General features: G+C 68.6%; 45 protein-coding genes and 2 pseudogenes (1 of these 47 running past the window's edge). 19 read left to right on the forward strand and 28 right to left on the reverse strand.

Annotation, left to right across the window (positions count from 1 at the left end; genetic code table 11):
• Window positions 1-918 precede the first annotated feature (918 nt).
• The 3 genes and pseudogenes from AB0D28_RS11355 to AB0D28_RS11365 form a co-directional block, all read right to left on the reverse strand.
• Window positions 919-1,689, reverse strand: a pseudogene (locus AB0D28_RS11355) (DUF262 domain-containing protein); the annotation flags it as partial.
• A gap of 207 nt (window positions 1,690-1,896) precedes the next feature.
• Entirely contained in the window at window positions 1,897-2,805 is a 909-nt protein-coding gene (locus AB0D28_RS11360) for an IS630 family transposase (protein ID WP_357384957.1), read from the reverse strand.
• A 654-nt stretch (window positions 2,806-3,459) separates the two neighbouring features.
• Entirely contained in the window at window positions 3,460-6,267 is a 2,808-nt protein-coding gene (locus AB0D28_RS11365; RefSeq protein WP_357384664.1) for a tetratricopeptide repeat protein, read from the reverse strand.
• Window positions 6,268-6,416: 149 nt separating this feature from the next.
• Here AB0D28_RS11365 and AB0D28_RS11370 point away from each other — a divergent pair, with 149 nt between their 5' ends.
• Both AB0D28_RS11370 and AB0D28_RS11375 read left to right on the forward strand, forming a co-directional pair.
• Complete coding sequence (locus tag AB0D28_RS11370; RefSeq protein WP_357384666.1) at window positions 6,417-6,728, forward strand: trypco2 family protein; 312 nt, start codon at window positions 6,417-6,419, stop codon at window positions 6,726-6,728.
• Complete coding sequence (locus AB0D28_RS11375) at window positions 6,725-10,918, forward strand: serine protease (RefSeq protein WP_357384668.1); 4,194 nt, start codon at window positions 6,725-6,727, stop codon at window positions 10,916-10,918. The genes AB0D28_RS11370 and AB0D28_RS11375 overlap by 4 nt, the downstream gene beginning before the upstream one ends.
• Window positions 10,919-11,098: 180 nt before the next feature.
• On the opposite strand, the gene AB0D28_RS11380 is transcribed toward AB0D28_RS11375, so the two are convergent.
• The 10 genes and pseudogenes from AB0D28_RS11380 to AB0D28_RS11425 all read right to left on the reverse strand — a co-directional run bounded on the left by AB0D28_RS11380 (window position 11,099) and on the right by AB0D28_RS11425 (window position 19,784).
• Window positions 11,099-11,506 carry an IS5 family transposase gene (locus tag AB0D28_RS11380; protein WP_357384959.1) on the reverse strand — a complete coding sequence of 136 codons (408 nt, stop codon included), beginning with the start codon at window positions 11,504-11,506 and terminating at the stop codon, window positions 11,099-11,101.
• Window positions 11,503-11,903, reverse strand: a pseudogene (locus AB0D28_RS11385) (transposase). The gene AB0D28_RS11380 and the pseudogene AB0D28_RS11385 overlap by 4 nt, the downstream one beginning before the upstream one ends.
• Window positions 11,904-13,213: 1,310 nt before the next feature.
• Window positions 13,214-13,474, reverse strand: coding sequence for a tyrosine-type recombinase/integrase (locus AB0D28_RS11390; RefSeq protein WP_357384671.1), 261 nt, complete (start codon window positions 13,472-13,474; stop codon window positions 13,214-13,216).
• A 109-nt stretch (window positions 13,475-13,583) separates the two neighbouring features.
• The gene (locus AB0D28_RS11395) at window positions 13,584-14,264 is read right to left on the reverse strand and encodes a DUF4097 family beta strand repeat-containing protein (protein WP_357384673.1); all 681 of its coding nucleotides are present in this window, start codon (window positions 14,262-14,264) and stop codon (window positions 13,584-13,586) included.
• A 20-nt stretch (window positions 14,265-14,284) separates the two neighbouring features.
• On the reverse strand, window positions 14,285-15,664 hold the full coding sequence (locus AB0D28_RS11400; RefSeq protein WP_357384675.1) for a prolyl oligopeptidase family serine peptidase: 1,380 nt from the start codon (window positions 15,662-15,664) through the stop codon (window positions 14,285-14,287).
• Window positions 15,665-15,745: 81 nt separating this feature from the next.
• A complete protein-coding gene (locus AB0D28_RS11405; RefSeq protein ID WP_357384677.1) occupies window positions 15,746-16,417 on the reverse strand; it encodes a response regulator transcription factor in 672 nt (223 codons plus the stop codon).
• Entirely contained in the window at window positions 16,414-17,547 is a 1,134-nt protein-coding gene (locus AB0D28_RS11410) for a histidine kinase (RefSeq protein ID WP_357384679.1), read from the reverse strand. The genes AB0D28_RS11405 and AB0D28_RS11410 overlap by 4 nt, the downstream gene beginning before the upstream one ends.
• Before the next feature lie 469 nt (window positions 17,548-18,016).
• On the reverse strand, window positions 18,017-18,580 hold the full coding sequence (locus AB0D28_RS11415) for a hypothetical protein (protein WP_357384681.1): 564 nt from the start codon (window positions 18,578-18,580) through the stop codon (window positions 18,017-18,019).
• A gap of 253 nt (window positions 18,581-18,833) precedes the next feature.
• Window positions 18,834-19,073 (reverse strand): aldehyde dehydrogenase family protein, encoded by a 240-nt coding sequence (locus AB0D28_RS11420; RefSeq protein ID WP_357384683.1) that lies wholly within the window; start codon window positions 19,071-19,073, stop codon window positions 18,834-18,836.
• A gap of 45 nt (window positions 19,074-19,118) precedes the next feature.
• The gene (locus tag AB0D28_RS11425; RefSeq protein ID WP_357384685.1) at window positions 19,119-19,784 is read right to left on the reverse strand and encodes a TetR/AcrR family transcriptional regulator; all 666 of its coding nucleotides are present in this window, start codon (window positions 19,782-19,784) and stop codon (window positions 19,119-19,121) included.
• Between the two features lie 91 nt (window positions 19,785-19,875).
• On the opposite strand from AB0D28_RS11425, the gene AB0D28_RS11430 reads away from it, so the two are divergent.
• From AB0D28_RS11430 to AB0D28_RS11450, 5 genes are read left to right on the forward strand one after another with little or no spacing between them, the layout of a single operon-like run.
• Entirely contained in the window at window positions 19,876-21,024 is a 1,149-nt protein-coding gene (locus AB0D28_RS11430; RefSeq protein WP_174533219.1) for an acyl-CoA dehydrogenase family protein, read from the forward strand.
• Window positions 21,025-21,038: 14 nt separating this feature from the next.
• Complete coding sequence (gene fabG / locus AB0D28_RS11435) at window positions 21,039-21,797, forward strand: 3-oxoacyl-ACP reductase FabG (RefSeq protein ID WP_357384687.1); 759 nt, start codon at window positions 21,039-21,041, stop codon at window positions 21,795-21,797.
• Between the two features lie 32 nt (window positions 21,798-21,829).
• Window positions 21,830-23,002 (forward strand): acyl-CoA dehydrogenase family protein, encoded by a 1,173-nt coding sequence (locus tag AB0D28_RS11440; protein WP_116507000.1) that lies wholly within the window; start codon window positions 21,830-21,832, stop codon window positions 23,000-23,002.
• Window positions 22,999-23,463 carry a MaoC family dehydratase gene (locus tag AB0D28_RS11445; RefSeq protein ID WP_357384690.1) on the forward strand — a complete coding sequence of 155 codons (465 nt, stop codon included), beginning with the start codon at window positions 22,999-23,001 and terminating at the stop codon, window positions 23,461-23,463. The genes AB0D28_RS11440 and AB0D28_RS11445 overlap by 4 nt, the downstream gene beginning before the upstream one ends.
• Window positions 23,460-25,004: a long-chain fatty acid--CoA ligase gene (locus AB0D28_RS11450; protein WP_357384692.1), complete on the forward strand. Its 1,545-nt coding sequence runs from the start codon at window positions 23,460-23,462 to the stop codon at window positions 25,002-25,004. Before AB0D28_RS11445 ends, AB0D28_RS11450 begins: the two co-directional genes overlap by 4 nt.
• A 418-nt stretch (window positions 25,005-25,422) precedes the next feature.
• Here AB0D28_RS11450 and AB0D28_RS11455 read toward each other — a convergent pair whose 3' ends face one another.
• Complete coding sequence (locus AB0D28_RS11455; protein WP_357384694.1) at window positions 25,423-26,025, reverse strand: helix-turn-helix domain-containing protein; 603 nt, start codon at window positions 26,023-26,025, stop codon at window positions 25,423-25,425.
• Window positions 26,026-26,143: 118 nt separating this feature from the next.
• Between AB0D28_RS11455 and AB0D28_RS11460 the strand changes: the two genes are divergently transcribed.
• Entirely contained in the window at window positions 26,144-26,863 is a 720-nt protein-coding gene (locus tag AB0D28_RS11460) for a DUF998 domain-containing protein (RefSeq protein WP_357384696.1), read from the forward strand.
• Between the two features lie 396 nt (window positions 26,864-27,259).
• Here the strand turns inward: AB0D28_RS11460 and AB0D28_RS11465 are convergent, their stop codons facing one another.
• The 3 genes from AB0D28_RS11465 to AB0D28_RS11475 form a co-directional block, all read right to left on the reverse strand.
• A complete protein-coding gene (locus AB0D28_RS11465; RefSeq protein WP_357384698.1) occupies window positions 27,260-29,938 on the reverse strand; it encodes a hypothetical protein in 2,679 nt (892 codons plus the stop codon).
• Window positions 29,935-31,704, reverse strand: coding sequence for a hypothetical protein (locus AB0D28_RS11470; protein WP_357384700.1), 1,770 nt, complete (start codon window positions 31,702-31,704; stop codon window positions 29,935-29,937). The genes AB0D28_RS11465 and AB0D28_RS11470 overlap by 4 nt, the downstream gene beginning before the upstream one ends.
• A gap of 409 nt (window positions 31,705-32,113) precedes the next feature.
• Window positions 32,114-32,392, reverse strand: a complete 279-nt coding sequence (locus AB0D28_RS11475) for a hypothetical protein (protein WP_357384702.1) — start codon at window positions 32,390-32,392, stop codon at window positions 32,114-32,116.
• A 143-nt stretch (window positions 32,393-32,535) separates the two neighbouring features.
• On the opposite strand from AB0D28_RS11475, the gene AB0D28_RS11480 reads away from it, so the two are divergent.
• Complete coding sequence (locus AB0D28_RS11480; protein ID WP_357384961.1) at window positions 32,536-32,961, forward strand: GNAT family N-acetyltransferase; 426 nt, start codon at window positions 32,536-32,538, stop codon at window positions 32,959-32,961.
• A gap of 87 nt (window positions 32,962-33,048) precedes the next feature.
• On the opposite strand, the gene AB0D28_RS11485 is transcribed toward AB0D28_RS11480, so the two are convergent.
• Window positions 33,049-33,969, reverse strand: coding sequence for an RNA polymerase subunit sigma-70 (locus AB0D28_RS11485; protein WP_357384704.1), 921 nt, complete (start codon window positions 33,967-33,969; stop codon window positions 33,049-33,051).
• A 136-nt stretch (window positions 33,970-34,105) separates the two neighbouring features.
• Between AB0D28_RS11485 and AB0D28_RS11490 the strand changes: the two genes are divergently transcribed.
• Entirely contained in the window at window positions 34,106-34,813 is a 708-nt protein-coding gene (locus tag AB0D28_RS11490; RefSeq protein ID WP_357384706.1) for a DUF899 family protein, read from the forward strand.
• A 239-nt stretch (window positions 34,814-35,052) separates the two neighbouring features.
• Here the strand turns inward: AB0D28_RS11490 and AB0D28_RS11495 are convergent, their stop codons facing one another.
• From AB0D28_RS11495 to AB0D28_RS11510, 4 genes are all read right to left on the reverse strand, one after another.
• The gene (locus AB0D28_RS11495) at window positions 35,053-35,835 is read right to left on the reverse strand and encodes a hypothetical protein (RefSeq protein ID WP_357384708.1); all 783 of its coding nucleotides are present in this window, start codon (window positions 35,833-35,835) and stop codon (window positions 35,053-35,055) included.
• The gene (locus AB0D28_RS11500; protein ID WP_357384710.1) at window positions 35,832-36,401 is read right to left on the reverse strand and encodes an RNA polymerase sigma factor; all 570 of its coding nucleotides are present in this window, start codon (window positions 36,399-36,401) and stop codon (window positions 35,832-35,834) included. Before AB0D28_RS11500 ends, AB0D28_RS11495 begins: the two co-directional genes overlap by 4 nt.
• Before the next feature lie 35 nt (window positions 36,402-36,436).
• Entirely contained in the window at window positions 36,437-37,555 is a 1,119-nt protein-coding gene (locus tag AB0D28_RS11505) for an acyltransferase (RefSeq protein ID WP_357384712.1), read from the reverse strand.
• A 312-nt stretch (window positions 37,556-37,867) separates the two neighbouring features.
• The gene (locus tag AB0D28_RS11510; protein ID WP_357384714.1) at window positions 37,868-38,851 is read right to left on the reverse strand and encodes an ankyrin repeat domain-containing protein; all 984 of its coding nucleotides are present in this window, start codon (window positions 38,849-38,851) and stop codon (window positions 37,868-37,870) included.
• Between the two features lie 83 nt (window positions 38,852-38,934).
• Between AB0D28_RS11510 and AB0D28_RS11515 the strand changes: the two genes are divergently transcribed.
• From AB0D28_RS11515 to AB0D28_RS11555, 9 genes are all read left to right on the forward strand, one after another.
• Window positions 38,935-40,260, forward strand: a complete 1,326-nt coding sequence (locus AB0D28_RS11515) for a polysaccharide pyruvyl transferase family protein (protein ID WP_357384717.1) — start codon at window positions 38,935-38,937, stop codon at window positions 40,258-40,260.
• Between the two features lie 443 nt (window positions 40,261-40,703).
• Window positions 40,704-41,693: a helix-turn-helix domain-containing protein gene (locus AB0D28_RS11520; RefSeq protein ID WP_357384719.1), complete on the forward strand. Its 990-nt coding sequence runs from the start codon at window positions 40,704-40,706 to the stop codon at window positions 41,691-41,693.
• A gap of 144 nt (window positions 41,694-41,837) precedes the next feature.
• Window positions 41,838-42,302, forward strand: coding sequence for a hypothetical protein (locus AB0D28_RS11525; RefSeq protein ID WP_357384721.1), 465 nt, complete (start codon window positions 41,838-41,840; stop codon window positions 42,300-42,302).
• Window positions 42,303-42,555: 253 nt separating this feature from the next.
• Window positions 42,556-42,828, forward strand: a complete 273-nt coding sequence (locus tag AB0D28_RS11530) for a hypothetical protein (RefSeq protein ID WP_357384723.1) — start codon at window positions 42,556-42,558, stop codon at window positions 42,826-42,828.
• 411 nt (window positions 42,829-43,239) lie between these two features.
• Window positions 43,240-44,499, forward strand: coding sequence for an ABC transporter substrate-binding protein (locus tag AB0D28_RS11535; protein WP_357384725.1), 1,260 nt, complete (start codon window positions 43,240-43,242; stop codon window positions 44,497-44,499).
• A gap of 70 nt (window positions 44,500-44,569) precedes the next feature.
• Window positions 44,570-45,523: a sugar ABC transporter permease gene (locus tag AB0D28_RS11540; RefSeq protein WP_357384963.1), complete on the forward strand. Its 954-nt coding sequence runs from the start codon at window positions 44,570-44,572 to the stop codon at window positions 45,521-45,523.
• The gene (locus AB0D28_RS11545; RefSeq protein WP_357384727.1) at window positions 45,520-46,389 is read left to right on the forward strand and encodes a carbohydrate ABC transporter permease; all 870 of its coding nucleotides are present in this window, start codon (window positions 45,520-45,522) and stop codon (window positions 46,387-46,389) included. Before AB0D28_RS11540 ends, AB0D28_RS11545 begins: the two co-directional genes overlap by 4 nt.
• A gap of 32 nt (window positions 46,390-46,421) precedes the next feature.
• Window positions 46,422-48,065 (forward strand): CocE/NonD family hydrolase, encoded by a 1,644-nt coding sequence (locus AB0D28_RS11550; RefSeq protein WP_357384729.1) that lies wholly within the window; start codon window positions 46,422-46,424, stop codon window positions 48,063-48,065.
• Window positions 48,066-48,131: 66 nt separating this feature from the next.
• Complete coding sequence (locus tag AB0D28_RS11555) at window positions 48,132-50,096, forward strand: right-handed parallel beta-helix repeat-containing protein (RefSeq protein WP_357384731.1); 1,965 nt, start codon at window positions 48,132-48,134, stop codon at window positions 50,094-50,096.
• Between the two features lie 75 nt (window positions 50,097-50,171).
• Here AB0D28_RS11555 and AB0D28_RS11560 read toward each other — a convergent pair whose 3' ends face one another.
• The 6 genes from AB0D28_RS11560 to AB0D28_RS11585 all read right to left on the reverse strand — a co-directional run.
• Complete coding sequence (locus AB0D28_RS11560) at window positions 50,172-52,574, reverse strand: phosphoketolase family protein (protein ID WP_357384733.1); 2,403 nt, start codon at window positions 52,572-52,574, stop codon at window positions 50,172-50,174.
• Between the two features lie 136 nt (window positions 52,575-52,710).
• Entirely contained in the window at window positions 52,711-53,280 is a 570-nt protein-coding gene (locus AB0D28_RS11565) for an SRPBCC family protein (protein ID WP_357384735.1), read from the reverse strand.
• Between the two features lie 39 nt (window positions 53,281-53,319).
• Window positions 53,320-55,884, reverse strand: a complete 2,565-nt coding sequence (gene adhE, locus AB0D28_RS11570) for a bifunctional acetaldehyde-CoA/alcohol dehydrogenase (RefSeq protein WP_357384737.1) — start codon at window positions 55,882-55,884, stop codon at window positions 53,320-53,322.
• A 134-nt stretch (window positions 55,885-56,018) separates the two neighbouring features.
• Window positions 56,019-56,831, reverse strand: coding sequence for an ABC transporter ATP-binding protein (locus AB0D28_RS11575; protein ID WP_357384740.1), 813 nt, complete (start codon window positions 56,829-56,831; stop codon window positions 56,019-56,021).
• The gene (locus tag AB0D28_RS11580) at window positions 56,824-57,639 is read right to left on the reverse strand and encodes an ABC transporter permease (RefSeq protein WP_357384742.1); all 816 of its coding nucleotides are present in this window, start codon (window positions 57,637-57,639) and stop codon (window positions 56,824-56,826) included. Before AB0D28_RS11580 ends, AB0D28_RS11575 begins: the two co-directional genes overlap by 8 nt.
• Window positions 57,636-57,671, reverse strand: partial view of an ABC transporter permease gene (locus AB0D28_RS11585; protein WP_357384744.1) — the 3' portion only. It continues 735 nt past the right edge of the window; 36 of the gene's 771 nt are visible here — the last part of the coding sequence; its start codon lies beyond the right edge, outside the window — the gene reads right to left on this strand; the stop codon is at window positions 57,636-57,638. Before AB0D28_RS11585 ends, AB0D28_RS11580 begins: the two co-directional genes overlap by 4 nt.

The following is a 57,671-nucleotide window of genomic DNA, read 5'->3' on the forward strand; positions in this document are numbered from 1 at the left end:
ACCCGCTACGACAAGTTAGCCGTCCGCTTCCAGGCCGTCCTGACCATCACCATCATCTGCGAGTGGCTCTGACCGGCTTATGAAACACGCCCTAGTGCGGCCAAAGCCCCCGGGTGCATCCTCCTCACTGAGACTCGCGCCTGGCGGAGCTAGCTGCTCCACGTCAGGGCCAAGCATTGCCGCCTCCAATGCCTCAAGGACCATGCGAACCCGGGTCGCCCGCAAAAATCGGCGATACTGCGGCTCCTCGGTTAGGGCTGCCTCAAACTCCCAATCCTCTGGCCATCTCGACGAGTCATCGCTGAACTCGGCGAGGATTCTGGTCACATCCATGCCCACGTTCCCCGGACTAACCTTCTTGGCCTGTGCCAGCACGCTTGCGAATACCCGGTTGTAGTTCTTTGCGGTGAGACCGCATGCAGCGCGCCGAACGAGATAAGACTCGATGGATATGAGTGCGCGCTCGAACTGGATGCGGGGGACCTGATCGTCAACCTTGGCGGCCATCCACAACACCAATGGCATGGGAGTCGTCGTGTTCAGGTCGTGGAGCCTAGACATGAATCGGCCTTCGGCGGAGCTGTACGGAGCGAGTCGGAGCCGCCGCCATGTGTTGACGTGGTGGGCAATCTCGGCAAACAACGAGGCAAGACCCTCGGCGTCTGGCTTCGACATTGGACCAGAGCGGGCGCGAGCGATCTCCTGGACGGTGGAAAACAGGTGCGCCTGGGCTACATCCGCACCCCGTGGGCTTGCTGAAGCAGCCCAGAACCCAATCGCAAGATCCAGACGCTGGCGGCGCGTCCGGCCTACAGCGTCCTCCTGCGAATACCACTCGTCCTCAAGGGCAGCCCAGTACTTGGCATGAAGGGCGTCGACCGACAGCCCTGCCATCTGAGCTCGATTGAACATGTGGTTCTTGACGAGGTCTGAAGGGAGGAGTGCGGTACCGTGAGCGTTGAGGGTCTCGAAGATCACCTGAGCGTCGTCTTCGGCGGGGTCGAGCTCAATTACGACGATTCGGATAAGATCTCGCAACGTGTCGATCAGCGCCGTGAGCCGCTCCTCGCCCGTGGCTGACTCGGCATCACTGCTTATCGAAGGACCGGCCCAGTCGTCCTCGTCGCCTGGATCCCAGCCGGAACCTCCGTCGGCGTCATCGACGAACCTAGTAACCCTCATTCGGAAGAAGCTGTACGCCCTGCCGATGAGGGAATCGTCGGGATCGTTATTCATGGCCCGTTCGAACGACTCCCGGTCGGCGTTCGTGGGCCAGACCTTGTACCGGTCGTGTGCCTCCTTCACCGTATCGTGCGGATTCTCGATCAGCCGTCCAATCCTGGTCGCTTGACTGCTGAGACCGCAGTCGCTCGCGACAGCGCGGGTCGCAGTGAGCAACAGTTGCAGAGTCGTCATCCTCTGCTGACCATCGATGATGCGTTGCTCAGGCATCTGTCCCGTCTTCGGCAGAAGCCCTTCATGCACCACGGCGCCGAGGAAGTGAGGGCGGGTAGCGCCGACACCCTTGGACTGATCTGTCATCAGCCGGCAGGTCGTCTCGACAACGTCAGTCCAGAGGGGCCACCAGTTGTCCTTTTCGTTCCAGACGTATTTCCGCTGGAACAAGGGCACCGTGTAGCGGACCTCGTTGGTCAGGACCCTGCTGAGCGAGAGCGTTCTGGAATCCATCCCTTACCTCCTGCGCCGACACTGGGCCTGATGTTAGTGAGCGCCTCCTCGGCATCCGATAGGCGCTCATCTTATGCATGACCGCGCCAGCCTCGATGATTCGCGCTTGGCGCCCGCTCCCTCCAAGGTGATGCGACGCGACGGCCGGCAGGTGACTGTGTGAGCGGGGGCCTGTTCGATGGTGGCGCAGGGTCGAGTTCCCCTAGACTAGTGCCTCGTCATGCAGCCTTGAACGGGTAATCCGGGTGGCGGATCTTGGATGCGGTGACGAATCCGGTTTTCGGTCGGGCGCGTTGGTTGCGCCAGCGGATGTAGTCGCCGATGGCGGTGTCCTGTTCGGCGTGGCTGCGGTGGTCGGTGCCGTTGAGAGCGAAGTACCGCACGGCGGCGAACTCGGCCTCGATCCAGTTGAGCCAGGACGCGCGCGTAGGTCGGTAGGAACACCAGGTCGACCTGGTTGGCCGCGCACCAGGCGCGGACCTCGGGGTGCTTGTGCGGGGAGAAGTTGTCCACGATCAGGTAGAGCCGCTGGTCGGGCCAGCGGCGGCGCAGGGTCTTGAGGAAGGACAGGAATTCGCGCCAGCGTTTGCGGTCACGGATGCGGTAGTGCAGGCGGCCGGTGGCCAAATCGAGGGCGGCGATCATGTGCCGTACTCCCTGGTCACGGGTGTAGGTGGCCCGCAGCCGCACGGGCTGGCCCTGCGGGCGCCAGGCGTGGCCGGGGCGGGGTTGCAGGTTCAGCGGCCCGAACTCGTCCACACACAGGACCCGACCGTCGGCGGCAGGGTCGTCGTAGAGGTCCAGGATCCGGCGCATCTTCGACGTGAAGTCCGGGTCGGTGCTGGCCTTCCACGTCTTGGTGGCCTGCCAGGAGACCCCACGCTCGCGCAGGACCCGACGGATCGTCTCCACGCTGATGGAGCTCACGTAGCCGACGTCGATCAGGTAGTCGCGCAACTTGGCAGGCGACCAGCAGGAGAACGGTTTGCCGAGGAACCGGGGGTCGCACCGGGCGATGACGCAGATCCAGTCGCGGGTCTGCTCATCGATCCGTCTGCGCGCCGTCGGACTGGGAGTTTCGCTTCCCGCTTTTGCCCAGCCACGGGAAAGACTCAGGCGGCCTGATCATACGCCCACGCCGAGCGAACCCTAACTGCGTTGCCGCGACCACCGCCAGTCAGTAGCGGGGGGAGCGCCAACGGCTGGCTGGAGCATCGCCAGCGCTTGGCAACTACCCTCTTGGTTTATCCACCAAGTAATTCCCCCCCTCCTCCTTGTCCTCCTCCCAGCTCGCGCCCGCGCGCGAGCCGAGCCATCCCGGCGTCTATTCCTGGTCGGCAATCCAGGGATTTAGGTATGTCGCAGACCCCGACCGGTACCGGCGATGAAGGGCAGCCGGGCGTCGAGGTCAGGTAATGGCCAGCAGCACGGCTTGGCCGCCTGTGGCTGCAGCACGGTAGAACCGGTGCAGATCGGTGGCGCTGAGCCTCAGGCAACAACTTCGGCCCGACGATGCTCTGGGAGAGCATGCGGGCGGCGCGGAACAGGTTGACGGTTTCCAGCACCTGGGACCGCGCGGCCCGGTCGGCGGTGACCTTCACCAGCAGCAATTCCCGGGCCACCGAGACCTGCGTGAGCGCGATCGTGTTACATGAGCCGCATATCTGGTCACCCGAGGGCGGTCGTGAACTTGCGAGTGCGGTGGCGTGCGTGACCACGACGGGAAGGATCTCCGGCTGGCCTTCCGAGAGGTACTGCGTGATGGCCTGCTCAGGGCCTGCGGCGTGCCCAGCTTCTGAGCGCCTCGAGGGCTTGCAGGTCCCGTGCCACCTCCTTATGGTCCGACCCGTAGAAGAGCGTGTCGATGCGCACGACCTCGGTCATCTCCCGGACGGCGTCGTCACCGCGTCCGATTAGTCCATAGACCTGGGCGAGGTTAAAGCGCCGGACGCCGACGTCGATGTGGTCGTCACCGAGGTGGACCCGAGCCATCCGGACTGCCTCCTCCGCCGCGGGCAGCGCTCTCTCCGGCCGCCCCACCGCGACCAACACCCGGCCGAGGTTGTCCAGGGCTGCGGCCCGCTCCGGTGAGTCGTCGGGACTGAGCCGTACGCCGTCGTCGGCGTACCGCCATGCCTGCCGTGCCCTGTTCATGGTCAGCAACAGGTCGACGACTCTCCACAGTAGGGGTGCGAGGCGGGGGTCGTCGGGTCCGAGGGCCTGCCGCGCCGCGCGAACGGTTTCGTCGACTACGGCCGAGGCGCTCGGGTCACCGGCGGCGTGCATGCCGCGGGCACGAGCGATCTCCAAGTCGGCGAAGAGCTCCGTATACGCGGCGTCGCCGGCCAGACGATTCGACGCTGGCCGCACCACCGCAGCGGCCTCCCACGGCTCACCAGTCCGCATGTAGAGGCTCGAGAGCGCGAGGCGCACGTGACCGTCCACCGGCACCGCGTCGGCGTCGGCGGGCTCGACGCAGGCGAGCGCTACGCGCAACGCCGCTATCGCCAGCCGCGGGCGGTTCCGGAGCTGCTCGACGGCGGCGAGAAGGTTCGCGGTGTTGAAGCGCAGCAGCGCCGGCAACGAGCCGGTGTCGTCGCGCCATGCCGCTACCCGGGCGGTGAGCAGGTCAGCCGCCTCGCTCAGCCGCCCGGCCCGGTGGAACACGTCAGCCAACTCGTATTCGCATTGCACGTAGTCGGCATACGAGACGTCGTCGTGCTCGGCCATGCGGAGCGCCTCGGCCAGCACCCGCAGGGCCGTGTCGAAATCCTGATCGGCCGCCCGGCTCAACCCGTGCACGCGTAGGGCGTCCACGAGCAGGTTCGTGGCCCCCAACCGGCGGGCCTGGTTGGCCACGTCGTGCGCCTCAGCCGCGGCTTCGGTCGACCTGCCGGCGGCCATCAGGCTCGTGGCGTGGCGAAGCCGCAGGCCGGCGTGGAAGCATTTCGCCCTGTCGCGCAGGTCCGGCGGGCAGGGCAGGCCGACCGCCGTCAACTGGAACAGTTCGTCCAGTGCGGCCAGTGCTTTCTCATCGTCGCCGGATTCGTGGAGCACCTGCGCTTTCTCCAGCAGCAGGTGCGGCGGCGTTAACGGGTACGAGCGGTCGCTCTGCCCGACCGGGACTGCAGCGACGCGCTCGGCACGCGCGACGACCGCGCAGGCCTCGCTTAACCGGCCGTCGACTCGCAGCGCCCCCGCCAGCAGGACCAGGGCGTCGATCTGGGCCTTCTCCGAACTCGCGCCTTCCCGGGTCGCCAGGGACAGCAGGCGCCGAGCCAGCCGTACGCCGAGGCCGGGCGCCCCGGCCTCGCAGGTGACGTTCACCGCGATCGACAGCGCCCGGGTTAGCGGCGGCTGCTGGATGACCCCGCGTTCCCAGCCGTCCAGGTAGTCGGCGATCGTGGCCGGAGCAGGGTTGGCGGATGCGGTCAGGCAGGCCATGGCGTGCGGCAGTACGGCTAGCCATTCTTCGAGGGCTGCATCGCGCTGGTCCATGGTGTCGATCGCAAGGGCCACAAGGTTGCTGGCCCATCCAGTCGCGGCGGGTTCGGGATTGCAGCGGCCGTCGGTGGTGAGTTCGACGAAGCCGGGTCGGTGACGAAGCAGCCCCGCGGCCATTAGTTCGGAGAGCAGGGTGTCCGTGGTGTCCGGCGTGGTTAGGACGGTGGCTACGTCGCTCGGAGTCGCGGCCGCGCCGGCGGTGAGCATCCGTACCGGAACCGGCGCGGGGGCTAGCGCCTTGAGCAGCGCGATTAGGTGCCGCCCGGCGCTACCGAGGGGGGCCGTCGCATCCACCGTTGGTTCGCAGGGACCTGCGGTCGCGATGAGGAGATGCCAGGTGCCGTCCTCGGGGTCCTGTACCTGAGTCGCGTCGGCGACGTTGTGGACCAGGAGAAGGCCGGTACCGTCTCCATCGTCCCCGCCCTGCCCGAGGCGGAGCTCGGTGAGCTGTGCCGAAACCAGTTCGGCGAGGTTGCCGTCGATTGACCAGCACCGTGCGTAGGAGCGGGCGTGCCGGTGGGCGTACTCGGTCAGGATCGTGCCCGGCCCGTTGACGACCACCCGCGTCACGCGCTCGGCGGTGTCCGGAAGGCGCTGTTCGAGTTCGCCGAGCCGTACCGGGCCGGCGGGACGCGGCCCGACCCGCCAGGAGGGCGCGAGGTCCGGTGGGTATCCGGGGCGGTCGCGGCCGAACAGGCGGCTGACCCGCGGGCCGTCGACCGTGGTGACGTCGAAGTGCTCGTGTACCGCCTGCCGGGCGGACTGCTCCGTAAACTCGGACAGGTCAAGGGTCCCGCTGGTGTCCGCGTCCGGAATGCTCTCCACAACGATGGGCGTCACCCGCTGGCGCCGCGACCACGCCGGGGTGATGTCCTGGATGATCATGACGAGGGCCGGGGAGAGTAGTAGCACAATGTGGGCTCCGCGCTCGTCGGGGCCCTCGGTGGCCGACGTTCGCTTCCCGCTATCGAAGCAGTAGAGAGAAACGTAACGACCGCAGCGCTCGAACTCGTGGGCGAGCCAGTGCGCCCAAGCCGTATCGGATGGCACATGGCTGACGATCAGGTCAGGCACACGCACCTCCATGTCGAGGAATGACGTTCACCAATGTGCGCCCGACCCTCGGCCGCGGGCAATGTCAGCTTCCAGACACGGGATTCGACTTCTGTGTTCTGGTCTCGCGCCTGCCATGATTGCCTTACCGCTGTGGGTAGGAGGCAGAGATGTCCGATTCAGCAATCATCCCGTTCACCGAGTGGCTTGACTCCCTGCGCACCGAACTCTCCGAAGCCCAGCGGCCGACCGGGCACGACGAGATCCGCCTCCAGATCGACAAGGTCGAACTCGAGCTCGAAGTCGTGTCCTCCCGCGAAGTCGGCGCCAAAGCCGGCGTCAAATTCTGGGTCGTCGAGGCCGGCGCAGACGGCAAGGTCAAGTGGGGTCACACACAGAGGCTCAAACTCACGGTGACACCGATGCGCGCCGACGGCTCCGCCCTCGAAGTCCGCGACGAGGTGCGCGAGCTTCCGCGATGACCGCTGGCGCGACGAACCGGCAGCACGTTGAGATCACCGCCGGGACCGGTTACGGCACCGGCTACCTACTCGCGCCCCGGCTCGTACTGACCGCCCGGCACGTCGCGCCGGCCGGCAACGTGATGGTCCGGTGCGGCCTGGAGCCGGACGCCGGATGGCTCCCGGCCACCGTGGTATGGGCCGGCAGCGGCGGGCTGGACGCCGCCTTGCTCGAACTGCGCGAGCCAGCACCGATACTGGTCCACCCGCCCCGATTCGGGCTAATCACCCGGCACCCGCAGCTCCCCGTGGCCCGTGTCAAGAGGCCGCACACGTGCCGCTGCTTCGGCTTCCCGGCGCTCCAGAAAGGGCTGCTGCCGGACGGCTCCGAATACCGGGACACCGTGGCCGTCACCGGAACTGTCCGCGACGCCAACCTGCGCTCCCGACTCATCACCGTGGACGTGGACAGCATCGAGGTCACCGCGGGCCGCGACTGGAAGGGCATCTCCGGTGCCCCGCTGTTCGCCGGGGGTCACCTGGTCGGCGTGGTCTGCACGACCGAGCCCCGCCGGGGCCAATCCCTGGACGCAGTGCCCGTCGCCGCCATGCTGGGCGCCGAGCAGGCGTCCATCACGGACTTCCGCGCCAGCAACACTGACCGGGCCACCTGGAATTCGGTGCTGACCAGGCACGACGTCAGCACCAGCGTCGAAGCCGCCCATCGTCGCCCGTCAAAGGCGACCCTCGACTGGTACGCCGAGCAACATCACGAACTGATCGGACGCGAAGCCGAGATACACCGATTCCGGCAGTGGCTGCCCTCCGGCGGCTACGCTGTCTGGAGCGCCGCACCATGGGCGGGCAAAACGGCCCTGGCCACGGCACTGGCCGCGCGGCCACCGGCCGACGTCGACGTCGTCTTCCACTTCGTCAGCCGCAACCAGGGCTCGGCCGACGGGTACCAGGTCCGTGCCACGCTGGTCGAACAACTCGCCGCGCTGCTCGACGAAGAGCCGCCGACGCCGACCACCCAGGCGTTCCACGACCTACTCGCGGCTGCCGCCGAGACCGAGCGAGTGCTCGGGCGGCGCCTGCTCCTGCTCGTCGATGGTCTGGATGAACTCGCCGAGCGCAGCGACGTCGAGACGGTCCTCAACCTTCTGCCGGCGACCCTGCCTGCAGCCGTCTCGGTCGCCCTCTTCCTGCGCCCCATCGTGAACCTGGCCACCCTGCTCGACAACGCGGCGCACGCTCTGGCCGATCCTTTGGCACACGACCAGGTGTCGCTGGCACCGAGCGACAACGCGAAGCAGAGCCGGGAACAGGCAGAACACCACCTCGCCGACATCTACGACCACGGCGGGCCGGCCAAACGGGCCCTCGAATGCATCGCTGCGGCAGGACCACTCGCCGTCGGCGATCTGGTCGCCGCGCTGTCACTTAACGACGATGGCGAGGACGAGCTCACCCAGGCGCTGGCCCGGGCCCCGATGCGTCGGATCCTCGTACCGATACCCGCCACAGGCGCGGTCCGGTTCGCCTTCGCTCATAACACCCTGCGGGAATGGGTGTTGCAGCACTCCAGCAAGGATCCCGCTGTCTACCAACGTGCCCTCGCCGACGCCGGCACCCGGTGGGCTGAGGCGGGATGGCCGGACCGGACGCCGGACTTCTACGTCAGCGACTACCCCCACGTTCTCAGCCGGCTCGGAGAGGTGAAGCGGCTTGCCGAGGTCGTGCTCGCCCCCGCCTGGCTCGCGCTGCTGCGCCGCCGCAGCCGTACGAACCCGAGCCCGTCCGATGTGTTGGGCCGGGTCCTCCTCGAGTCCGGTGACGTGTCCAGAGCCCAGTGGCCGGTGCTGGTGGAGATCGGGATGCGCCTGCAGACCGTGGCGCCGAGGCTGGAGAGTTACCCGGCACCACTGGTGCACAGCTGGGCCTTGGCGGGTGACACCGGACGTGCCCGCCGCCGGGCACAACAGATGATCGATCCTCAGATTCGGGCGCGCACGCAGTTCGATCTGGCTTGGCTGCTGCACAAGCACGGACAGCACCCGGAGGCGGTGGCCGTTCTCCAACAGTCGGCCCAATCCGCCGCCGCGATCGACGTGGAGAGCACCGACGAGCGAAGCCACGCCTCACACAAGGACATGGCCAACCTTTCGACGCTGGCCACCCAGAACAACCCGCATCTGCCGGAGCCTGCCCCGAGTGAGGAACCGGAGGCTGCCGCGGGAATCAAAGCAGGTCTGCTGGCCCGGATCGGCTTCACGGCCTGGAAATGGGGCCAAATGGGGCCGGCACGCGACGCCGACAACGCGGTCCGGCGCCTGCTGGCCGAGCCGGTCACCGGCCATCTGACAACCTCGGTTCTGCTCGATGCCGCCCGGCTCGCCCTCGCGCTCGGCGATGTGGGCCGGGCGCAAGCAACGCTCCAGCGGCTGGACGACGCCGCAATGACCGACGCCGACCGGCGCATGCACCTGCAACTCGCTGCGGCGTGCGACGGCACGGGCCCGCTACCCGCGCCCGCCTCGCGGCCGGAGGAAGAGCCGTTCGCCGACCTGGAAGAATCCGACACCGGCGACTTGAATGTGATCCGGCTGCGCCGTATCCGCGCCACGCTCGCCCGTGGCGACATCGGCGACGCCGCGCGCATGGTCGAGGAGTTCGAGCCGGTCCTCACCGGCATCCTGGACTTCTGCGAGGACTGGGCCGTCGCCCTCGCGACCGTCGCACACGAAGCCGCCCGTCGGTTCGCGAGAGATGCGCTACCGGTGGTCGAAGCCGCCGAACGATACGCCCAGCAGCACCCGACGATCGCGGCCACCGCTGGCTGGAGGCCTCACGTCCAATCCGGCCTGCACCGCGCCAACGACTTCATGAGTGAACCCGCCGGGACATTCCTCGCCGAGGTCGTGAAGACGATCGCACGGGCTGGCAGGTTCGCCGAAGCCACCGCCGCAGCGCGGCTGGACGGCCGAACGAAGACCAACCAACTGCTGCTCGCCGCCTTCGCGGTGGGAACGGCCCAAGCCGGTCAGCATGTCACCGCCGCCCGTCTGCTCGCCGGCGTTGACACCGGCGAGGCCATGGAATCCCACTTCCAGATCGCCTTGACGTGGATCGAGGCCGGCCGCTGGCGCGACGCCATCGGCCTGATGGCCCGATACCCCGGGTACAACCGCACCCTGGTCAACGCGAGAGCGGCCGCAGCGGCGATCCGTGCCGGTGCCGTCCACGAGGGGATGGCGCTGGTGCTCGACGCGGACCACAACCCCTTCCTGGAGGGCATCGCCCCTGTTCTGGCCTCCGATGCGCTGGCTGACATCGGCTATGCCGACGTCGCCCACCGAGTCCTCACCCTCGTTCCCGACAAAACCAGGCGGCTGTTCGCCACCCTGCGCCTAGCCGGAAGGTCCCCCTCGAACGCCGCGGACCTGCTGCCGGAGGCCATAGAGAAGATCGATGAGGTACAGGACGCGAAGTCCCGCTTCGAGTTATGGATCGAGACCGCCCTCGTGGCACGGCGCCTCGAAAACGAACCGGTGTACCGCTCGGCCGGTCGGCGAGCGCTGCTCGCCGCGTACCGCCTGGACGGCCGGGTGGAACGCTGCAAGGCCCTGCTATCGCTCGTCCCGCATGCCGATTCCCGCAACGCCCGGCGGTTGCTCAGCATGTGCCGGACCGAAGACGCGGTGCTGGGTGCGGTCGCGGCGGCCGCCTACGACGCGGGGCACCTCGACATCGCCGACGACATTATCGAGACATTGCTCGCCCGGCCGCAGCCGTGGAACGTGCCCGAGAGCCTGATCCGGGCCACCGCCCAGTGCGGTCGTATCGACATAGCGGACCGTCTGCTGTCTAACCTGCCGGTGCGTCCTAGAATTTCGCGATTCCTGGTCTCCACCAAGTCGGCTCATCTCAGCGAGGTGGCCCGGATCGCGGCCCGCTGCGGCCTGTGGGAGCGGGTGCTGCGCACGGTCGAGGAGGTTCCCGAACCGGATCGGCCGGAACTGCTGGGAGAACTGGCCGCCATGGCCCTCGATGAGCCGTCGATCGCCCGCACGCTCGTGGTGCGCGGCTTCCTCAGCGGCATGCACCCCCGACTCCTGGCAGCCGCCACCCGGCTCAACCCTGACGTCGGACCGCAGGCGGTTGGCATCTTCGTACGCCAGGCCACCCAATGGGGCACGCTTCCCGACTGAGCCCGACAAGGGCAAAGTGTGGGTGCCAGTCGATGTGAAGATCTGTAACGCCACCACGGGGGAGAGCCTGTCTACCCCGAGTTGGAGCTCCTGGCAGCTCAGGACCACCGACGACTATCAACTGCAGCCCGCGGACATCACTCCCGAACCGCGGCAGCCTGCCCTGCCTTAGAGATCGTTTCACTTTGAGCTCTGGAGTTGCCGGAGGCAGATGGCCGCGCAGGCCAGGCTGAGTAGGGCTTGGTGGATGTCGGCGCGTCGTTCGTAGCGGGTGCGGAGTCGTTTGAAGGCGTGTAGCCAGGCGAAGCTGCGTTCGACGACCCAGCGTCGGCGGCCGGGGCCGGAGCCGTGGCCTGTGCCGCGGCGTGCGATGACCGGGGTGATCCCGCGGGCGCGCACGAGGTGGCGGTACTTGTCGTGGTCGTAGCCACGGTCGGCGTAGATCTTGCGGGGCCGCCGCAGCGGTCGGCCGCGACGGCCGCGGATCGGGGGGATGGCGTCGATCAACGGGATGAGCTGGGTGACGTCGTTGCGGTTCCCGCCGGTCAGAGTCACGGCCAGGGGCGTGCCGTCGGTGTCGGTGATCAGGTGGTGCTTGCTGCCGGGCCGGCCGCGATCGACCGGGCTCGGCCCGACATGGTCCCCCCTTTGAGTGCGCGCACATGCGAGGCGTCGACCACCGCGTAGGCCAGGTCCAGGGCCCCGGCGGCACGCAGTTCGGCCAGGAGCACCTCGTGCAGGCGCTGCCATACGCCCTGTTCCTGCCAGCGGGCAAGCCGCCGCCAGCACGTCGACCCGGACACCCCGAAAGCCGAGGTGGGCAGTTGCTGCCACGGGATCCGGTCCTCAGCACGAATAAGATCCCCGCCAAGGCCGCCCGGTCGTCACGGGCCAACCGCCCGGGGTAGCGGAACCGGCGGGTACGAGTCGGGATCAGCGGCGCCAGCCGTTCCCACAACCCGTCAACAATCTCCCTTTCACGCACAGCCCACCGATCTACCGCCCGGTGCTGCTGTCCACAAGCGACACGCCGGACTCAAACTGAAACGATCTCTTACTCCGCTGCAGTTCTGGCGAAAGACTGCGTTCGCGGCTGGCTCACCTTTGAGCTGGATAAGGGAAGCAGGATCAAGGAGATTCGCCTCATCGAGGACCAACTGTTCGGTCCAGGGCCGGCCAAAGCGATCCGGGGCTCCTAACATTGGAGTTGGCGCCAACAGATGAGGGTGAAGGCGAGACTGAGGAAGGCTTTGTGGCTGTCGTCGCGGACTTCTCAGTCGTTACGTAGGCGGCGGAACCAGTGCAGCCAGCCGATGGTGCGTTCCACGACCCGGCGATTCCGATGCCGGAGCCGTGGGTGCCGCGTCGGCGATGACGGGTGTGACGCCGCGAGCGCGGATCTGGCCCGCGGCGGGCCGCCGTAGTCGTAGCCCCGATCGGCATACAGCCGGTCGGGGCGCCTTTGGCCGGTCACCTTGAAGAACCGTCCAGGCATTGCCGGGCGGGCCCGTCCCGATCAGCTCGGTGAACTGACTGGCGGGAGCCCGAAGGGAGCGGTGGGAGCTGCGGATAAGGCCTTGCCGACGCAGCGACCGCGTCGCGCGGCCATACATCTGTCGCTTGATCGTCTTGATGCGGTTGGCCTTGCCCTCGACCGGGCCTGAGCTCCAGGGCTGGGCGAGGCCGGCGACGGCGTCACGGTCGCTGGCCAGGCCGCGGCGAAGCCGCGGATTCGGGTATCCAGCGTGGCGGGCGGTCGATCCGGGCGTCGAGGTACTGCCCGGTGCCCTGGTGGCGGACCAGCGCGGTCGTCGTCGGTGAGCTTGTTGCCGGGTCGCATGATCCAGTTGGTGATCCGCCGGGCCGACGGCACCCGGACGGTGGTCGCAGGTGCGGGTCGGGTGCGGTTGATGGCGAGGCAGTCCCGCAGTACCCGCAAGCTGCCGTGATAGCCGCGGTGTCCAGCCCATAGGGGTCACTTCAAGACGTGACGACGTTCAACCTTGCCCCCCGTTTACCCCCCGAAAACCTAAGCCAAATATCGGCGAAGAGTGACAAGAGTCGGTGAGGGGTCAGTGACGTCCTTGCAGCTCAGCGACCACTTCAAGCAAGTAATGACAAGCCCACTTCGGCTACTTTCCGTTACAAGGGGTCGTCGGTTCGAATCCGGCCGTCCCGACAGGAAAAAAAAGCCCTGACCAGCGAGGATGCTGGTCAGGGCTTTCGCTTTCATCTATGAAGCTTTGAACCGCCCCCCCGAAACCCCCCATTTACGAGGTACGGCAACCAAGTTCGTCATCGGTGTGCATCGTTGTGTGCTGCTGGTGGCTGCGGCCCGTTCGGGCTGGTGCCGAGTCGCTCGAGGATGTCGGACACGTCCGGGGCTTGGACGGGCTTGGCGACGTAGTAGGTCTCGGTGACTTCCTCGCTGGAGTGCCCAAGCTGGGCTGCGGCGCTCTTGGTGTCGGTCTCCTCCTTGATCAGGGTGGCCACGGTCTTGCGGAAGGTGTGCGGGGTGACCCAGTCGAGGTCGGCGCGCGTGGCTGGTCCGGTCATGACCACGCACCCGGGTCCTGCGGGCAGGCAGCGTCAGGCCAGGTCCGCTACGTCGGTCTGATCCCGTGAGCGTTCCGTGCCGTTGTGGACCGTCTGCTGCGGGCGGTGTTCACTCGGGTGCGGTGACGAGGATGTCGCCGCCGCCGGAGTGGACACCGATCCTGTGCGCGGAGGCAGCGTCGGTGGGGATCTCGACGGTGGTTGTGCCGCCGGAGCCCTGCGCGTCGATGCTGTAGCGGTCGCGGGGTAGCCGGAGCGTGACGTCACCACCGCTACTGTCCACGCGGACGGACTCGGGCGGCTTGGTGAACGTGAGCTGGATGGCGCCGCCGCCGGTCCGGGCCGTGATGGTGGCCGGGGTGATTCCGCTCGCGTCGACCGCTCCGCCGCCGGACGTCAGGTTCAGCTCGCCGGACAGGCCGGTGACGGAGATGGTGCCGCCGGCACTGTCAAGCGTGGCCTTGAACGTGGCCGGCACCTCGAGGTGGTAGTCGACGCTGCAGCTGCCTGGGTGGCTCGCGCAGCCCGACGTAAACGTGAGATCCGACCCAACGACGTTGTGCTGCGGTACTGGTTTCGCGCCGGTGTACCGGATGGTCTCGGTGACGTGCACGGTGCCGCCGGAGCCGGCCGTGACGGTGATCCGGCCGCCGAGGCTGCTGACGGCGAGGGCGTCAACCTTGTCGGTGAGGTCGTACGCGCGGGTCTCGGTCTGCTGCTGCTCGTCGCAGGCGGCCAGCGGTACGAGCGCCATGGCTAGACAGGCAAGTGCGGTGATGCGGGTGCGCACAAGGTGGCCTTTCCAGAGGGTCAGGGGAGCAGGAGGCCCCAGTACAGGGCCCAGGGGAGGAAGAGGACGCCGGTCACGAGCAGGAAGCCTTGGCGCAGACGGTCGACGGTGGAAGTACGCCATGCGTGGATCGTCACGGCGGTGGTGATGACGGTTAGGAGCGCGACGGCCTGGAGCGCCAGCCAGAACACGGGTCGACCACCCACCATCGGGCCCGGTGAGATGCCCTTCCAGTTTGCGCTGTCGGCCACGGTGACGAAGTATGCGACGAAGCCGATGACCGCAGTGGCACCCGCGGCGGCGAGGAGCCGGGCGGGACGAGCGGCGGTTACCGCACGGCGGGGCACTCGCCGGACAAGAGCGACGATCGGGTAGGACAGGAAGCCGGTCAGGAGCACGGCGAGGGCGATGAGCTGCGCGGGCCAGGACTCCCACCATGCCGAGGGGGTCAGTGCGACGCTGTTCGCCTGCTGCGCCGGGGGCTGATCGACGTGCGGCGGCGGAATGGTGCCGGCGCCGACCGCGCGGATCCAGTCGCCGACGATCTCCGGGTACGACGGGAACAGTTCGTTGGTGAACATGCCGGTGTCGTCGAGGACTCGCAAGGTGTGTCCTGCGCTGGGGATGAACCGGACGGTCAGCGGTGAGCGGATCGTCTGGCGCAACACAGCGACGCTCTCGGCGGGCGGCACTTGCGTGTCGGCCGTTCCGTACACGGCGAGGACCGGCTGCGTGACGGCGGACAGCGCCGGCCGTGGCTCATAGTCGGCCTCGGCGAACAGTCCTGCGTCGTCCGCGAGCCGGTAGAACTTGTTAGACAGCGTGTCGGTGAGCGCGCCGGAGACCCCGGCACCAGCCAGCTTGTTGCGCATGTTCCAGTTCTGGACGCGCACCGGTGGCAGGGCCGGGGCGGAGGCGAGGACGAGGAAGGCGATGTCCTTCGATCGGCTCGCGGCGATGGGCATGACCCAGCCGCCCTCGCTGATCCCCCAGAGCCCGACGGCGTTCGGCTTCACCCCAGGTTGCTTTCGCAGGACGCCGACCGCGGCGACGACGTCGTCGGCGAGCAGCGAGTACACCGGGTTGTCGAGCGGGCGTTTGTCGTACGCGAGAACGGCGATCCCCTGTCGCGCGAAGGCGATCGCCTCCGGGGTGACGCTTGACCGCTTGCCGTTGCCGGAGCCGTGCACCAGCACCAGTCCGGGCAGCGGGCCGGACGCGGCGCGAGGCGCGAAGACCGTACCGGCAAGGGTCTTTCCGTCGGCCGTAGGAATTCCGACGTCGGTCGTGGTCAGGTCGGCCGGGACCGGAGCCGGCGGTGGGGCGGCGGCTGACGGTACGCCGGTCAGTGCGATGGCGACGAACAGCAGGCTCAGGATTCGGACAGTGCGTGCGATCACCGGACGATCATCGAAGATCCGGCGTACGCAGCCATCGCCGCAGCGAACGGACCTACCTGGGTCGCGCGAGCGGTTCTGGTCTCACTCCACAGAGGGAGGCGGCTCGCCGGCGACGACGAGACCGGACTCGTACGCGGCCACGACCGCCTGTGCCCGGTCCCGCAGGCCGAGCTTGGCGAGCACACTGCTGACATGCGTCTTGACGGTGTGCTCGCTGACCACCAGTCCGGCCGCGATCTCGGCATTGGTCAGTCCCCGGCCGAGGAGCTGCAGCGTCTCGCGCTCCCGCGGGGTGAGCCGGTCCAGGCCGGTCCAGGAGTTGGGCGGCGGCGCCGGCCTGCGGACCGCCGTCTCGATCAGCCGAGTGGTGAGCGCTGGGGCGAGCAGCGACTCACCAGCGGCGACGACCCGGACCGCGTGGACCAGTTCGGCGCGGCGGACGTCCTTGAGCAGGAAGCCGCTCGCTCCGGCGCGCAGCGCGTCGTACATGTAGTCGTCCTGCCCGAATGTCGTCAGCATGAGCACCCGTACGGGTGCGCCGCTCAGCCGCTGGGCGGCCTCGATGCCGTCCATCCCCGGCATTTGGATGTCGAGCACCAGGACGTCGGGGGTGTGCTCGTGAACGGCGGCCACCGCCTCGGCGCCGTCAGCGGCCTCGGCGACGACCTCCATGTCGGGCTCGGCGTCGAGGATCGCCGCGAAGGCGCCCCGCACGAGCTCCTGGTCGTCGGCGACCACGATGCGGATGCTCATCGCGCGACCTCCGCCGCCGCGCCGGGCAACCTCGCCTGCACCTGGAAGCCCTTGCCGCCGGGCACCGGGCCGACCGACGCGGACCCACCGCAGGACGCGGCGCGTTCCCGCATGCCGATGAGCCCCTGTCCTCGGCCGTCGGTCTGGGGCCCTCGGCCGTCGTCGGCCACGGTGATGACGAGTTCGCCGTCACGCCAGTCGAGCGTCACCGTCACCGTCTTCGCCTCCGCGTGTTTGAGCACGTTGGTCAGCGCCTCCTGGACGATCCGATACGCCGCGACCTCGGCGTCGGGCGTTACGGTACCGGGCCGTCCGGAGACGATCAGCGTGACCGACGTGGAGCCGACCCGGGAGACCGTGTCGACGAGGCCCGGGATCCCAGCGAGCGTCGGCTGCGGGGTGCGCGCGCTCTCGCCACCGGCGTCAAGGACGCCGAGGATCCGGCGCAACTGGGCCATGGCGTCCCGGCCCGCCGTGGCAATCGCCTCGAACGCTGCCTCTGTACGAGCAGGGCCGTGCTTCATCGCCACCGGCCCTGCCTCCGCCTGCGCGATCGTGATGCTCACCGCGTGGGCCAGGATGTCGTGCATGTTCCGCGCGATCCGGGACCGTTCCCGCTCGGCCTCCAGTTCCCGCTCGCGTTCGAGGTGCCGGGCGCGCTCCTGAAGCGTCCGTACGTACTCCTGTCGGTTCGACCAAGCGCGGCCCATCGCATACGCGGTCGTCCACAGCAGCGCTCCCCGGGCAGCGGTCTCGAACGAGCCGGTGAGAATGAACGCACCCGACGCGATGATCACGACGGCGCTGACCCGTTGCCAGCGGGGCGCTTGCGCGGCGACAGTGAACATGGCGATCAGCGCTCCATACCAGAGGGGCTGGCGCGGCCCGTCCGGGACGAACGTGTACGCGGCGGCGGCAAGCTCGCTCACCATGAGGACGGCGAACGGTGCCCTCCGCCGCCAGATCACCGGCAGCGACACGGCAACACAGATGAAGTACGCGGCGATCGGCCAATCTCGGCCGCCGGACACGAACGGGGCAAGCTGGGCGACCAACGCGACAACCACCAGCCCGGCGTCCACCGCTATCGGCGGCAGCCCGCCCGCCCGCCGTACCACTCGTTCGTACATGATCCGATTCTGACGTACGGCCAGCGTCGAAACACTCGGCGGTGCATCGCACGTCAGACGTCAGCTGATACACACGGATACTTCAAGGCCGCGGTCGCCATCCTGCCGCACGGCAGCACTGGGATCAGCGCTCGGCTTGGCTGAAACGAAGTTCAGAAGGCTGGTCCGAAACATGGGGCTGGCCTTGCTTGCTTCCTGGGGACCACGCCGGTCAAGTGCGCCGTCCGGTAGCGCTCCTTGACCGCTGGTCAAGCTTCAGCGGCCGGCTGAACGCGACTACCGCCGGGCCGGCAGAACTCTGGCCACCGCCGCCGCTGGCATCGCTCATCCCCACAACATCGGAGCTCTCCAGCTGAACCAACCGGACCCCGGCCCCCGTCGGTCAGGGATTCGAGACGTCCTTCAGGTCCTCAAGACGGCCCGAAACGGGCCCCACGCCCCGGCCGCCTGAGGATGAGGCCTGGGGTAGTCAACGCGGGACGGCCACTGTGGTTTGGAAGTCTGCGCCGTCGCGGAGCCGGGCTATGAGGTCCAGCACGGCGGCGGGTCCGCCGTGAGCGCTGGTCCAGCGACTCACCACGCAGGCCGCGTGTAGGTACGGTCGGTCCACGCCGCCCGCGGTCATGGCTCGCCAATCCGAGTCGACGATCGGCGAGGCCTGCTCGTACGGCAGGCGGCACCGGTCCCCCTCAGAGGAGGGCTTCAGATAGCGGGAGTCGTCGGAGATGAGTACGGCCAGCCCTTCGTCGAACCAATGCGGCACTTTGCCTCGGGCCGACCCGAGGCGCTCGTGGAACTCGACGTGCGACAGCTCGTGGGTCGCGATGGTTTCGTTTGCCCCGACTGGTGACAGCATGAGGGACCAGTTGCGGATCGCCTGTCCTTTCTCCCCGCCTCCGCCGAGCCGCCGGTAGCAGGCTGGGGCGGCGCAGATCAATACCCTGGGATGGCTCATCCGGGTGCCGTAAAAGCGGGTGATCCGTTCGTCGTCCGGGTCGGTGTAGATGCTGCCGTCGAGTGCGGAAAAGTCCATAGCACTGTGGACAGGCAGTCGCCGCGACGGCGGGAGCGACCAGGGCAACTGTCCCGACAGCGACTCCGATGAGGGCGACCACGGCCAGCGCCACGATCCATCTACGCCTTGGCATGCCGGCATGGTGGCCCTCCGAACTGACGACTGGAGGTGGCACTCGTCCGGTGGGCGTGAGGTCGCCAAGCGCGTCAGCGCCCGGGGGACCGGGTGGGGACCACATGTCGTGCGGGGATGGTCGACGGCATGCCGTCGACTACACGGCCTGGTCTTGGGATGGCGTGCGTGACGTGCGGGAATGCTTAGCGAATCGTTCGGCCCAGCCCGGGAAGGCGGCGCGGGCGGCCGTGACGGCGCGGTCGACGTCGGCCGCCGTGCCTGCCGGCACGCTCGCCAGCACCTCCTCGGTCGCCGGGTTGTGCACCGCGATGGTCTGCCCGCAGGAGGGGACGACCCACGCTCCGTCGAGATAGATGTCGGATAGTGCGAGATCCATCGCGCACCTCACGGTGGTCGAAAACTATCGCTGGAAGTTTCTACTCTAGTGCCCCGGATCGGCTGGCGGGAGGGGTGGTAGCGGCCCGACGTGCTCCTCGTAGGTGCGGGAGAGCCCATGGATGAGCGCGTCGAGGCCGAGCGCGAAGGCGCCCTCGTCCACCCGTTGCTGATGCTCGGCGAGCCGGTGCGCCTGGGTCAGGTGCGGATACCGCTCCCCGTACAACCCCGGGTCCTCGACGAAGCCACGGGCGAACGATCCGAGCGCGGAGCCCGCCACGAAGTAGCGCATCAGCGCCCCGATGTGCGTCGCGCGCGCGGGCGGCCAGCCGGCAGCGACGAGCCCGCCGTAGACCGCGTCGGCCATCGCCAGCGCCGCCGGCCGCCGGCCCGGCCCGCGGGCCAGGTACGGGACGATGTTCGGGTGTGCGGCCAGTGCCGCCCGATACGAGTGCCCCCACCGGCGCAGCGCCTCGCGCCAGTCGAGGTGCCCGAAGAAGGAGACGTCCACCTGGGCGGTGACGCTGTCGGCCACCGCGTCGAGAATCTCGTCCCTGGTGGCGAAGTGGTTGTAGAGCGAGGGCCCGCGTACGCCGAGTTCGGCAGCGAGCCGGCGGGTGGAGAACGCCTCCAGCCCGTCCGCGTCGATCAGCGCGGCGGCGGCATCGACGATCCGCTGCCGGCTGAGCAGCGCCTGCCTCGGCCGGGGCATCCGCGCCTCCCTCGCTCACTCGTCGGTCCGCGGCAACTCTGCCACAGCCGGGTCTGGACGTACTTAAACTTTCAGCGCTAGTTTATGCCGCATGGACCTTCAGCTCTCCGCGGAGCAGGCGGCGGTTCGTCAGCTCGCCGCCGAGTTCGTCGACCGTGAGGTTGTCCCGCACGCCGCGGCCTGGGACCGGCGCGAGTCGGTCGACCCGGAGATCGTGGACAAGCTCGGCCGGCTGGGCTTCCTCGGGCTGACCATCCCCGAGGAAGACGGCGGGTCCGGCGGCGACCACCTCTCCTACTGCCTGGTGCTGGAAGAGCTCGGCCGGGGCGACTCCGCCGTCCGGGGCATCGTCTCGGTGTCGCTCGGGCTGGTCGCCAAGGCCATCGCCGCGCACGGGTCCGCCGCGCAGCGGGCCGAGTGGCTGCCCCGGCTCTGCGCCGGCACCGCGCTCGGCTGCTTCGCCCTGACCGAACCGGACAGCGGCTCGGACGCGGCCGCGCTGACCACCCGGGCGACCCGCGACGGCGGCGACTGGCTGATCACCGGCGCGAAGACGTTCATCACCAACGGCACCGTGGCCGACGTGGTCCTGCTCTTCGCCCGCACCGGCGGACCCGGACACCGGGGCATCAGTGCGTTCCTGGTGCCCACCAACGTCGCCGGGCTCACCCGGAGGGAGATCCACGGCAAGCTCGGGCTGCGCGGGCAGGCAACCGGTGAGCTGCGCTTCGACGCCGTCCGGGTGCCCGACTCGGCGCGCCTCGGCCCGGCCGGCGGCGGGTTCCGGCTGGCCCTGGCCACCCTGGCCAAGGGCCGGATGTCGGTGGCCGCCGGCTGCGTCGGCATCGCCCAGGGCTGCCTCGACGCGGCGGTCGGCTACGCCGGGCAGCGCACCCAGTTCGGCAAGCCGATCGCCGGGCACCAGCTGGTGCAGCAGTTGCTCGCCGCCATTGCCGTGGACACCGCCGCCGCACGGCTGCTGGTGTGGCGGGTGGCCGACCTCGTGGACCGGGGCGAGGCGTTCGCCACCGAGGCCTCGATGGCCAAGCTCTTCGCCAGCGAGGCAGCGGTCCGGGCGGCCAACAACGCCGTCCAGGTCTTCGGCGGGTACGGCTACATCGACGAGTACCCGGTCGGCAAGTACCTGCGCGACGCCCGGGTCGCCACCCTCTACGAGGGCACCAGCCAGATCCAGCAGCTGCTCATCGGGCGTGCGCTCACCGGCGTCAACGCCTTCTAGCAAAGGGGAGAACCGTGACCAGATTCGCCGACCGGGTGGCCGTCGTCACCGGCGCCGGGCAGGGCATCGGCGCGGCGACCGCGCACCGGCTGGCCGCCGAGGGCGCCGCCGTCGCCGTGGTCGACCTCGACGAGGAGCGCAGCCGGGCGGTCGCCGACGAGATCACCGCGGCCGGCGGCCGGGCCGTCGGCATCGGCTGCGACGTGACCGACCCCGCGGCGGTGGCCGCGATGACCGACCGGGTGGTGCAGGCGTACGGCGGGTTGCACGTGCTGGTGAACAACGCCGGCATCACCCGCGACGACCTGCTGTTCAAGATGCCCCTGCCGCACTGGGAGGCGGTGCTGACCACCAACCTGACCAGCATGTTCCTCTGCTGCCAGGCCGCCCAACAGCACATGGTCGCGGCCCGCTACGGCCGGATCGTCAACCTCAGCAGCCGCTCCGCCCTCGGCAACCGGGGCCAGGTCAACTACGCGGCGGCCAAGGCGGGGGTGCAGGGTCTGACGGCCACCCTCGCCATCGAACTCGGCCCGTACAACGTCACGGTCAACGCCGTCGCCCCGGGCTACGTGGCCACCGCGATGACCGCCGCCACCGCGCAGCGGGTCGGTAGCAGCCCGGAGGAGCATCAGCGGATGGTCGCCGAGCACACCCCGCTGCGCCGGGTCGCCCAGCCGACCGAGATCGCTTCGGTGATCGCCTTCCTGGCCAGCGACGACGCGTCGTACGTCAGCGGACAGACCCTGTACGTCAACGGCGGCGCGCGCTGAGGCGCGCCGGCGGACCAGCACCCGGAGGGGACATGGACTTCGCGCTTTCCGACACCGAGCGGGCGATCCGCGATACCGCCCGCGACTTCATCACCAGGGAGGTCATGCCGCTGGAGCAGGAGCTGCTGCGGCGGGAACGGGCGCACCGGCCCGGACTGGAGCACAGCGAGCTGCGCGAGTTGCAGCTCAAGGCGCGCAAGTTCGGGTTCTGGGGGCTGGCCACCCCGGAGGAGTACGGCGGCATGGACCTGCCGGCCGTCACCCAGTCCCTGATCTGGACCGAACTCGGCCGCTCGTTCGTGCCGTTCCGGTTCGGCGGCGAGGCGGACAACATCCTGTTCCACGCCAATGACGAGCAGAAGCGCGAGTACCTGGTCCCGACCATCGAGGGGGAGCGGCGCAGCTGCTTCGCGATCACCGAGCCCGGCGCCGGCTCCGACGCGGCCAACATCAAGCTCAGCGCCCGCCGCGACGGCGACGACTGGATCCTCAACGGCGAGAAGACCTTCATCACCGGCGGTCACGACGCCGACTTCGCCATCGTGATCGCGGTGACCGACCGGGAGAAGGGGGCCCGCCACGGCGGCGCCACCGCGTTCCTGGTGGACCGGTCGATGGGCTGGCGCTCGGAGTTCATCCAGACGATGGGCGAGGGTGGCCCCGCCTCGCTGGTCTTCGACGACGTCCGGGTGCCCGGGCGCAACATCCTCGGCGAGCCCGGGCAGGGCTTCAGCCTCGGTATGGAGTGGATCGGCAAGGGCCGCTACATTATCCCGTCGCACGCCGTCGGCATCGCCGAGCGGGCGTTGTCGATGGCCATCGACTACGCCAACACCCGGGAGACCTTCGGCGCGAAGATCGGCACCAACCAGGCCATCCAGTGGATGATCGCCGACTCGGAGACCGAGCTGGAGGCGGCCCGCTGGCTCATCCTGCGCGCCGCCTGGACCGTCGAGCAGGGCATGGACCCGCGGCACGCCTCCTCGATGGCGAAGCTTTACGGCGCGGGCATGGTCAATCGGGTGGTCGACCGCGTCCTGCAGATCCACGGCGGCATGGGCTACACCCGCGAGCTGCCGATCGAGCGCTGGTACCGGCAGGTCCGGCTCTACCGGATCTTCGAGGGCACCGACGAGATGCAGCGACTGATCATCTCCCGCGACCTGCTGCGCGGCTACACGAAGCTGGGAGGACACCTGGCATGAGGGTCTTCGCGTCCATCGAGGAGTTGGCCGAGGCGACCGGCGGGACCCTGGGCCCCGGCCCCTGGTTCCGGATCGACCAGCAACGGGTCGACCGGTTCGCCGACGCCACCGACGACCGCCAGTGGATCCACATCGACCCGCGACGGGCCGCGGCTGGCCCGTTCGGCGGCACCATCGCGCACGGCTACCTCACGTTGTCACTGCTGCCGGCGCTGGCCGGTGGCCTTTACCGGGTAGAGGGGGTGGCCATGGGGGTCAACTACGGCCTCAACCGGGTGCGCTTCCCGGCCCCGCTCCGGGTCGGCAGCGCGGTCCGCGCCACCGCGACCCTGGCCGAGGTTTCACCCGTGGACGGCGGCGTGCAGGTGGTCACCGCGGTCACCGTCGAGAGCGACGCCGGTGGCAAGCCGGTCTGCGTCGCCGAGACGGTCAGCCGCCTGGTGCGGGGCGTGGCCCGATGACCGCGCTGTCGCTGGCCATGGTGCTGGCCGAGTCCGCCCGCCGGCACGCCGACACCGTCGCCGTGGTCGACGGCGACGCCCGGGTGACGTACGCCGAGCTGTGGCTGGAGGCGCGCAGCTACGCCGCCGGGCTGCGCGAGCGGGGGGTCGGCCCCGGCGACAAGGTGGCCCTGCTGGCCCCGAACGTGGTGGACTTCCCCCGGGTCTACTACGGGGCCCTCGCCGCCGGCGCGGTGCTCGTCCCGGTGCACCTGCTGCTGACCGTGGACGAAGCGGCGCACGTGCTGACCGACAGCGGCACGAAGCTGCTGGTGTGCCACAGCTCCCAGCTCGCCCTGGGCGCCGCTGCCGCGGCGGCGGCCGGCGTGCCGCTGGTGACCGTCGGGCCGGCGGCCGCCGGCGCGGTCGCGCCCCGCCTGGAGGAGCTGAGCCACCCGCTGCCACCGCTGCCGTCGTACGTCACCCGGTTGGCGGAGGACCCGGCGGTGGTGCTCTACACCAGCGGCACCACCGGGGTGCCCAAGGGCGCCGTGCTCACCCACCTCAACCTGGTCATGAACGCCACCGTGAACGTCTTCGACGCCAACGACGCGCGCAGGACGGACGTAGTGCTCGGCTGCCTGCCGCTGTTCCACAGCTTCGGCCAGACGGTGGCGATGAACGGCACCTTCCGGATCGGCGCGACGCTGGTGCTGCTGAGCCGGTTCACCGGGCCGGCCGCCATCGACCTGATGCTGCGTGAGGGGGTGGACGTCTTCCACGGCGTGCCCACCATGTACGTGGCGCTGCTCGACGCCGCCCGGGACCGGGACGACCTGCCCCGGCTGCGGCTCTGCGTCTCCGGCGGGGCGTCGCTGCCGGTGGCCGTGCTGGAACGGTTCCACGCCGCCTTCCAGACGACGGTCTTCGAAGGGTACGGGCTCTCCGAGACCTCACCCACCGCCACCACCAACCAGCCGCACTTCGGCACCCGCGCCGGGACCATCGGGCACCCGGTCTGGGGCGTGGAGGTGGAGATCGCCCGCGCGGAGGTGGACGAGCGGATCGAGCTGCTGCCGACCGGAGAGCTCGGCGAGATCGTCATCCGGGGGCACAACGTCTTCGCCGGTTACCTGGGGCGGCCCGAGGCGACCGCGGAGGCGGTGGTGGACGGCTGGTTCCGTAGCGGTGACCTGGGACGCAAGGACGCCGACGGGTTCATCACCATCGTCGACCGGAAGAAGGACATGATCATCCGGGGTGGCTTCAACGTCTACCCACGCGAGGTGGAGGAGGTCCTTGCCGGGCACCCGGCGGTCGGCCAGGTGGCGGTGATCGGGGTGCCCGACCCTCGTCACGGCGAGGAGGTCTGCGCGGTGGTGGTGGCGGACCCGGCCGGCCCGGGCCTGCCCGACGAGCAGGAGATGATCGACTGGTCGCGGGAGCATCTGGGCCGGCACAAGTACCCGCGGCAGGTCCGGTATGTCGACGACCTGCCGCTCGGGCCGAGCCACAAGGTGCTCAAGCGGGAACTGCGTCGCCGGATGGCCCCGCCCGACTGACCACCGCCCGCCGTCCGCTGCCACCCGCCCAGGCCGCGGCCCTCGTCGCGCTCGCCGCGCATCGAGGGCCGCTTCCTCCGGCTGTCGCGCCGGCGAGCGTCGCCCGTCGTCGTGCTCGGCGGGCGGTCCCGGCGGTGGCGTCGAATACTGAGCCGATCACCAACCCCGACCTCGATCCCGAGGTACCGACGGGCTGCCGCAAGTCCGGTCGGTACACGATCTATAAAGCTGCCGGGGAGCCACAGTCAGGGGCGGGGGCCGGCCCGGCACCTGCTGACCGCGCTCGGCGACGTCACGGGTCGGTGATGACCTCAAGCGGCGGCTCAATGCACTCTTTGGTGACGTGGTTCAGGAATGAAACGGGAAGCCCGTCACCGTGACGGGCCGTGACGTTTCCATTGGTCCACTGGCGTGGACGCTACCTGCCACGCGCCGGGTCATGCTCACTCCAGCCCTGATCGAGGATCCGGAATCCCGCGTCGAGCATCGGATCGGTGTCACTCGTCACGAGTAGCTGGATCTGGAGGGCGAAACGAGCGTAGACCCGGATGTCGTCGCTCGGCTGGGACAGGCCGAGATCCTCGGTGATGGCCGCGACGAGTGCGTCCTCGTGGCGGAGCCACATCCGGGAGGCGTACTCCTGAAGGGCCGGTGTGGCTTCCATCAGCGACATGACGCGGCGGCGGAGCGGCGCCTCCTCGCCGGACCACATGGCGACGAACTCGGAGCGGTAGTAGGCCTTCAGCGCCTCCGAGATCGAGAGGCCGGCCGGTCGCTCGCGTACGGCGGCGACGAGTCGCTCGCGTTGCGCGTCTTCCTCGTGGAAGAGGAGTGCCTCCTTCTGGGGAAAGTGGGCGAAGACAGTGGTGGGGGAGACGTCCGCCTGGTCGGCGATCTCTCGCACGCTCACCGCGTCGAAGCCGCGCTTGAGGAACAGCTCCTGCGCAGCTAGCAGGATCGAGGCTCTGGTCATGGCCTTCTTTCGCTCGCGCCGCCCAGTTTGATTCAGCTCCCCTGCCATGCCCGTCATCGTACAACTCTGACCATTATTGTATTGACACCGAAACTGGTGCCACTACACTTTTGCAGTGATACCAGGGGCGTCCGTCCCTGCCGACCTCGCCGAAGGGCTCCCGGCCATGACACAACTGGTGACGGCAACGCCGACGGCAACCGTCTCTGCGGCGCAACGGAGCGGCCAGCGCCGGCCCGCCGGAGCAGCGCTCGCCGCAGCGGCAGCGATCTTCCTGCTGCTCGAGTTCGTCGCCGCCGCGGCCTGGCGGAGTCCGCCCTACAGCTACACCTACCACTACATCAGCGACCTCGGAGTCCACGGCCCGCTGACCGCGTTCGGCCAGTACGTGTATTCGCCCCTCTGGTGGGTCATGAACACCGGCTTCTCCCTCTTCGGAGTCCTGGTGTTCATCGGTGTCGCCCTGCTCAACGGCCTGCGAGGCTGGCGCCGGGGGGTCCTGCTCGGCATGGCCACCCTGGTCGGCGCCGGCGGCGTCGTGCTGGCGCTCTTCCCCGGCGACGGCGAAGCCGATCGGCAGGGCACTGTCGACTTCCACGGCCTGGGTGCCATGGCCGCCATCGTCGGCGGCAACATTCTGATCATCGTGCTCGGACGCATGTACCGAGATCTCGGCATCGGTAGGAAGCCCGGGAAGGCCATGGTCATGCTCGGCGCCTTCGGACTCGTCTCCACGGTGGCTTTCCTCGCCGTCGCCGGCTCAGGGGCCAACGTGTTGGTCGGCCTCGTCGAACGCTGCGCCGTCTACTCGATCCTCATCGGCCTCATCTCCGCAGGGGTTTCCATCTGTCGCCGCAGGTACCGGCGGGATACCGCCGCGCTCTAATACAGCGGCAGTTGTCCAGGGGGAGCCGCGTCGTCGGTAGTGGCAGATCCGGGCTTGGTGTTGGCGGCGTCGTCGCCTTCGGACCATCCCCGGCGCGGTGAAGCCGATCATCATGCCGTCACCGGGCCGGCTCCCTTTTGCGGTAATGGATCGGGCCACGGCAAGGCAGGCGTGGGCGGCCATCGAGAGCGTGATGGGCGTACCAGGCCCGTCAGTCGCGGACCTGGTACTCATAAAGGCCGGCTTCGTTCCTGGCTTGAATGGTGGTGTGCGGTGTCCGATGCACGGAAATGGACTGAAGTACACCGGTCCGAGCCCGAGGAATCCGGTGGCGTGGCCGCATCCGCCACAGCACCGGCGCCGCTGTCCGCAGGGCGGTGACCGGGCGCGAGGCCGTCAGGCAGCCGCAGGGGCAACTTCCCGGCCTTCGAGTTCGTCCAGGCGCCGCCACCATTCTGGAAACTCGGGCCGCAGTTCGGTGAGATCCTTCTCCTCACCGGCTATGAAACAGATGCCCTCGCCTGTGGCGGCGTCCCAGTAAGCGACGTCGCGTCCTTCGGCGAATCGGATGCGCACGTAGTCGAGATCCGTTCCGCCCACGATCAGGTGGGCGGCGAGGCAGGCCAGATCAGTGGCCGCACGGTCGACGGTAAGGCCCGCGATCGGTTCCTGCACCCGAAGAACATCAACCTCGCTTGAGCGTGCGGGGAATCCCTGGCCGGCAAGTCGCCGCACGATCGTTCTCTCCCATCGCACGGACGCCGCTCGGATGTCCCAACTGGCACTCATCAGTTCTACGATCTCGCGACCCGTGTAGTTCCCAGCGACGTAGCGCAGGTTAGCGACGAGAGCGGCGGCCTGCCGCGCGTCTGATGCGGTCAGCCTCAGCAGATGTTGATCAAGGCCGAGCGTCGGCGACAGCAGCAGTGCCTGAGCTTGATCGCGTACGGCCGAACGTAGCTCGTCGTCGAGGTCATATGCGGCGAGTTCGGAGAGGGCACGAAGCATAGTTTGTCGAGCCTTCGCCCCGGTGAGAACCTGCTCGGCGGCTGCGCGCTCCTCTCCGGGGAGCGAGGCTACGTTACTCTTCGGGCCCCACAGAAACGACCACGTAGCGAGCTGCGCCATGATCGCCCGTCCTGGGTCGATAGCGTCACCGTGCAGCAGCTCGCGCAGGACGTGGCCCAGGATGACCGCGTTGCGCACCGTCAGGGTGGGGCCGAGTTTCTCCTGAAAGGCTTTGTTCTGCAATGCCGCAGTGAATCGGATGGCGAGCCGGTTGCAGGCCATGCGGGTCCGGGTAGAGACGCTCAGGCGCCGCGTGAGCTCCTCCTTCAGCTCGACGTCGTCTGGTTCGCCTCCGGCGTCGAGGTCGTTGTCACGGTCGCCCATAGTGGACGGCCCGGCAGCCCCGCCCAGGCGAGCGGCGATCGAGCTGAGGATGACCTCGATGTCCGATGCGGGCTCTCCATCGGGCCCTCGGCTCCGTTGGTAGCCCCGATAGCGGGGGTGCCGGTAGAGCCGGTCCCAGTCGATTTCCTCCCACCGCAGCCGCTCCCCGTCACCCCCGTCCCCGGCTTCGGTTCCCGTCTTGGTCCCTGCCACCTTCCAAGCGGTCTCGGGATCGAAGATCAGCGTCTGCTCCAGCTGTCTGAGGAGCTGGAACAGGTCACTGTCGTCGCGGGGCAAGGTCCCCGTCGAGGACAGCAGATGATTGTCGTCTCCGCTTCGCTCCATCCGACCACGCAGCGAGTCCACGTGGTAGGGCCACGTCGGCTCCGGATCGGCGGTGCCGGCGCTGCCGGGCAGGCGGACGTCGATGCGCCCGCCATGCGTGAGCCGATCGACGTCCCTGTCAGCCAACCGGAACCGGAAACTCGTGCCGTCACCCTGGGCGGCCAGCGCGAGCACCGCGGTCCCGTCCGGAAAGACCAGGTCCGGCATACCCGAACCCAGGGCTGCGTTGAACACCAGCGTCAGGAGGTTGCCCTGTAGCTCGCTGTAGAGCAGTGCCACGGCACCTGCCGATGGTGTCGCACCGCCGCCCCGAAAGGTCAACGAGATCGATTCCGCGGTAGGCAGCGGCTGTATCGTCAGCGGCTTGTAGAGGCCAACGAACCCTCCGCGCGGCCGCGTCTCAATCACCGCCAGCTCGATGTTGCCGGTGGCGGCCGTCAGCAGCAGTGCCCGTCGAGACATGTTTGCCGAACCGGTGACCAACACCTCCTGCTTGCTGCCCACCACATGAATGAACTTGGCGTGCAGGAAGGCCGTCGGAGCGTCGGTCACGTGGACCCTCTCGAGCGACACCGCCGTGCCGGGGCGAGTCGCCAACGCGGTGAGGCGCCCCCCATCGACCGACGTGTCCGGGGTGAGCAGAACCCGCAAACGGCGGGGTCGTAGCCGGTCCAGCAGTTGCCCGAGCGCCGCCACATCCTCGTCGTAGAACGGTGCGTGCACCGTGAGCAACTCGACCGGACCGTCCACCGCGGCGGTGATCACCTCGATCAGCGGAGTATCGAGATTGTGGTGCAGCGGCTGCTGCGCAGTTGGCTGAGGGATCAACCACGGAGTGGAAGACCAAGCCAGGCCCAGCCCGGCGACTGCGGCGGGATCGAGCCACCCCCACGCCGCGATCCCGTCGATCAAGGACCGGAGCGCGGCGAACACGTCGGCATGCTCACCGATGCTGTCGTCATAGGTGTAGCGGTGCCACAGCTCACCGGGTTCGGCGTACCCGTCTGGCCCCAGATTGCCCGAGCCGACCAGCAACCGGCCCGCTGTGGACGTCGTCAGCAACACCGCCTTCGCATGCGCTGCCCACGGGTTGCGGACCGGTGCGGCCAGATAGGTTCGGTTTGCCTGACCGAGCCGCTGCCCGGATCGTGCCGCAGTGGCGAACTGCTCGGCCAGCCGCCGATCATCGGCCAGCACTATCCGGTTCGGCACTCGGCTCAACTGCCGAAGCAGATGGGTCTCGAAGAAGTCCAGGTGTGCCGAGTAGGTCAGCACGATCAGGTTCGTCCACGCACCCTGGACCTGCTCCGGGACGATGAACGGGGGCACGACACTCACCGCGCGTTCTCCCGGTGGAACCGCGCCGCCGCCTTCTGCGCCGCGCCAGCTGGGAGGTCGCCGTCGGTCAGGAGGGCCGACCCGGCGAGGGTCAGCTGCCGCTGCGGCAAGCTCAGGCTGGAGACGAGGCCGAGCTCGTGAGCGATCGTACTCAGGGCCCAGAACCGGCTGTCGTTGAAGCCGACCGGCGCGTCGGCGGGAAAGAACCGCAGCGCGTCACCGACCCGCCGGAAACGAAAGGTGTCCCCGCTGCTGAAGAGCTTCGCCGTGGCCACCCGCTCATGCTGGACAATCACGAAGTCGATGATGATCCATTGGAGGAGTTCGGCGATCGTCTGGTTTGCCATGAGCCGCTTGCGTAGCAACTCGTAGAAGCGGCTCATGCCGATGCGCTGGCCGCCACCCTCGGTAAGCAAATCGGCGTCGTCACCCAGGTCGGCCTGCCGCCCGGGGGCGCCGAGTCTGCGGTGAACGAGCAGCAGGATTCCCAGCATCGCGATCAGCGTTTCGGCGTCGTCCTCGGCGTTGGCGCACCAGTCGTAGAGGCTGTGCTCGTCGAACTCCTCGTGTCGAGGCCACAGATCGTCGACTCCTGGCGCCACATCGACGTGCCCCGTGAGCCACTCGGCGAAGGCCGCGCCCGGCATGTCGGCCCCGATTCCAGGATCGGGCAGGTCGCCGCAAAAGCTGTTGTCGTCGAGTTCTTCAGTAATGATCGCCCAGAGTTTACTCAGGGGAACCAGGCTCAGACCGTCGTCGGACAGCTCCAGCCCACGGCGTGCCACCCACGCCCACAGCCGATTGAAGGCAAATGCAAAATACTCGCGCGCCTGGTAGATGCGCCACCGTCGGGCGGTGATGAGCACTCCCGGCAGCGGTACGTACGGCTGGCCGTCCAATTGCCGGAAGTAGACAAGCTGGCGAAAGCGGTCCTGGCTTACCGCCTCCGCCGGAGCTGTCCGGCAGAAGTCGAGAATGAAGCGAAAGGTGGCGCGCCGCCGCTCAGCTTCCTCGGGCTCGCCGTGGTGCAGGAACACGTCTTGAAGTAACGGTAGGTCGGCGGTGGCGGCCGTGCGCAGCTGGCACAGGCAGCCGGCGGCTGCGAACTCCGTGAGAACCTCCCGCGGGACAGCGGCATCGCAGTCCGCGAAGTAGTCCCGGTAGAATCGGGTTCCGTCGACTGCAGCGCGATACCCGGCCGCCACCGACCGGCCCAACGGCGTCGGAGCGTCGAACACCACCCCAGTACCCGGATCGGTCAGCACGACCAAGCCCATCGTCTCCATCACCGTGCGGTAGTAGAGCCCGTATCCGCCGAGTGGCTCCTTGATGTAGTCGAACCCCGGATCGAACTCCTCCTGACCGATCACACCGTATGTGCGCCTGGACCCGACGATGCCGCTCGTCAGGGTCTCGTGCTCAGGCTGCTCACAAAGCTGGCAGGCAACGGAGTACAACGCCTCCCGGGGGCGATAGAACGCCCGGAAGGCGCTCCGGTGGCGCGGCAGATCCCGCGCCCAAAACTCGTCCAACAGGAACGCGTAGAACGACCAGTACCGTGGGTGGGCGGTCAGCACGTTGACGCCCGGCGACAGCCGCGTCAGCAGCCGATCAGAACTAACCGAACCGAGCCCGAGATGGTCCTGCCCCGAGCCGCGCGAATAGGCCCGCGCCGCCCAGAACGGCCCCGTCAGCTCACCCTCGGACGTCATACGCCGGCAGGTGCTGACAGCCGGAACGAAGCCGCCGGGGCTCCGCCATCCCATGGCCTGCCGGTAACCCGGCGTGTGCCGAGCGCGGACCCGCACCAAGCCGTAATCCAGCTCTGAGCCGTGTCGGCGTGGCATACGCGGTGGACACCGCCCTAAGCGAAGCCGCACTATCGCGGTCGAAAACCACGACCGATCGTCTAGCCGGAACGTATGGTACTCGTCCAGCCACCGCCCGGAAGGCTTCCATGCCGTTCTCCTGTCCGGTGAGCCGGGTACGACATTTCCACTGAGGACTGCGGTTGCCTGTCGTCCGAGCAGAATACTGCGTAACCGCCAGCATCGGTAAGCGCGGAGCAGCAAATGAAAGCGAACCAACTGGTCCGCGAGGCTGACAGCAATGTCCTAGGGTGATGTGGTGAGGATGCGGCGCCACACAGGCATGTCCGGCCGTGGGTGCCGACCTTCACCGGCATGCATCGAGCCGGCCGTCGATCCCCTGCGGGGCGGAGGTCATCAGACGAAGATCGGCGTCAACCAGGACCCAGCCCCAACCAGCCGCGATGTTAGCCAGGCTGAGAAACGCACCAGCCGACATCTTCGGGCAACGGCAGACGGCAGGACGGGGCATGATGCTCGGATGACATTGGCCGAGATCTGGCCCGTGCGCCGTCTGCGGGTGACGACGTCCGTGCTTGAGCTGGCTGTGCCGGGTGAGGACGAGCTCGCCGAACTGGCGATCCATGCGGCAGCTGGCATCTACGATCCGCAGAACCGCTTTCTGACGCGTTCGCCCGTGGCGGGATGGGAGTCGGGACCGTCTCCCCAAGCCGAGTGGTCGTTTCTGCGGTACTACTGGGCATCCCTGGCGGACTGGCGGCCGAGCAGATGGAACCTGGTAATGGCTGTGAAGGTCGATGGCGCGTGCGTCGGGGTGCAGGAGATCGGCGCGCAGGGCTTCGGATCACCAAGACCGTCTCGACGGGGTCATGGATCGCGCGGCGGTTCCAGCGGCGTGGTTACGGCAAGGAGATGCGGGGCGCCATCCTGCATCTCGCGTTCGCCGGGCTTGGAGCGGAGCGCGCCGAGTCCGCCGCCTGGTCCACCAACGCGCCGTCGCTGGGAGTCTCGTGGTCGCTTGGCTATCAGTCGAACGGCACCACAATCCGGGCTTTCGAGGGTGTCCGCCAGGAGCAGATCAACCTGGTGCTCGACCGCGAACGGTGGGAGAGCCGGCGTGACGACATCGCGATCCACGGACTCAGCGACGAGATGCTTGAGCTGATGGACGTCAAGCCGGCCGCATCCCGGTGATGGCCGCTGCCCGTGTGGCCGCACGTCCGTCGGGCTGCGTAGCCACTACCAGCGCAGACTCGGCCACTTGGCTTGAGACCTACTCGTCTAGGGCTCGAGCGTGGCGGGCATGCTGAAGGCGGCGACGTGACGGGCACCGATGAAGGCGTTGCTCTCTACGATCCTCCCGTTCTCGATCCGGAGTACGTCGACGACCAACGCCTCGTAGTGCGGGCTGCCGGGCCGGCGGAGATAGTTGATCAGTGCCGGGCGCCCGTTGGCCGAGGTGAGGAACGTACGCCAGTCGAGCGGTCGGCCGAGGAACTCCGCGGCCGCGTCGATCCCGACGACTGGCGGCTCGGGCGGCATCGTGATCCGTACGTCCTCGGCGAGCAGTGCCCGGATCGTCTCCGGGTCCTTCGCGTTGGCGTAGCGGCGCAGGATCTCTTCGTCCTTACTGGTGAGCTGCGGGCGGCGCCAGTCCTTCGGATCCGACGGAGCGCGCCGCCGGAGGGTGTGGCGGGCCCGCTGGAGGAGGCTGTTGACGGCCGCTACGGCGGTGTCGAGCGCGGCGGCGATCTCCTGCGGCGTCCAGCCGTAGACGTCGCGCAGCACGAAGGCCGCCCGCTGCCGCGGCGGTAGGTACATGAGCGCTGCGATCACGGCCAGTTCGACGGTCTCCCGGGCGGCGAGACCGGTCTGCGGATCGCCGCCCAGCAGGGCGTCGGGATAGGGACCGAGCTCGGTGGACCACTCCAGCGGGTCACCGTACGGTACCGTCCGGTGACTGGCCGCCTTGCGGCTGTCGAGGAAGACGTTCGTGGCGATCCGGTAGAACCAGGTGCGCGCCGACGCCCGACCCTCGAAGCGGTCGCGAGCCCGCCAGGCACGCAGGAAGGTCTCCTGCACCAGGTCGTCCGCGTCGGTGACGTTCCCGGCGAGGCGGTAGCAGTGGACGTGTAGCTCACGCCAGTGCTCGTCGAAGGCGCGCTGCAGCCAGACCGCCTGCTCATCAGGCGAGCCGGACATGTGGTTTCCCCGGGTCTGAGTGGTCCTCACAACCGTACTGACGACCGCGAACGCATCCGTCATCGGTCACCGATGACGATCGCCGACTCGGTCGTCTGTAACTGTGACCGATCCCCACTCCACGAAGGAGGCAGCCATGACGGCAACCCCCGCGGCCAGCGCCGCCGCGCCCTCGGTCGTCGACCGGGAGACCTGGCTGCGCGAGCGCGACGAACTGCTGGTCCGGGAGAAGGCCCATACCCGCGAAGGAGACGCGATCGCAGCCGCTCGTCGTCAGCTGTCGATGACCTTGGTGCCGACGGTGACGGTGCGGGGCCCTGGAGGGGACATCCCGCTGGTGGAGGTGTTCGAGGGCCGCCGAATGCTCATCGCCTACTTCCACATGTGGCACGACGGCAAGCCGTACGAGCATCAGTGTGAGGGATGCACCTTCTCGACCTGTCACATGCAGATGTTGGACTACCTGCACGCTCGGGACGTCACCTACGCCGTGTTCTGCGAGGGTCCGTACGACGAAAGTGCCCCGTTCGCGGAGTTCATGGGCTATAGGTTTCCCTGGTATTCGGCGAAAGACTCCGACCCGGCTCTTGCCGACGGTCGTGACTTCGGGTTCATCGCGTGCTACCTGCGCGACGGCGACAAGGTCTTCGAGACCTACTGGACCACCGGGCGGGGCGTCGAGGCGTTGATGACGACCTACCACGCCCTGGACCTCACGGTGTACGGCCGGCAGGAGAACTGGGAAAACTCGCCCGAAGGCTGGCCGCGGGTCACCGGGCACCCCTGGCGTCTCGACGGCCGTCCCACCGCGCAATGGTCACGCCCCGGCGTCGCACCGCGATGACGTCCTGATGATCGAGGCGATCATGCTCGGGTCGGCCGCGGTGTCAGCCTGCTGCTGCGTCGTGCCGCGGGCGGACGCTTTCCGCAGAGCCCGAATGCTTGCGTGCGACAGTGGCTGTCGTGGTCGCGGTGACCCTTGACGCCGCACCGGTTGTGCAGCACGCGGGCACGCTGCTGCTCCTGGCTTTGGCGGTGGCAATCGTCGTCGGCAGTCCGACCGAGGCCTGCCGAATCGCCCTCTCAGTCCAGCTTCGGTTGTTCGTACAGTTCGCGGGCGGACAGGTTCACCGCGCTGCCGTCTGCGAGGCGGACGGTCAGTGTGGTGGTGTTGCTGCTCGACTCGTCGAGGCCCTCGGGGTACCAGGCGCCGAAGTAACCGTCGCGAACGGTTGCCCGCGCCGTCCGTGACGAAGCGCCATCCTTGGTCCGCAAGTTGATCTCCACGCTCGTCACCTGTGAGCCGACATGTCCCGCCATGATCCGGACGTAGCCTTCGTCGGTGCGTAGTTGACCCCACGAGTACATCTCGACACCCCCGGCGCCGAGCCGCTCGGTGCTGGTCAGCACGGTAAGGATGCTGGTATTCGTCACGTCTCCATTGCGATCGCGGAAGCACGTCTGGCTTCCAGCCGGCGACACGGCGTTCACGTATGCGTACTCGCCGCGTTTTTCGCCGATGACCACCCTTGCGACGCTCGCGTCCTGGGCAGGCAGGCATTTGCTGGCGAGGTCGCGTGCCTCGGCATCCGAGATCGGGTTCGGCTCGGGCGTCCACGACGCAAACGCGGGACCAGCGTTGACAAGTGTCAGGGTGAAGGCGACAGCGGCGACGAGCGCTCCGGCCGCGCCGGCGATCGCCAGGCGGGGCCGACGGTGCGGTGTGCGCGCTGGTCCTGGGCGTGGCCGCCGATCAGTGGCGACGATCCGCTCGAGCAGTTCTCGCGCGGGTTCCTGCCCGACGCGTGCGGGCACCTGGACCGCGGCGGAGCGGATTATCTGGTCGAGGACATCGTCGTGGGTCATGCGGAGCCTCCGCGTCGTGAAGGGCCAGCCGGTGCAGGGACGTTTGTGGGTTCGCTGTTCGGCCGCTGACCAAGATGCTGACGCAGGCGGCGGCGGGCGCGCAGCAGGCGCAGACTGAACGCGGGCCGGGAAATGCCCAGTACGCGTGCTGCCTGCGGCCCGGTGAGGTCTTCGATCGCGGTCAGCGTCAGCACTTCCTGATCGGCGGATGACAGGCGCTGCCAAGCCTTCACCAGGTCGATGCGGGTAGCCGCGAGGTCGGCCTCGGCGCTGCTCGGAGCATCGGGTTCCCGTAGGACGCGAAGCGCGAGGCTCTGCTGCCGCTGGTCGCTGCGCTGCCGATTGTGCAGAACGTTGCGGGCGACGGTGAACAGCCAGGCGCGGGCCTCGCCGAGTGGTTTCGGTACTTCGTCCAAGCGGCGCCACGCTGTCAAGAACGTCTCGGCGACCACGTCTTCGGCAACGGCGAGGTGTGCACGGCGTTCGACGAAGAGCAGCAAATCGTCATACGCGGCCTCGAACAGCTCGCGGAAGGCGGAATCGGCATCCGCGGTCGTTTGATCCACACTCGTCCTCGTGTTCGGCGCGTTGCGTCTGGTGGTCATTGTCGTCGCCGGTCCGATACAAAGCCGCGGATCAGGGGTGCGAGTGGGCGCTCGACGAAGCGATGGACGAGCCAGGCTGCCGCCAGCAGCCCAAGCACGGTGCCGCCGATCAGTATCGACGCGGGGAGGTTGGTTTCCTCGTACACGTTGCGGATCACGCTGTATCCAATGCGCGGGTGCAAGAGGTAGAAGGGGTAGCTGAGTGCACCCGCGGTGGCCAGCCAGCGCAGTTTTACCCGGTCGGTGTAGCCGAGCGCGATGATGAGCATCAAAAGGTAAACCCCGGTGAGCAGTACCGGTGCCGGCCAGACGGCTACCTCGAAGCCGGGCTTCAACTCGAGGGTCCGCCCGTGCACGCGCTGCAGGCTGACCAGCCATGTGGCGAGTAACAGCACCCACAGCCATCGATCGGCTCGGTTGCGGCGAAGCAGGAACAGGGTGATTCCGGCGATGAAGTACGGCGCGAAATTGGACATCACTACCTCGTCCAGGGCGGCACCCCGGAAAACGGGCATGATCACGGCGGCGGCCAGCCACACGGCACTGAATATTTTTGCTCCCCGGTCGGTCAGCTTGGCCGCAAGAATGCACGCCGCGATCAGATAGAACCGAAGCTCGATCCAGAGGGTCCAGTACACGGTGTCGACAAGCGGCGTGTTGAGGGGCTCCGCCAGCATGGTCAGGTTGACCAGCACGCCCCACCCGTCCGGCGGAGGTGGGAAAGGCAGCCCGCCGCTGATCGGCAGCACTGCCGTTACGGCTGTCGTGGTCACCACACACACCCAGAACGCCGGATAGAGTCGCGCGGCGCGGGAGGCAGCGAACTCGCGAACGGTACGCCCCCAGCCGCTCATGAGGATCACAAATCCGCTGATCAGAAAGAACGTCTCGACTCCGAGGAAGCCATAGATCAGCACCGGTGCCGCGTCCGGCAGGAAGTATGCCGGCGGGCGCACCCCGTCCAACCTCCACGAGTCGCCGAAGTGGTATCCGGCCACCGCAAGAGCACAGATCAGCCGCAACCCGTCCAGCACGTACAACCGTGGCGCCCGCCCGGGAGGGCCGCTGACGGGCGACGGCGTCGGCGCACGGTCGAGCAACGCGGTCGTCGTCATACTCTGCTCCTGTCCTGGACACACGACTGCGCCCAGGACAGACATGTGCAGCACCGCGCCAAGTGCTACAGGTGATCACCGTCACTGTCCTCTGACGAAGCGGGCCAGTATCGCGAGCCTGACGCTGTCCCGCTGCGATAGGTAGGAATGACCGCTCAGGACGACGCCGAACTCCTGGCCCTGACCGCAGGCGACGAATGGAACGCGGTCGAGGTGTTCTACCGCCGGCAACGCGGACGTGGGCGCCGCGGGGAGGATGCTCTCGCCAGGGTCGGCTGCGGCTGCACGTCCAGCTCGGGGGACGGACGCGAGTCAGGGCAACTGGGCATCGAGTTCGTCGAGCGTGTCATGGACGTACTCCTGCCCGACGCCGTCCGGCAGCGTGGCACGGACCGCGTAGGCGAGCTCCACGAATGCCTGCCGTACCGTTGCCAGCTCTGCACTGTTCAGCTCGATGCGGTGCCATGACGCTGTGGGCGACTTGGCCGGATCGTCGACGAGTCGGTGGGCGACGGTCCGGGCCAGCGCGTACGGAGTACCGGTCCGCGCTTCCCACTCGTCATCGCCCAACTCCTCCGCCACACACTCGACGAGCTGCCCCCAGCGGCGGAACTCTGCCGGATCGCCGCGCAGCTCGTACCCGGTGGGATGCAGCCGCACGGTCGTACGGGCGATCGGTACGTCGTCCAGGCCAACGCTCATCTCGCCGAGTCGGAACTGAACGTTCTGCCGCTGCCAGCCCCGTGCGATCTCGAGCGCGCCCGCATGGTCAGCGCCGGCCAACAGCAGCACGCTGCTCACGGCCCGCTCGTTGCGTTCGATGGCGTGCATCAGCGCGGTGTGCCCGTAGCCATCGACCGCGTTCGGATCAGCGCCTGCGGTGAGAAGCACGTCAACGGCGGCGTGGTCACCGCGCCGAGCGGCGAGGATGAGCGCTGGGGTGCCGTCGGAGCGCCGCGAGTTCGGATCAGCGCCATGGCCGAGCAGCATGCGGATCGTGGCAGGTGCGGCCGATCCCAGCACCGCCTGGACGATCGGGCTCTCCTCGCCAGGCGCGGGCTTGGCACCGAGTTCCAGCAGGTAGCGCAAGACCTCCAACGCTGCGGCCTGCGGTCGGTGTCGGGTGGCGGCGATCGCGGTGGCGAGAAGGCTGCCGTTGGCGTCCAGGTCGAGCGCCACGGCTCGCTCGCCCAGACGCTCCACCGAGAGCTGGACGCGCTCAGCACGGGCGGATGTCAGGTGCCGGGCAGGCGGGATCCGGTTCGGCATGGAGCGGTAGGATTTCTGCTTCTGCACGGAACAGGGCCGTGCTCGGCCGGTCGCGCCGCTTCGGCCTCGCCGGGCGCCGTGGCGTCCGGGACGAAGGGTGGACACTCCGGATGCACCAGCGGATCCTGCTGCGAGCCCGCAAGGGCCCGTTCGACGTCGTCACCGCAGAGGAGACCTACGAGCGGGACTGGATCGGCAAGAACAGCGGCAACCTGGTCTTCAGCCACGCCGCGCACAAGCTGCTGGCCACCTCGGCGGCGGAGATCACCCCGTCGCGGTTCCGGGCGGACCCGCGCGATGCCGACGAGATCAACGAGAAGTACGACGCCTTCGTGATTCCGCTGGCGAACGCGTTTCGCCACGACTACGTGAACCGGCTGACGTCGATGACGCGGCTGATCGAGCGGCTCAAGATCCCGGTGGTGGTGCTCGGGGTCGGGGCGCAGACCGACGTGGACGGCGACCTGGAATACCTGCGCCCGATCGACGAGCCGGTGAAGGCCTTCTGCCGGGCGGTGCTGGACCGATCGCACAGCATCGGCGTACGCGGCGAGATCAGCGAAAACTACCTGCGTACGCTGGGTTTCTCCGCCGTCGAGCAGATCGGCTGCCCGTCGATGTTCCTGCACGGCGACAGCCTCCGGGTCGAGAAGGCGAAGGCGACCCTGAGCACCCAGGATCGGCTCGCGTTCGTCATCTCGCCGTACGTCCGCGCGCTGGCCCCGATCGTCGCGCACCACCACCAGCGTTACCCGAACCTGCGCTACCTGGCGCAGGGCCTGTACGCCCTCGGCACCCTGCTCTACGGCGACGCGCCGAAGTTGCTCGGCAAGACCGACGACATGCCGATCTACACCTCACATCCGCTCTTCGTCGAGGACAAGGTGCGGATGTTCGTGGACCCGTGGCCCTGGATGGAGTATCTCTCCGGATTCGACTTCGCCTTCGGCACCCGGATCCACGGCACGATCGCGGCGCTGCTCGCCGGCACTCCCGGGTATCTCCTCGCGCACGACTCGCGCACCCTGGAACTGGCCCGCTACTTCGACATCCCGCACCGGTTGATGCGCGATGTGCCGGCCGACATCGACGCCGCCCAACTCTACGAGGAAGCCGACTACACGGCCCTGAACGAGGGCCACAAGGAGCGCTTCGCCCGGATCACCGCGTTCCTCGCCAAGCACGACCTCGGCCTTTCGTTCGCCGACGGGGACAGCGCCACCCGTTTCGACGAGCAGGTCCGCCAAACCGTCTACCCGCAGGCGGTCCGGCCGGCCTCCGCCTACACCGCCGAGGAACTGCTGGCGCGCATGCGGTGGCTTCGGGACGAGAACCAGGCGCTGCGGCAGAAGCTCAAGGCGCTCGGCGCGCAGCCACTGCGCGACCGGGTCAAGCAGGCGGTGGGCGGTCGGGTCCGCCGGATGCTGTCGCGCTGACCGTCGTACGCCTGGTCGGCAGCGGAGCAACCGGCGACGGTGTCCGGCCCGGCGCCGACGTCGATCACCCGCCGTCCGGCCCGCACCCCGCCGCGTCCAGCAGCGCTTCCGCCGGGTACGCGCAGAGCTTGGCGAAGCTGCGCTCGTACGCTTCGGCCCGTCCGGCCCACCGCGACCGTTCGTGTACGAGAACGTGCGGCGACCGGGCAGCCAGCCCTCACTCCAGAGCGAGCAGCACCGCTGTTTCCTTACGTCACCAGCGGTGACGAACGCCAGCACGTCAGGAGCTGAAGATCACCGCCGACCACGTTTTGGCATCGATGCTCGCCGACCCTCTCGACGCATGCGGTGCAGTACTCACGGTGTGCTGTACTTCCCAGTAAGTCGCGGGACCTATGTAGTCGCCCTGGTCTCTTGCTGTCCTGTTCGAAGGGGTGATGACGATGATCCAGACGTTGTTCGACAGCAGGGACTTCCCGGTCGACGAGCGATTCGACCGCTGGCACGAGATGACGATGCGATCGCTCGCGGCCTCGGACGTAGCCACCGAAATCCCGCACCAGGACTTTCGGGCAACGATGCAGCATCTCGACCTGGGCGCGGTCCAGATCGTCGCCATGACGTATCCCTCGTTGCGGTGTCGGCGTACGCCGAGAATGATCCGGCAGAGCGACCCCGGGTATCTCAGCCTCGGGATGATCCTTGGGGGCAGGCAAGGGATCGCCCAACGCGGCCGGGAAAGCGTTGCGGGGCCGGACGACCTCGTGCTCTACGACACGTCACATCCATACGAGGCGCACGTGACCGCCGCGAATCCGGTGGTGGCTCGCACGGTGGTGGCACAGTTCCCCAGAGCGCTGCTGCCCACGCGCAACGTCGAGCAACTGCTCGGCGCGCGCTTGTCCGGGAGAGTCGGAACCGGAGGTCTGGTCGCACAGTTCCTGTTCGGACTGGTCAGGGGTGCACGCGACTACGAGCCTGCGGACTCCCCTCGGCTGGCCACGGTCTTCCTCGATCTGCTGTCCATCACACTCGCCCGGGAACTCGGCGCTGGATGCGGACTGCCGTCCGAGAGCCCTCAGAACGCTCTCATGCTGCGCATTCACGCCTTCATCCAACAGCACCTCGGTGATCCGGAGCTGTCCCCGGTGACCATCGCCGCCGCGCACCAGATCTCGGTCCGCCACCTCCACCAACTCTTCCGGCAGCAGGACTTGACCGTCTCTGCCTGGATCCGTCGTGAACGACTGGCCCGTTGCCGCCGCGATCTCGCCGATCCCCGGCTGCGAGACCGTCCGATCCACGCGATCGCGCTGCGCTGGGGCTTTCCGCGACCGGCCGATTTCACCCGGACATTTCGGCTCTCCTACGACATGACGCCCAGTGAGTATCGGGGGATGGTTTCGCACAGCCTGGTCGGCATCGAGAGCTAAGCGGCGTGCGCTCTGCGCTAACGCCATCCTGACTCGTGGCGTCCACAATGGCTTGCAGGTCGACTCGCGCACCCACGTATGCGCGATACGGGGACTCGCCCCCGTCTTTCCGCGATCGCTGGAGCATGGAGGTTTCACGCGCTCATGAGATTCATCAAGAGGACGGCCCTGATGGCTTGCGCAACGGCGACGGCAGTCATGGCATTCGCCACTCCGGCCAGCGCCGCCACCACGTTGAACTTCTATGCCAACGGGCCAGCTGATTCGGGCCGCGGCTGTGATATGACGACCAAGGCGGGGGGCACCTACACCTACTACGCGAATGGCGGCGTCAAAGGTGGCTACCAGGCATTCGCAGGTGGCTTCGACGCATGGGAGCGTGATCTCTGCCCGGATGGTTACGGTGCGGCGCTGCACCTGACCTACTACAAGTGGAACGGCAGTTCATGGGTTTACTCGACTGCCAACCCGATCAAGGTGACCACCGGGGCTTACGACACTGTGTATCACAGCTGGACCTTCAAGGACGTTCGCGACGTGCAGATCTACAGCTGCAGGATCAACAGTGCGGGTGCGGTCTCGTCGTGCGCCAAGGCAACCCTCTTCTAGGGGGCCGGAACGGGCATCGGCCCGCTGGTCACCCACGACATCACGCGGCTGTGGATCGTCTCCGGCCCGCCTCCGTCGCCCTCTCGCCGAGCTTCCCGAGGGCTGCGGCATCCCGTCGGTGAGATTCGCCGCGGCAGTCGCTCAGCACGACCATCCACCTGCCGGGCTCCGGGCCATGAGGTCCGGAGCCCGGCCGGGTGGGGGAGCGGTCGGTAGCCGTCGCGTTCGGGTGCGGCGACGTGCCCTTCGTGGCATGTCGGCGTACACCGGGCGATCGATTATCCGGCCGGGAGGCGCAGACACCGGGGCCGGCCCAGAGCGAGTATCGACGGCGCGAGCAAGCAGTGCCGCGCAGCTGAGTACCGTCCCGTGGGCGCCCACACAGTTCTTCGAGTTCCTGCAGGGCATTGTCGACGCCGCCACGGACGGCGACACCGTGCACCTCGCGCCGGTGCTGATCCAGCCGATGGCGGCGGACGACGCCCGCCTCGACGACTGGCGAACGCGGGCGACCCGCAGTCGGTAGACCATCGCGCTGCGGCGGCTTTCCGGGGCAGTCCGGTGGCGCCGTTCGTCAGGATCCCGCCACGGGTGGAAGGACCGGCTCCGCGCGTCTTCCGCGGCGTCCGCACTTCCGTGCTCCCGTTCGCGGCGCCGCCGTCGGCGTGACGCCGCTGTCCGGGAGCGGAGGCGAGGGCCGCCGGTGTCCTTCGCGCGGAGTCACGCCCCTTGCTCCGAAACTTTCGGCGCTGTGCCGATCAGGATTCCACCCTGCCGTCCGGCGCTCTCGCTGGCAGCGCGCCTGTTGACGGACGGCGGGGCACTTAGTAGCCTCAGCGCACAAAATCATGGCATGTAAATATCTCGATAAGTTTCGGAGGCGGCGAGATCCCGCCACCCCACCATCGCCGCTCACGATCACCCCGTTGGAGGGCCGTTGAAACGCGTCCGGACCACCACCGTCGCCGTCGTCGCCGCCATCGCGCTCCTCCTCGCCGGCTGTGGGGGATCAGACGGCAAGTCCGACTCGAAGACCTTCGAGTTCTGGTCGTTTGCCAACATCAACCAGAAGGCCGACGTCGACGTCTACACCAAGGCGCACCCCGACGTGCGCGTCAAGCTCACCGAGGTGGGCACCACGACCGAGACCGCACAGGCGCTCACCGCCGCGCTGGCCGGGGGCAAGGTGCCCGACCTGGTGCTGATCCAGGCCGACGACCTGCCGAAGTTCATGCAGTCTCCGGAGAACTTCGTCGACCTCACCACGCTGGGTGCGAACGACATCAAGGGCAACTACCTCGACTGGGTGATGGCGCAGTCGACGACCGAGGACAACAAGATCATCGGTGTGCCGACTGATGTCGGCGGCCTGGCGGTGGCCTACCGTACGGATCTGTTCAAGGCGGCCGGCCTGCCCACCGACCGGGAGGCGGTCGCCAAGCTCTGGCCGACGTGGGACGAGTTCATCAACGTCGGTAGGCAGTACGTGCAGAAGACCGGGAAGCCGTTCGTGGACAACACGCCGACCAGCGTCTTCTTCCAGGCGGTCAACCAGGGCAGCCAGCGCTACTACAGCGCCGACCGCAAGCTCGACTACGACAACGAGCAGGTCAAGGCGGCGTTCGACGTGACGCTGAGGGCCTTCGACGCGGGCATCTCCGCCAAGCAGGGGTCGTTTTCCTCCGGCTGGACCGCGGCGATGAAGAAGGGCGACTACGCGGTGGTGTGCTCACCGTCCTGGATGCTCAGCCAGATGAAGACGAACGCCCCCGAGACGAACGGGAAGTGGGACATCGCCACCATTCCCGGTGGCTCGGGGAACTGGGGCGGCAGCTTCCTCGCCATCCCCAAGCGCGCCAAGAACGCGAAGGCGGCGTGGAACTACATCTCCGAGATGCAGTCGCCGAAGGGCCAGCTGGACCACTTCCTGATGCAGGGGTCGCTGCCCACCACGCCGTCGGTCTACACGGATCCGCAGCTGGTCGGGAAGACCGACCCGTTCTTCAGCAACGCGCCGATCGGCAAGATCTACACCCAGTCGGTGGTGGGGATCAAGCCCTTCTACTTCGGTCCGCAGGACGGACCCGTCGGCACCGAGTTCCTCAACACACTCACCAGCGTCGAGCAGGGCAAGGTGAATCCGGCGAACGCCTGGGACACCGCGCTGAAGAACGTCAAGAACGCCGTACGCGAATGACCGAGGGCTGATGCGCGGCGGCCGGGTCGTGCCCGGCCGCCGCCTTCGGGAGGGTGACGATTTGACCACCATGCTCGGCCCGGCCCCGATCCCGCCGGACGTCCGGAGGCCCGCTCGCAACCGGCGGATCCGGCAGGGCGTACGGGAGTTCCTGGCGCCGTACGCGTACATCTCGCCGTTCTTCGTGTTGTTCCTGATCTTCGGCCTCTTCCCGTTGCTGTTCACCTTCTACATCTCGCTGTTCGACTGGGATCCCATCGGCGAGCACCGTTTCGTGGGGCTGGACAACTTCTCCGAACTTCTTCACGACCCGCGATTCTGGGGGGCGCTGCGGAACACGTTCAGCATCTGGGTGCTGTCGACGGTGCCGCAGTTGCTCTTGGCGCTCGGCCTGGCGCACCTGCTCAACCACGCGCGGCTGCGGCTGGCCGCGTTGTTCCGGATGTCGGTGCTCGTTCCCTACGTCACCTCGGTGGCGGCCACGACCATCGTGTTCGCCCAGATGTTCGACAGGGACTACGGGATGATCAACTGGTTCCTCGGGCTGCTGGGCTTCGACCACATCGACTTCACCGCCTCGCTGTGGGGCAGCCACGTCATGATCGCCACGATGATCGCCTGGCGCTGGACCGGATACAACACGCTGCTGTATCTCGCCGCGTTGCAGGCGGTTCCGCGGGAACTGTACGAGGCCGCCGCCGCCGACGGCGCGAACGGCTGGAAGCAGTTCCTGCACATCAGCATTCCCTCGCTGCGGCCGATCATCGCGTTCACCGTCGTGACGTCGACCATCGGCGGGTTGCAGGTCTTCACCGAGCCGCTGCTGGTCAACCCGGTGGGCGGACTCACGTGCGGGGCGGCACGGCAGTGCCAGACCGTCACCCTCTACCTCTACGAGCAGTCCTTCGGGCAGTTCCACTTCGGCTACGGCGCGGCGGTCGGCGTCGCCCTCTTCGTCATCGTGGTGGTGTTCTCCGGACTCAACTATCTGCTGGCCACCCGCATCCGTTCGGAGCGCCCATGAAGCCCGCACCCACGACCGTCGCGCCCACGCGGGTCCGCCGGCGCTCGGCCAACCGCGTGCCGATCCCGGTGTACGCGCTGCTCACCCTCATGGCGCTCGTCAGCGTCTTCCCGCTCTACTGGATGTTCGTGGTGGCGACGACGGACTCCGCCACCGCGACGACCCTCCCGCCGACGATCACCCCCGGCGGCAACTTCCTGCACCTGGCGGAGCTGGTCTTCACCATCGTGCCGTTCGTGCAGTCCCTGCTGAACAGCGTCATCGTCGCCACCACGATCGCCGTCGGCCAGGCGGTGCTCTGCGCGCTGGCCGGCTTCGCCTTCGCCAAGCTGTCCTTCCCGGGCCGCAACACGCTGTTCCTCATCGTCGTGCTGACCATGACGGTGCCGGCGCAGCTCGCGGTGGTGCCGCAGTACCTGATCATGTCGGAGCTGAACTGGGTGGACAGCCTTCAGGCGGTGATCGTTCCCGGGCTGGTCAGCGCGTTCGGCATCTTCTGGATGCGTCAGCACATCGGCAGCACCATCGACGACGAGCTGATGCAGGCGGCGCGGGTGGACGGCGCGACCACCTGGCAGATCTTCTGGCGGATAGCCTTCCCGCTGGTCCGCCCGGCGGCGTACGTGCTGGGGCTGTTCGCGTTCGTCTACGCGTGGAACGACTTCCTGTGGCCGTTCATCGTCCTGAAGTCGCCGGAGAACTACACCGTCCAGATCGCCATCAAGGCGCTGCAGCAGAACCGGGACATCGATCTGGGCCTGGCCATGTCCGGCTCCTTCCTGGCCACCATTCCGCTGCTGGTGTTGTTCGTCTTCGTCGGGCGCCGTCTGGTGCAGGGAATCATGGAAGGCGCGTTCAAGGGGTGAGTGATGACGAGCCTGCGCCGCCGACTGGCCGGGTGGCGCCGGAAGGCCCGTCGCGACACGGCCACCAGCCCTCGTACGCCTTCACCGTGCGGCGCGGGCTGCGCGTGCCGATGGACGACGGGGCCGTGCTGATCGCCGACCTCTACCTGCCGGTCGGCCCGGTGGAACCGCCGCTGCCCACGGTCGTCGTCCGCTCGCCGTACGGCCGGCACGCCTCACTCACACACGCGCCGGCGCTGGCCGGCGCGGGGTTCACGGTGCTGGTGCAGAGCTGCCGCGGCACCGGCGGCTCCGGAGGCAGCTTCCGGCCCCAGCTCGACGAACAGCGCGACGGCATGACCACCCACCGGTGGGTACGCCGCCAGCGGTGGTTCACCGGCACTGTCGCGACGTTCGGCGAGAGCTACCTCGGTTACACCCAGTGGGCCGTGGCGGGCCGGATGTGCCGGGAGGATCCCGTCAACGCCCCTGATGCCCTGTGCCTGAACGTCACGATGGCCGACTTCGGCGCCGTCACCTGGAACAACGGCGCGTTCTCGCTGGGCGGCTCGCTCGGCTGGTCGCGCCGGATGGCCCTGCGGGGCGTGCACGGCACCCTGGTCCGGGCGTGGCTCGCGCGGCGGCCGGACCGGAGGCTGGCCGAAGCCTTCGACGTCCTGCCCCTGTCCGGCGGCGACACCGCCGTGGCGGGCCACCCGATCGGCTGGTACCAGGACTGGCTGGCCCACGAGAAGCTCACCGACGACTACTGGACCCGGCAGTCGCACACCGCGTCGGTGCCCGACGTCACCGCGCCCGTGTACATGGCCACCGGCTGGTACGACATCTTCCTTCCCTGGCAGCTGCGCAACTACGCCCAACTCGCCGCAGCCGGTCGCCCGCCCCGGCTGACCATCGGCCCGTGGGGCCACAGCAGTGACGAGAGCCCGTTTCTCGCCGAGTCGATCGCGTTCCTGAGGGAACACTTCGCCGGTGCGCCCGCGGCCCGGCCGGCGCCGGTGCGTGCCTTCCTCACCGGCGCGCAGCAGTGGCGCGATCTGTCCGCGTGGCCACCGCCGGGCACCACGACGCAGCGGTGGCACCTGCACCCGTCCGGGCTGCTCGACCCGGCCTCCCCCGAGGCGGGCAGCACCCGCTACACCTACGACCCCGACCGGCCCACACCCGCACTCGGCGGCCCCGGCCTGGGCCCGGCCTGCGGGCCGGTCGACAACAGCGCCCACGAACGCCGTACGGACGTGGCGGTCTTCCGCAGCCGACCGCTGGAGCAGGCTGTCGTCCTCGCCGGGGAGCCGATCGCCCGCGTCCGGTTCCGCTCGACGGCAGCCAGCGCGGACGTCTTCGTCCGGATCTGCGACGTGCACCCCGACGGCCGCTCGATGAGCGTGTGCGACGGCATCCGCCGCGTCGGCGGCGTCGGCACCGCGGCCACCGACCCGCGGCCCGACGCAGACGGTTTCGTCGAGCTGGACGTGTCGCTGTGGCCGGCGTTCCACAGCTTCGCCCCCGGCCACCGCGTCGCCGTCCAGGTCAGCTCCGGAGCGCATCCGCGCTACGCCCGCAATCCCGGCAGCGGCGAACCCGCCGCCACCGCGACCACCACGGTACGGGCGCAGCAGGAGATCTCCCACGACGGCGCCCGCCCGTCCGCCATCGACCTGCCGGTGTGGACGTGAACGGGCGCGGATGTGCCGGCCGCCGCGCCGAAGGCATCTCCATCAATCGACGAGGAGGGCTCCCCGATGACATCCGTGTTCCATGTGGCGATCAGCGGCTCGGATTCCGCCGACGGCTGCGCCGAGCGGCCGTTCCGGACGATAAACCGGGCGGCGGGCGTCGCGCAGCCCGGTGACACGGTGGTGGTGCACGCGGGGGAGTACCGGGAGTGGGTGAAGCCACGCCACGGCGGTCTCAGCGACTCCCGCCGTATCACCTACGAGGCGGCGCCCGGCGAGCACGTGGTGATCAAGGGATCGGAACGCGTCACCGGCTGGGAGCCGCTCGGCGGGACGGTGTGGCAGGCGGTCGTCGACAACGTGTTGTTCGGCTCGTTCAACCCGTTCGCCGAGGAGGTGACCGGCGACTGGATCGTCTACCGCGATGGTGCGCCACGCCGGCATCTCGGCGACGTCTACCTGAACGGCGTGAGCTTCTTCGAGGTGGGGAGCCGGGCGGAGGTCGACGATCCGCCCCGGCGTACCGAGATCGTCGACGACTGGACCCGGGTGACGCATGCGATAGGCGATCCCGACCGGACCCGGCTCGTCTGGTTCGCCGAAGTCGGCGAGCGGACGACGATCTGGGCCAACTTCCAGGGCGCCGACCCGAACACGGAGCTGGTCGAGATCAACGTACGCCGCAGCGTCTTCTACCCGGAACAGCCGCACCTGGACTACATCACGGTCCGCGGCTTCGAGCTGGCGCACGCGGCCAGCCCGTGGGCGCCGCCGACCGCCGACCAGCCGGGCCTGATCGGACCCGGCTGGGCGAAGGGCTGGGTCATCGAGGACAACGTGATCCACGACGCCAAGTGCGCGGCGATCTCGATCGGGAAGGAGGGATCGACCGGGCAGAACTTCTCGGCCCTGCGCGGTGACAAGCCGGGCTACCAGTACCAGGTGGAGTCGGTCTTCGCAGCCCGCCGGATCGGGTGGGACCGGGAGCACGTCGGCTCGCACCTGATCCGCCGCAACACGATCTACGACTGCGGCCAGAACGCGATTGTGGGCCACCTCGGATGTGCGTTCTCCACGATCGAGGACAACCACATCCACCGCATCGGAGTGAAGCGCGAGTTCTACGGGTACGAGATCGCCGGCATCAAGCTGCACGCCGCCATCGACGTGGTGATCCGGCACAACCGCATCCACGGCTGCTCGCTCGGCACCTGGCTGGACTGGCAGGCGCAGGGCACCCGGCTGTCGCGCAACGTCTACCACGACAACTGCCGGGACCTCTTCGTCGAGGTCAGCCACGGCCCCTACCTGGTCGAGCACAACATCTTCGGCTCGCCCGCCTCGCTGGAGCTGTTCAGCCAGGGCGGCGCCTTCGTCTGCAACCTGATCTGCGGCACCGTGCGGCTGGAGCCGGTGCTGGACCGCGCCACGCCGTACCACCTGCCGCACAGCACGCAGGTCGCCGGGTACGCGGTGATCTACGGCGGCGACGACAGGTACGTGGGCAACCTCTTCCTGGGCGGCGACCCGGGCGCTGCCTACGGCGCGGGTGCGGAGGGTGAGGGGCCACCGACGGCCGGCACCGCCGGATACGACGGCCATCCCGCGTCGTTCGAGGAGTACCTGGCCCGCCTCGCCGACCAGCCGCCGAGCGACCAGCAGAAGTACGTCGAGGTGAGACAACCGGTGTACGCCCGCGCGAACGCCTACGCCGCGGGAGCCCGCCCGTTCGAGGGTGAGCCCGAGCCACGGGTGCTGGGCGTTGCGACGGCGACGGTCGTCGACGACGGTGACGGGGTCTGGCTCGTCACCGATCTCCCCGACGCGTTCGACGCGGCACGTGTCGGTGTGGTCACCGGCCGGGACCTGGAACGGGTCCGCTGCGCCGACGCGGAGTTCGAGGAGGCGGACGGCAGCCCCGCCGTCATGGACGTCGACCTGACGGGCGAGCCCCGGCAGCCGGGACGGGACGGCGCCGTCGGCCCGATCGCGGTTCTTGCGTCCGGCGCGCGCCGTACGCGCGTCTTCTGACGGCGGTCACTGTGCCGCCGCCGGCACCGTGAGGACGGTGGCGCCAGCCGTCCGGCGCCACCGTCCGCGCCGGACTCAGCCGCGTGCGGCCCAGTCGCCGAGGGACCAGTCGCGGACCTCGGGCATGTCCTCCAGGTGCTCCACCACGTACGCCTCGTGGCGGTCGAGCTGACTGCGGCACCACGCCTTGAGGTCCGCCGCGCCGCGCGGGAGACGCTTGGCGTTGTTGATGGCGTCCATCACGAGGTGGTAGCGCGACGCCTTGTTGCGCACCGTCATGTCGAACGGGGTGGTGGTCGTGCCCTGCTCGATGAAGCCGCGCACGCGGAACCGGTCCGCGTCCGGGCGGCCGTGGACGAGCTGGTGGATCGCGCCCGGGTAGCCGTGGAAGGAGAAGACTACGTCCACGTCATCGGTGAACAGCTCGGTGAACAGGGTCTCGCTCATGCCGTGCGGGTGGTCCTTGGGCCGGACCAGGGTCATCAGGTTGACCACGTTGACGACGCGCACCTTCAGACCGGGCAGCCGGTCGCGCAGGATCTGTGCCGCCGCGACCGTCTCCATGGTGACGACGTCACCGGCGCAGGCGAGGACGATGTCGGGGTCGCTGGTGCCGTCGTCGGTGCCGGCCCACTCCCAGATCCCCGCGCCGCGGGCGCAGTGTTCGATCGCCTCGTCCATGCTGAGGTACTGCAGCTGCGGCTGCTTGTCGATGACGATCAGGTTGATGTACGACCGCGACCGGAAGCAGTGGTCGGCCACCGACAGCAGGGTGTTGGCGTCCGGCGGCAGGTAGACCCGGGCCACGTCGCCGCGCTGGGTGAGCACCACCTGGATCAGGCCCGGCCCCTGGTGGGAGAAGCCGTTGTGGTCGTTGCGCCACGCCGTCGAGGTCAGCAGCACGTTGAGGCTGGGCACCTTCGCGCGCCACGGCAGATGCTTGGCCTCCTGCAACCACTTGCCGTGCTGCACCGTCTGCGAGGCGCTGACCATGGCGAACGCCTCGTAGGTGGCGAACATGCCGTGCCGGCCGGTCAGGTTGTAGCCCTCCAGCCAACCGTGGCAGTTGTGCTCGCTGAGCACCTCCATGACCCGGCCGTCGCGGCTGATCGCCACGTCCTCCGGGGTCACCCGCTCCATGAAGGCGCGGTCGGAGACGTCGAAGACGCCTCCGAGGCGGTTGCTGTTCGTCTCGTCCGGGCAGAACAACCGGAACCGGTCGGCGTTGCGCGTGTAGATGTCGCGCATCATCTCGCCCAGCTTGCGCGTCGACTCGGCCCGCTGCTGCGCCGGCTGGGGCACCTCGATCGCGTAGGAACGGAAGTCCGGCAGGTCCAGGTCCCGGGTGAGCAGGCCGCCGTTCGCGTGCGGGCTGGCGCTCATCCGCAGGTCACCGTCGGGGGCCTGGTCCCGGATCAGCGACACGGGCGTGCCGGTGGAGTCGAACAACTCCTCCGGACGGTACGACTTGAGCCATCGCTCCAGCAGCGCGAGGTGCTCCGGGTTGTCCTTGACGCCGGACAGCGGCACCTGGTGCGAGCGCCACGTCCCGGTGACGGTGACCCCGTCGACGGTGTCCGGGCCGGTCCAGCCCTTCGGCGACCGCAGGATGATCAGCGGCCAGGTCGGGCGGGTGCCGTCCCAGGAACCGTCCCGGGCGGCGGTCTGGATGTCGCGGATCCTCGTCCAGGCGGTGGCGAGGGCGGCGGCGAAGCGGTGGTGCATGCCGGGCAGGTCGGAGCCCTCGACCTCGATGACGTCGTAGCCGTGGCCCCGCAGCAGGTGGCGTACCTCCTCGGGGTCCTTGCGTCCCAGGACGGTGGGACCGGAGATCTTGGCGTCGTTGAGGTGCAGGATCGGCAGGACCGCGCCGTCGCGCTCCGGGTTGAGGAAGGACACCCCCTTCCAGGAGCCCTCCAGCGGCCCGGTCTCGGCCTCACCGTCGCCCACCACCGCGATGGCCAGCAGGTCCGGGTTGTCCATGACCGCGCCGAACGCGTGGACCAGGACGTAGCCCAGCTCACCGCCCTCGTGAATGGAGCCCGGGGTGGTCACCGACACGTGCGACGGGATACCACCGGGGCTGGAGAACTGCCGGAACAGGCGCAGCATCCCGGCCTCGTCCTGGCTGACGTCCGGGTAGATCTCGCTGTAGGTGCCCTCCAGATAGCCGGCGGCCACCAGCGCCGGCCCGCCGTGACCCGGACCGGCCAGGTAGATCGCCTGCTGGCCGGTGTGCCGGATCAGCCGGGAGACGTGCGCGTAGATCAGCGACAGGCCGGGGCTGGTTCCCCAGTGGCCGAGCAGGCGCGGCTTGATGTGCTCGGCCGCCAGGGGCTCGCGCAGCAACGGGTTGCCCTGCAGGTAGATCTGCCCGATGGTCAGGTAGTTGTTCGCCCGCCACCACGCGTCCAGACGGGCGAGTTCGGTGTCGTCGAGTTCGGCGAGCGTACGGATTTCGGATTCGACCGCGGTCACCGTGCTTCCTTTCACTGATCTCGTCATGTCCGGATCCAGGTTAGGCCCAGCCGGGCCCGGCCACCGGGGGCCGCAGGCCGCAAGCCGAAGGACCTTCGGCCCTCGATGGCGACCGCGACGCGCCGACCGGGCACGTTCATGACGTCCCTTCCGCGCGTTGCTTGATGCCCAGCAGCATCCGGCGCTCCATGACCAGGCTGCCCGGTTCCATCACCATCCGGTACGCGGCCCGGCCCGGTCCCGGACGCCCCGCCAGGGAGATCCGGTTGCGGCTGATCAGCCGGGTACCCGCGCCGTCCGGTCGCAGGTGGAAGCCCCACACCCAGGCCCCGTCGGCGGACCGGAACACCAGCGTCCGGCGCGGGTCGAGGATCTCCACGCGCATGGCCAGCCCGTTCTTGCCGAGCGGTAGTTCGTCGCCGCCGGCGAGCTGCTGGAACTGCGGCAGGATCGCGTCGGCGCTGTGCATGTCGAGCCCGAACAGGTTCTCGATCCAGTCGTAGGTGTAGGCGCCGCCGCGACCGCTGCCCATCTGCACGAGCCACGGCCAGACCGCCTCGGGTGGCGCGTCGATGGTGATCGCCCGGGTGGAGACGACGTCCGGATCGGCGAGGAACTCGTCACCGGGCAGCGCCGCGTCCACCTCGATCGCGGTGGCTCCCCAGGTGAGCCACCGTCCGGGCCGTTGGAGCACTGTTCCCTTCATGACCTCTCCCTCCTGAGCGAGGCGGCGGTCACCGGCGGGTCAGCCGGCGGCCGCCGGTCCGTAGTACGCGGCGCGCATCAGTTCCTGCATGTCGCCGAGCATCGGCATCCGCGGGTTGGCCGGCGCGCACTGGTCCTCGTAGGCGTTCAGCGCCTGTTGCGGTAGCGCCGCGAGGAAGGCCCGCTCGTCCACGCCGACCGCTGCGAACGACGGCTCGATGCCGACCTCGTCGCGCAGTCGCTCGATCGCCGTGGCCAGGGCTTCGACCGCCTCGGCGTCGGTCGTCACGGGAAGCCCGAGGGTACGGGCGATGTCGGCGAAGCGTTGCGGCGCGCGGTACGTCTCGTACTTGGGCCAGCCGGTGAGCTTGTTCGGCACGGTGCCGTTGTAGCGGATGACGTGCGGGAGCAGGATCGCGTTGGTGCGCCCGTGCGCGACGTGGAAGGTGGCGCCCAGGGTGTGCGACATGGCGTGCACGATGCCGAGGAAGGCGCTGCCGAACGCCATGCCGGCGATCGTGCCGGCGTTGTGCATCTTCTCGCGGGCCACCGGGTCGGCGGCGCCGTGGTGGACGGCCCGGGCGAGGTTGCCGAAGATGAGCCGGACGGCGTGCAGGGCCAGACCGTCGGTGAAGTCGTTGGCGTAGACGGACACGTACGACTCGATCGCGTGGGTGAGCGCGTCGAAGCCGCTGTCCGCGGTGACCACCGCCGGCAGGTCGGCGGCCAGGATCGGGTCGACGATCGCCACGCTCGGCGTGAGGGCGTAGTCGGCGAGCGGGTACTTCTTGCCGGACGCGGTGTCGGTGATGACCGCGAACGGGGTGACCTCGGCTCCGGTGCCGGAGGTGGTGGGGATGCAGACGAGCTGGGCCAGCGCGCCGAGGGTGGGGAACTTGAAGGCGCGCTTGCGGATGTCGAAGAACTTCTCCCGCAGATCGGCGAAGACCACCTCGGGGTGCTCGTAGCGCAGCCACATCACCTTGGCGGCGTCCATCGCCGAACCGCCGCCGAGCGCGATGATGGTGTCCGGCCGGAACGAGCGCATCGACTCGGCGCCCCGGTCGACGGTGCGCACGCTCGGCTCCGGCTCGACGTCGTCGATGATCTGCAGGGCCACCTGCTCGCGGCGGCGGTGCAGCACGGACAGCACGCGGTCCACGTACCCCAGTCTGGTCATGGTGTGGTCGGTCACCACGGTGACCCGGTGCACGTCGGGCATGTCGGCGAGGTAGCGGATCGCGTTCGGCTCGAAGTAGATCTTCGGCGGAACCTTGAACCACTGCAGGTTGTTCGTCCGCCGGGCGACCCGCTTGACGTTGATGAGGTCGACCGCCGTGACGTTGTGCGACACCGAGTTGTGGCCGTAGCTTCCGCAGCCCAGCGTCAGCGACGGCAGGAAGGCGTTGTACATGTCGCCGATGCCGCCCTGCGAGGCCGGCGCGTTCCAGATGATCCGGACGGCCTTGACCCGGCGGCCGTACGCCTCGGCCAGGTCGGCGTCCCGCGTGTGGATGACGGCGCTGTGGCCCAGGCCGTCGAACTCGACCATCTGCTCGGCGTACCCGAAGGCCTGGTCGTGACCGGTGGCGGGCAGCAGGGCGAGCACCGGGCAGAGCTTCTCCCGGGTCAGCGGCTCGGCCGGGCCGACCCGGTCGACCGGGACCAGGATGATCGAGGCGTCCGGGGCGACCGGGAAGCCGGCGTGTTCGGCGATCCAGGTCACCGGCTGCCCGACCACGTCCGGGTTGAGCTTCCCGGAGCCGAAGAGCAGCTTCTCCAGCAGCGACTTCTCCTCCGGCGTCGCGATGTGGGCGTGTAGGCGCCGGAACTCGGCGAGGGCGGCCGGCCGGATCGCGTCGTCGATGATGACCGCCTGCTCGGAGGCGCAGATCATGCCGTTGTCGAACGCCTTGGAAAGCACCACGTCGTTCACCGCGCGGGCGACGTCGGCCGACGCCTCGACGTACGCGGGGACGTTGCCGGCGCCGACACCGAGCGCCGGTTTGCCGGTGGAGTAGGCGGCCCGGACCATGGCGTTGCCACCTGTCGCCAGGACCACCGAGACGTCGGGATGGCGCATCAGCTCGTTCGTCGCGGCCACCGACGGTTCGTCGATCCACTGGATGCAGTGCTCCGGCGCGCCGGCGGCGACGGCGGCGTCGCGCACCGTGCGGGCCGCCTCCGCGCTACAGCGTTGCGCCGCCGGGTGGAAGGCGAAGATCACCGGGTTGCGGGTCTTGAGGGCCAGCAGCGCCTTGAAGATGGTGGTCGAGGTCGGGTTCGTCACCGGCGTCACCGCGGCCACCACCCCCACCGGCTCGGCGATCTGCGTGATGCCGGTGATGTCGTCCTGGGCGATCACCCCGACGGTGCGGACGTCGGCCATGTGGTTGGTGACGTGCTCGCAGGCGAAGATGTTCTTCACCGCCTTGTCCTCGAACACGCCGCGACCGGTCTCCTCGACCGCCAGCATCGCGAGTTCGGCGTGCCGGCCGAGCGCGGCCACCGACGCCTTCTTCACGATCCCGTCGATCTGCTCCTGGCCGAAGGAGTCGTAGCCGCTCAACGCCGTGAGGCCGTTCGCCACCAGGGTTTCGATCATGCTTCCGCCCTCCATCGGTCCGTCGCCTCGACCATAGATCCGCGACGATCGATGCGGGCACGGCCGATGGACCCGTGCGGACGGGACCACCGGCCCGCGTCCGTACGCCTGCTACGTGACCCGGCGAGGTGCGGTCACGGTGCCGGGTGCGGCGTCGCGGCCGGCCCGCGCTTGGCCCGCTGGATCTGCTCGTAGACGTGGGTCCGCAGTTCGGTGAATCGGGGCAGGGCCCGGGTGGTGAGCTGGTCGCGTTCCCGTGGGAGGTCGATCACGAGGTCCTCCCGCACCCGGGTCGGTGAGTTCGACAGGACGAGCACGCGCTGGCCCAGATAGACCGCCTCGTCGATGTCGTGCGTCACGAAGACGGTGGAGATCCCGCGCGTCAGGTGCAGGTCACGGACGAGATCCTCCAGGTCCGCGCGGGTCTGCGCGTCGACCGCGGCGAACGGCTCGTCCATGATCAGCACTTCCGGCTGGTACGCGACGGCGCGCGCGATGGCCACCCGCTGCTGCATCCCGCCGGAGAGCTGCCACGGGTGGCTCCGCGCCGAGCTTGGCAGTCCGACCGCGTCGAGGGCGTCGGCGACCAACCGGCCGCGTGCGGCGCGGGAGAGCTTCTTGTGGCGAAGCGGAAGCTCCACGTTGCCCCGGACCGTCAGCCACGGGTAGAGGCTGCGGCCGTACTCCTGGAAGACCACAGCCATCGCCGGGCTCGGGCCCGTCACCGGTGATCCCTCCATCTCGACCAGGCCGCTGGTGGGCCGGAGGAGCCCGGCCAGGCATTTCAGGAGAGTGGTCTTCCCGCAGCCCGAGGGACCGACGACGCACAGCAGCTCACCGGGACTCATGGTGAAGCTGATGTCCCCGATCGCCTCGACCTCGCCCCGGCCGGAGGCGTAGACCTTCCGCAGGTGCTCGACCCGCAGCAGAGGGCTCCCGTCAGGCACGGGTGACCTCCTTCATTCCGTGGTACCAACGCAGGACGCGGCGTTCGGCGACACCGAAGAGCACGGCGAGGACGACGCCGATGAGGCCGAGCAGGAGGATGCCGCTCCACATCTCAGCGATCAGGTAGTTCCGCTGGAAGTAGGCGATCCGGTATCCGAGGCCGGCGGACGACGCGAACATCTCCGAGATGACCATGAGGATCAGGGCCACCGAGAGCGCCTGGCGTACGCCGGTCATGACGCGCGGGCTCGCCGCCGGGAGGATCAGCAGCCACAGCCGGTCCCACCGGGAGATCCGGAACGAGTACGCGGTCTCCAGCATCACGCTGTCGGTCGCCCGGACACCCTCGATCGTGTTCAGCAGGATCGGCCAGATCGCGCCGGACACGATGACGACGACCTTCATGGTGTCGGTGATGCCGAGCAGGAGCATCGCGACCGGGATCAGCACGGGTGGCGGAATCGCGCGGAAGAACTCCAGTAGCGGTTCGAGGATCTCGCGTAGCGGGCGGAACCGGCCGATGAGGACGCCGGCGGCGACGCCGAGGAGGACCGACGCGAACAGGCCGATCAGCAGCCGGTACACGCTCGGCAGCACGTCGTCGACGAACGCCGGACCGATCCAGGTCTGCCGGAACGCGTCGAGGAGCGTACGGGGGCCGACGAGGAACCGGTTCGCCGACCGGGTGGACCAGACGGCCCAGAGCACCACGGCCACGACGGGAAGCCCGACCGCGAACAGGACGTTCTCGGCGACCCGGATGCCGAGGCCGCGACGGCCGGCCCGGCCCGCGCCGAGGGCGGTCACCGGGTTGCCCCGTCCGCGAGCACCGACTGGTG

The organism is Micromonospora sp. NPDC048169, assembly GCF_040652815.1.
GTDB lineage: Bacteria > Actinomycetota > Actinomycetes > Mycobacteriales > Micromonosporaceae > Micromonospora.

Coding starts and splice junctions, on each gene's coding strand:
- AB0D28_RS11370 (WP_357384666.1), top strand. CDS start 6,417: ATGTCCGATTCAGCAATCATCCCGTTCACCGAGTGGCTTGACTCCCTG.
- AB0D28_RS11375 (WP_357384668.1), top strand. CDS start 6,725: ATGACCGCTGGCGCGACGAACCGGCAGCACGTTGAGATCACCGCCGGG.
- AB0D28_RS11390 (WP_357384671.1), bottom strand. CDS start 13,474: ATGACCGGACCAGCCACGCGCGCCGACCTCGACTGGGTCACCCCGCAC.
- AB0D28_RS11405 (WP_357384677.1), bottom strand. CDS start 16,417: ATGAGCATCCGCATCGTGGTCGCCGACGACCAGGAGCTCGTGCGGGGC.
- AB0D28_RS11410 (WP_357384679.1), bottom strand. CDS start 17,547: ATGTACGAACGAGTGGTACGGCGGGCGGGCGGGCTGCCGCCGATAGCG.
- AB0D28_RS11415 (WP_357384681.1), bottom strand. CDS start 18,580: ATGGACTTTTCCGCACTCGACGGCAGCATCTACACCGACCCGGACGAC.
- AB0D28_RS11420 (WP_357384683.1), bottom strand. CDS start 19,073: ATGGATCTCGCACTATCCGACATCTATCTCGACGGAGCGTGGGTCGTC.
- AB0D28_RS11425 (WP_357384685.1), bottom strand. CDS start 19,784: ATGCCCCGGCCGAGGCAGGCGCTGCTCAGCCGGCAGCGGATCGTCGAT.
- AB0D28_RS11430 (WP_174533219.1), top strand. CDS start 19,876: ATGGACCTTCAGCTCTCCGCGGAGCAGGCGGCGGTTCGTCAGCTCGCC.
- AB0D28_RS11440 (WP_116507000.1), top strand. CDS start 21,830: ATGGACTTCGCGCTTTCCGACACCGAGCGGGCGATCCGCGATACCGCC.
- AB0D28_RS11445 (WP_357384690.1), top strand. CDS start 22,999: ATGAGGGTCTTCGCGTCCATCGAGGAGTTGGCCGAGGCGACCGGCGGG.
- AB0D28_RS11450 (WP_357384692.1), top strand. CDS start 23,460: ATGACCGCGCTGTCGCTGGCCATGGTGCTGGCCGAGTCCGCCCGCCGG.
- AB0D28_RS11455 (WP_357384694.1), bottom strand. CDS start 26,025: ATGGCAGGGGAGCTGAATCAAACTGGGCGGCGCGAGCGAAAGAAGGCC.
- AB0D28_RS11460 (WP_357384696.1), top strand. CDS start 26,144: ATGACACAACTGGTGACGGCAACGCCGACGGCAACCGTCTCTGCGGCG.
- AB0D28_RS11470 (WP_357384700.1), bottom strand. CDS start 31,704: ATGGGATGGCGGAGCCCCGGCGGCTTCGTTCCGGCTGTCAGCACCTGC.
- AB0D28_RS11475 (WP_357384702.1), bottom strand. CDS start 32,392: ATGGATCGCCAGTTCGGCGAGCTCGTCCTCACCCGGCACAGCCAGCTC.
- AB0D28_RS11480 (WP_357384961.1), top strand. CDS start 32,536: ATGGAACCTGGTAATGGCTGTGAAGGTCGATGGCGCGTGCGTCGGGGT.
- AB0D28_RS11485 (WP_357384704.1), bottom strand. CDS start 33,969: ATGTCCGGCTCGCCTGATGAGCAGGCGGTCTGGCTGCAGCGCGCCTTC.
- AB0D28_RS11490 (WP_357384706.1), top strand. CDS start 34,106: ATGACGGCAACCCCCGCGGCCAGCGCCGCCGCGCCCTCGGTCGTCGAC.
- AB0D28_RS11495 (WP_357384708.1), bottom strand. CDS start 35,835: ATGACCCACGACGATGTCCTCGACCAGATAATCCGCTCCGCCGCGGTC.
- AB0D28_RS11505 (WP_357384712.1), bottom strand. CDS start 37,555: ATGACGACGACCGCGTTGCTCGACCGTGCGCCGACGCCGTCGCCCGTC.
- AB0D28_RS11515 (WP_357384717.1), top strand. CDS start 38,935: ATGCACCAGCGGATCCTGCTGCGAGCCCGCAAGGGCCCGTTCGACGTC.
- AB0D28_RS11520 (WP_357384719.1), top strand. CDS start 40,704: ATGATCCAGACGTTGTTCGACAGCAGGGACTTCCCGGTCGACGAGCGA.
- AB0D28_RS11525 (WP_357384721.1), top strand. CDS start 41,838: ATGAGATTCATCAAGAGGACGGCCCTGATGGCTTGCGCAACGGCGACG.
- AB0D28_RS11530 (WP_357384723.1), top strand. CDS start 42,556: ATGTCGGCGTACACCGGGCGATCGATTATCCGGCCGGGAGGCGCAGAC.
- AB0D28_RS11540 (WP_357384963.1), top strand. CDS start 44,570: ATGCTCGGCCCGGCCCCGATCCCGCCGGACGTCCGGAGGCCCGCTCGC.
- AB0D28_RS11545 (WP_357384727.1), top strand. CDS start 45,520: ATGAAGCCCGCACCCACGACCGTCGCGCCCACGCGGGTCCGCCGGCGC.
- AB0D28_RS11555 (WP_357384731.1), top strand. CDS start 48,132: ATGACATCCGTGTTCCATGTGGCGATCAGCGGCTCGGATTCCGCCGAC.
- AB0D28_RS11565 (WP_357384735.1), bottom strand. CDS start 53,280: ATGAAGGGAACAGTGCTCCAACGGCCCGGACGGTGGCTCACCTGGGGA.
- adhE (WP_357384737.1), bottom strand. CDS start 55,884: ATGATCGAAACCCTGGTGGCGAACGGCCTCACGGCGTTGAGCGGCTAC.